At 70.8% G+C, this 57,671-nt stretch carries 47 protein-coding genes and 1 pseudogene (2 of these 48 running past the window's edge); 33 read left to right on the top strand and 15 right to left on the bottom strand.

All coding sequences use genetic code 11. The features are described from left to right. Nucleotides 1-704, top strand: partial view of a thiolase family protein gene (locus AB0B91_RS09675; RefSeq protein WP_358317854.1) — the 3' portion only. It extends 442 nt beyond the left edge of the window; the window shows 704 of its 1,146 coding nt (coding positions 443-1,146); its start codon lies beyond the left edge, outside the window; it ends in the stop codon at nt 702-704. Nucleotides 705-732: 28 nt separating this feature from the next. Here the strand turns inward: AB0B91_RS09675 and AB0B91_RS09670 are convergent, their stop codons facing one another. After that, nucleotides 733-930, bottom strand: coding sequence for a hypothetical protein (locus AB0B91_RS09670; RefSeq protein WP_358317853.1), 198 nt, complete (start codon nt 928-930; stop codon nt 733-735). On the opposite strand from AB0B91_RS09670, the gene AB0B91_RS09665 reads away from it, so the two are divergent. Then, nucleotides 853-1,410: an amidohydrolase family protein gene (locus AB0B91_RS09665; RefSeq protein WP_358318332.1), complete on the top strand. Its 558-nt coding sequence runs from the start codon at nt 853-855 to the stop codon at nt 1,408-1,410. The two genes, AB0B91_RS09670 and AB0B91_RS09665, sit on opposite strands and share 78 nt — an antisense overlap. Nucleotides 1,411-1,417: 7 nt before the next feature. Here AB0B91_RS09665 and AB0B91_RS09660 read toward each other — a convergent pair whose 3' ends face one another. Next, nucleotides 1,418-2,584: an Ig-like domain-containing protein gene (locus AB0B91_RS09660; RefSeq protein ID WP_358317852.1), complete on the bottom strand. Its 1,167-nt coding sequence runs from the start codon at nt 2,582-2,584 to the stop codon at nt 1,418-1,420. A gap of 156 nt (nt 2,585-2,740) precedes the next feature. Between AB0B91_RS09660 and AB0B91_RS09655 the strand changes: the two genes are divergently transcribed. The 4 genes from AB0B91_RS09655 to kstD all read left to right on the top strand — a co-directional run bounded on the left by AB0B91_RS09655 (nt 2,741) and on the right by kstD (nt 8,090). Beyond that, nucleotides 2,741-3,679, top strand: coding sequence for an ABC transporter ATP-binding protein (locus AB0B91_RS09655; protein WP_358317851.1), 939 nt, complete (start codon nt 2,741-2,743; stop codon nt 3,677-3,679). Then, nucleotides 3,676-5,286 (top strand): ABC transporter permease, encoded by a 1,611-nt coding sequence (locus tag AB0B91_RS09650; RefSeq protein WP_358317850.1) that lies wholly within the window; start codon nt 3,676-3,678, stop codon nt 5,284-5,286. The genes AB0B91_RS09655 and AB0B91_RS09650 overlap by 4 nt, the downstream gene beginning before the upstream one ends. Nucleotides 5,287-5,291: 5 nt before the next feature. Continuing rightward, nucleotides 5,292-6,113 (top strand): class I SAM-dependent methyltransferase, encoded by an 822-nt coding sequence (locus AB0B91_RS09645; protein ID WP_358317849.1) that lies wholly within the window; start codon nt 5,292-5,294, stop codon nt 6,111-6,113. 192 nt (nt 6,114-6,305) lie between these two features. Further along, a complete protein-coding gene (gene kstD / locus AB0B91_RS09640; protein ID WP_358317848.1) occupies nt 6,306-8,090 on the top strand; it encodes a 3-oxosteroid 1-dehydrogenase in 1,785 nt (594 codons plus the stop codon). Between the two features lie 118 nt (nt 8,091-8,208). Here kstD and AB0B91_RS09635 read toward each other — a convergent pair whose 3' ends face one another. The 3 genes from AB0B91_RS09635 to AB0B91_RS09625 are packed head-to-tail and all read right to left on the bottom strand — an operon-like array spanning nt 8,209 to nt 10,317. After that, nucleotides 8,209-8,667, bottom strand: a complete 459-nt coding sequence (locus tag AB0B91_RS09635) for a hypothetical protein (protein WP_358317847.1) — start codon at nt 8,665-8,667, stop codon at nt 8,209-8,211. Beyond that, nucleotides 8,664-9,833: a hypothetical protein gene (locus AB0B91_RS09630; RefSeq protein WP_358317846.1), complete on the bottom strand. Its 1,170-nt coding sequence runs from the start codon at nt 9,831-9,833 to the stop codon at nt 8,664-8,666. The genes AB0B91_RS09635 and AB0B91_RS09630 overlap by 4 nt, the downstream gene beginning before the upstream one ends. After that, a complete protein-coding gene (locus AB0B91_RS09625) occupies nt 9,826-10,317 on the bottom strand; it encodes a SigE family RNA polymerase sigma factor (RefSeq protein WP_358317845.1) in 492 nt (163 codons plus the stop codon). The genes AB0B91_RS09630 and AB0B91_RS09625 overlap by 8 nt, the downstream gene beginning before the upstream one ends. Before the next feature lie 167 nt (nt 10,318-10,484). Here AB0B91_RS09625 and AB0B91_RS09620 point away from each other — a divergent pair, with 167 nt between their 5' ends. The 10 genes from AB0B91_RS09620 (at nt 10,485) to AB0B91_RS09575 (ending at nt 20,467) form a co-directional block, all read left to right on the top strand. After that, complete coding sequence (locus AB0B91_RS09620) at nt 10,485-10,856, top strand: hypothetical protein (RefSeq protein ID WP_358317844.1); 372 nt, start codon at nt 10,485-10,487, stop codon at nt 10,854-10,856. A 452-nt stretch (nt 10,857-11,308) separates the two neighbouring features. Beyond that, a complete protein-coding gene (locus AB0B91_RS09615) occupies nt 11,309-12,304 on the top strand; it encodes a UDP-glucuronic acid decarboxylase family protein (RefSeq protein WP_358317843.1) in 996 nt (331 codons plus the stop codon). Then, nucleotides 12,305-12,667, top strand: a complete 363-nt coding sequence (locus tag AB0B91_RS09610; RefSeq protein ID WP_358317842.1) for a nuclear transport factor 2 family protein — start codon at nt 12,305-12,307, stop codon at nt 12,665-12,667. Between the two features lie 238 nt (nt 12,668-12,905). Next, on the top strand, nt 12,906-14,027 hold the full coding sequence (locus AB0B91_RS09605) for a hypothetical protein (protein WP_358317841.1): 1,122 nt from the start codon (nt 12,906-12,908) through the stop codon (nt 14,025-14,027). Further along, on the top strand, nt 14,020-15,051 hold the full coding sequence (locus AB0B91_RS09600) for a glycosyltransferase family 2 protein (RefSeq protein WP_358317840.1): 1,032 nt from the start codon (nt 14,020-14,022) through the stop codon (nt 15,049-15,051). The genes AB0B91_RS09605 and AB0B91_RS09600 overlap by 8 nt, the downstream gene beginning before the upstream one ends. Beyond that, nucleotides 15,048-16,256, top strand: coding sequence for an ATP-grasp domain-containing protein (locus tag AB0B91_RS09595; protein WP_358317839.1), 1,209 nt, complete (start codon nt 15,048-15,050; stop codon nt 16,254-16,256). Before AB0B91_RS09600 ends, AB0B91_RS09595 begins: the two co-directional genes overlap by 4 nt. Next, a complete protein-coding gene (locus AB0B91_RS09590; RefSeq protein WP_358317838.1) occupies nt 16,253-16,945 on the top strand; it encodes a hypothetical protein in 693 nt (230 codons plus the stop codon). Before AB0B91_RS09595 ends, AB0B91_RS09590 begins: the two co-directional genes overlap by 4 nt. A gap of 2 nt (nt 16,946-16,947) precedes the next feature. Continuing rightward, nucleotides 16,948-18,225, top strand: coding sequence for a hypothetical protein (locus AB0B91_RS09585; protein WP_358317837.1), 1,278 nt, complete (start codon nt 16,948-16,950; stop codon nt 18,223-18,225). Further along, nucleotides 18,222-19,457 (top strand): hypothetical protein, encoded by a 1,236-nt coding sequence (locus AB0B91_RS09580; RefSeq protein ID WP_358317836.1) that lies wholly within the window; start codon nt 18,222-18,224, stop codon nt 19,455-19,457. Before AB0B91_RS09585 ends, AB0B91_RS09580 begins: the two co-directional genes overlap by 4 nt. Further along, complete coding sequence (locus AB0B91_RS09575) at nt 19,454-20,467, top strand: NAD-dependent epimerase/dehydratase family protein (RefSeq protein WP_358317835.1); 1,014 nt, start codon at nt 19,454-19,456, stop codon at nt 20,465-20,467. The genes AB0B91_RS09580 and AB0B91_RS09575 overlap by 4 nt, the downstream gene beginning before the upstream one ends. A 4-nt stretch (nt 20,468-20,471) precedes the next feature. On the opposite strand, the gene AB0B91_RS09570 is transcribed toward AB0B91_RS09575, so the two are convergent. The 3 genes from AB0B91_RS09570 to AB0B91_RS09560 form a co-directional block, all read right to left on the bottom strand. Continuing rightward, nucleotides 20,472-22,502, bottom strand: coding sequence for a hypothetical protein (locus AB0B91_RS09570; protein WP_358317834.1), 2,031 nt, complete (start codon nt 22,500-22,502; stop codon nt 20,472-20,474). A gap of 34 nt (nt 22,503-22,536) precedes the next feature. Continuing rightward, the gene (locus AB0B91_RS09565; protein WP_358317833.1) at nt 22,537-24,063 is read right to left on the bottom strand and encodes a protein kinase; all 1,527 of its coding nucleotides are present in this window, start codon (nt 24,061-24,063) and stop codon (nt 22,537-22,539) included. A 110-nt stretch (nt 24,064-24,173) separates the two neighbouring features. Then, complete coding sequence (locus AB0B91_RS09560; RefSeq protein WP_358317832.1) at nt 24,174-25,424, bottom strand: Gfo/Idh/MocA family oxidoreductase; 1,251 nt, start codon at nt 25,422-25,424, stop codon at nt 24,174-24,176. Nucleotides 25,425-25,496: 72 nt separating this feature from the next. On the opposite strand from AB0B91_RS09560, the gene AB0B91_RS09555 reads away from it, so the two are divergent. From AB0B91_RS09555 to AB0B91_RS09535, 5 genes are all read left to right on the top strand, one after another. Beyond that, a complete protein-coding gene (locus AB0B91_RS09555) occupies nt 25,497-26,669 on the top strand; it encodes an ROK family transcriptional regulator (protein WP_358317831.1) in 1,173 nt (390 codons plus the stop codon). Nucleotides 26,670-26,778: 109 nt separating this feature from the next. Further along, a complete protein-coding gene (locus tag AB0B91_RS09550) occupies nt 26,779-28,047 on the top strand; it encodes a sugar ABC transporter substrate-binding protein (protein ID WP_358317830.1) in 1,269 nt (422 codons plus the stop codon). Between the two features lies 1 nt (nt 28,048). Continuing rightward, on the top strand, nt 28,049-29,005 hold the full coding sequence (locus tag AB0B91_RS09545) for a sugar ABC transporter permease (protein WP_358317829.1): 957 nt from the start codon (nt 28,049-28,051) through the stop codon (nt 29,003-29,005). Beyond that, complete coding sequence (locus tag AB0B91_RS09540; protein WP_358317828.1) at nt 28,998-29,828, top strand: carbohydrate ABC transporter permease; 831 nt, start codon at nt 28,998-29,000, stop codon at nt 29,826-29,828. The genes AB0B91_RS09545 and AB0B91_RS09540 overlap by 8 nt, the downstream gene beginning before the upstream one ends. A gap of 11 nt (nt 29,829-29,839) precedes the next feature. Then, nucleotides 29,840-30,373, top strand: a complete 534-nt coding sequence (locus AB0B91_RS09535) for a DUF4874 domain-containing protein (protein ID WP_358317827.1) — start codon at nt 29,840-29,842, stop codon at nt 30,371-30,373. Here the strand turns inward: AB0B91_RS09535 and AB0B91_RS09530 are convergent. After that, nucleotides 30,363-31,913 carry an IS200/IS605 family accessory protein TnpB-related protein gene (locus AB0B91_RS09530; RefSeq protein ID WP_358317826.1) on the bottom strand — a complete coding sequence of 517 codons (1,551 nt, stop codon included), beginning with the start codon at nt 31,911-31,913 and terminating at the stop codon, nt 30,363-30,365. The two genes, AB0B91_RS09535 and AB0B91_RS09530, sit on opposite strands and share 11 nt — an antisense overlap. 441 nt (nt 31,914-32,354) lie before the next feature. Between AB0B91_RS09530 and AB0B91_RS09525 the strand changes: the two are divergent. The 3 genes and pseudogenes from AB0B91_RS09525 to AB0B91_RS09515 form a co-directional block, all read left to right on the top strand. After that, a pseudogene (locus AB0B91_RS09525) lies at nt 32,355-32,555 on the top strand (DUF4832 domain-containing protein); the annotation flags it as partial. 71 nt (nt 32,556-32,626) lie between these two features. Beyond that, the gene (locus tag AB0B91_RS09520) at nt 32,627-33,769 is read left to right on the top strand and encodes a DUF418 domain-containing protein (protein WP_358317825.1); all 1,143 of its coding nucleotides are present in this window, start codon (nt 32,627-32,629) and stop codon (nt 33,767-33,769) included. A gap of 66 nt (nt 33,770-33,835) precedes the next feature. Then, nucleotides 33,836-37,093, top strand: a complete 3,258-nt coding sequence (locus tag AB0B91_RS09515) for a glucodextranase DOMON-like domain-containing protein (protein ID WP_358317824.1) — start codon at nt 33,836-33,838, stop codon at nt 37,091-37,093. Between the two features lie 47 nt (nt 37,094-37,140). Here the strand turns inward: AB0B91_RS09515 and AB0B91_RS09510 are convergent, their stop codons facing one another. Further along, entirely contained in the window at nt 37,141-37,758 is a 618-nt protein-coding gene (locus AB0B91_RS09510) for a helix-turn-helix domain-containing protein (protein ID WP_358317823.1), read from the bottom strand. A gap of 113 nt (nt 37,759-37,871) precedes the next feature. On the opposite strand from AB0B91_RS09510, the gene AB0B91_RS09505 reads away from it, so the two are divergent. Further along, on the top strand, nt 37,872-39,446 hold the full coding sequence (locus AB0B91_RS09505) for an MDR family MFS transporter (RefSeq protein WP_358317822.1): 1,575 nt from the start codon (nt 37,872-37,874) through the stop codon (nt 39,444-39,446). Nucleotides 39,447-39,736: 290 nt separating this feature from the next. Here the strand turns inward: AB0B91_RS09505 and AB0B91_RS09500 are convergent, their stop codons facing one another. Beyond that, complete coding sequence (locus AB0B91_RS09500) at nt 39,737-40,621, bottom strand: helix-turn-helix transcriptional regulator (RefSeq protein ID WP_358317821.1); 885 nt, start codon at nt 40,619-40,621, stop codon at nt 39,737-39,739. 164 nt (nt 40,622-40,785) lie between these two features. Here AB0B91_RS09500 and AB0B91_RS09495 point away from each other — a divergent pair, with 164 nt between their 5' ends. Next, on the top strand, nt 40,786-41,808 hold the full coding sequence (locus AB0B91_RS09495; protein WP_358317820.1) for a zinc-dependent alcohol dehydrogenase family protein: 1,023 nt from the start codon (nt 40,786-40,788) through the stop codon (nt 41,806-41,808). A gap of 15 nt (nt 41,809-41,823) precedes the next feature. On the opposite strand, the gene AB0B91_RS09490 is transcribed toward AB0B91_RS09495, so the two are convergent. The 4 genes from AB0B91_RS09490 to AB0B91_RS09475 all read right to left on the bottom strand — a co-directional run bounded on the left by AB0B91_RS09490 (nt 41,824) and on the right by AB0B91_RS09475 (nt 51,084). Continuing rightward, entirely contained in the window at nt 41,824-43,416 is a 1,593-nt protein-coding gene (locus AB0B91_RS09490) for a PLP-dependent aminotransferase family protein (RefSeq protein WP_358317819.1), read from the bottom strand. A 286-nt stretch (nt 43,417-43,702) separates the two neighbouring features. Then, the gene (locus AB0B91_RS09485) at nt 43,703-48,916 is read right to left on the bottom strand and encodes a DNRLRE domain-containing protein (protein ID WP_358317818.1); all 5,214 of its coding nucleotides are present in this window, start codon (nt 48,914-48,916) and stop codon (nt 43,703-43,705) included. A 139-nt stretch (nt 48,917-49,055) separates the two neighbouring features. Then, the gene (locus AB0B91_RS09480; protein ID WP_358317817.1) at nt 49,056-50,009 is read right to left on the bottom strand and encodes a hypothetical protein; all 954 of its coding nucleotides are present in this window, start codon (nt 50,007-50,009) and stop codon (nt 49,056-49,058) included. 208 nt (nt 50,010-50,217) lie between these two features. Continuing rightward, nucleotides 50,218-51,084: a fumarylacetoacetate hydrolase family protein gene (locus AB0B91_RS09475; protein ID WP_358317816.1), complete on the bottom strand. Its 867-nt coding sequence runs from the start codon at nt 51,082-51,084 to the stop codon at nt 50,218-50,220. A 106-nt stretch (nt 51,085-51,190) separates the two neighbouring features. Between AB0B91_RS09475 and AB0B91_RS09470 the strand changes: the two genes are divergently transcribed. The 7 genes from AB0B91_RS09470 to AB0B91_RS09440 form a co-directional block, all read left to right on the top strand. Then, entirely contained in the window at nt 51,191-51,892 is a 702-nt protein-coding gene (locus AB0B91_RS09470; RefSeq protein ID WP_358317815.1) for a FadR/GntR family transcriptional regulator, read from the top strand. 8 nt (nt 51,893-51,900) lie between these two features. Then, the gene (locus AB0B91_RS09465; protein ID WP_358317814.1) at nt 51,901-52,665 is read left to right on the top strand and encodes an enoyl-CoA hydratase/isomerase family protein; all 765 of its coding nucleotides are present in this window, start codon (nt 51,901-51,903) and stop codon (nt 52,663-52,665) included. After that, on the top strand, nt 52,665-53,843 hold the full coding sequence (locus AB0B91_RS09460) for a CoA transferase (RefSeq protein ID WP_358317813.1): 1,179 nt from the start codon (nt 52,665-52,667) through the stop codon (nt 53,841-53,843). Before AB0B91_RS09465 ends, AB0B91_RS09460 begins: the two co-directional genes overlap by 1 nt. Next, nucleotides 53,831-54,874, top strand: a complete 1,044-nt coding sequence (locus tag AB0B91_RS09455) for a hypothetical protein (RefSeq protein WP_358317812.1) — start codon at nt 53,831-53,833, stop codon at nt 54,872-54,874. The genes AB0B91_RS09460 and AB0B91_RS09455 overlap by 13 nt, the downstream gene beginning before the upstream one ends. Continuing rightward, entirely contained in the window at nt 54,871-55,575 is a 705-nt protein-coding gene (locus AB0B91_RS09450) for an SDR family oxidoreductase (protein ID WP_358317811.1), read from the top strand. Before AB0B91_RS09455 ends, AB0B91_RS09450 begins: the two co-directional genes overlap by 4 nt. Then, the gene (locus AB0B91_RS09445; RefSeq protein WP_358317810.1) at nt 55,572-56,618 is read left to right on the top strand and encodes an aldose 1-epimerase family protein; all 1,047 of its coding nucleotides are present in this window, start codon (nt 55,572-55,574) and stop codon (nt 56,616-56,618) included. Before AB0B91_RS09450 ends, AB0B91_RS09445 begins: the two co-directional genes overlap by 4 nt. 296 nt (nt 56,619-56,914) lie before the next feature. Then, a protein-coding gene (locus AB0B91_RS09440) for a family 2B encapsulin nanocompartment shell protein (protein ID WP_358317809.1) crosses the window boundary here: on the top strand, nt 56,915-57,671 show its 5' portion. Its footprint extends 638 nt past the window's final position; 757 of the gene's 1,395 nt are visible here — the first part of the coding sequence; the start codon lies at nt 56,915-56,917; the stop codon falls past the right edge of the window.

The raw sequence follows: 57,671 nt of genomic DNA, 5'->3' as shown, positions 1-57,671 counted from the left end.
TCAACCCGAGGATGCCCGCCGAGCACACGGTCGCCCTCGGCGAAGGCGCCGAGCTGATCGCCGACAAACACCGCATTTCCCGGGCCGAGCAGGACGTGTTCGCGCTGGCCAGCCATCAGAAGGCGGCCAAGGCGTCCTTCGACCGCGAGATCGTCCCCGTCGGCGACCTCACCCGGGACGAGGGCATCCGCGAGGACACCTCGCTAGAGGCGCTCGCCCGGCTGAAGCCCGCCTTCCGCGCGGACGGCACGGTCACCGCGGGCAACTCCTCCCCGCTCAACGACGGCGCCGCGGCGCTGCTGCTCACCGACGAGGCCGGGCTGCGCGGGCGCGAACCGCTGGCCAGGATCACCGCGAGCGGCGTCAGCGCGCTCGAACCCCGCTACTTCGGCCTCGGCCCGGTCGAGGCCGTCAAGAAGGCTCTGGCCAAGGCGGGCAAGGGGTTCGGCGACCTGACGACCGTCGAACTGAACGAGGCGTTCGCCGCGCAGGCGCTCGGCTGCCTGGCCGAGTTGCCCGAGCTCGATCCCGGGATCGTCAACCCGTACGGCGGGGCGATCGCCCTGGGTCATCCCCTGGGCGCCTCGGGGGCCCGCATCACCGGGACGGTCGCCCACCAACTGGCGGCGGCCGGTTCCGGCACGGGTCTGGCCGCCCTCTGCATCGGGGTCGGCCAAGGACTGGCCGTCGTACTGGAGAGGTAGGACGGCCAAGGGTGCGAAAGGCGGGAGTTCAGCCGTCGACGCGGAGCTGTGCGGCCAGCAGCCGGTAGTAACCCACCAGGGTGACCACCTCGTACAGGCGGGTCTGACCGAGCGCGTCGATCGACGCGGCGAACGTGTCGTCGGTCAGATCCCCCGTACGCAGCAGCTCACGGGCCGCCTCCAGGACCGCCCGCTCGGCCGGGTCCGCCTGAACTTCCTGCCCCACCTCGGCCCCAGCCCCTCCCTCGAGAGCATCGACGCGGTGATCCGGCTGATCCGCCCGTACGGCTGGCACCTCGGCGTGCACGTGGCCGGCCGCGGCATCGTCGACCTGGCCGACCTCATCCGCGCCGCGGAGCTCCCGGTGATCATCGATCACATGGCCCGGGTGGACGTGCACGCCGAGGAGGCGGCGGAGACGCTGCTGCGCCTGCTCGACACCGGGCACGTCTGGGTGAAGCTCAGCGGCGCCGACCGGCTCTCCGCCTCGGGGCCGCCGTACGAGGACGTGGCCCCCTTCGCCGGACGCCTCGCCGCGCACGCTCCGGAGCGGGTCCTGTGGGGGACCGACTTCCCGCACCCGAACATCTCCGGCGAGATGCCGGATGACGGCGTCCTGGTCGACTTCCTGGGCCGGATCGCCCCCACCGACGCCCTGCGCCGGCGCATCCTGGTCGACAACCCCACGGCCGTCTTCGGCTTCTGACCAGCGGTTAACCGCCGTTGACGGGCTTGCCCAGCGCGCTGCCGGCCAGCCAGTCGTCCCAGGACTTGGCCCACGGCGTGGGACCGTTGCCGAACCGCAGCTTCCTCGACGTGCCGCTGACCTGGATGATGTCGCCCCGCTGGGTGAACTCGTAGAACCAGCGCGCGTTGGCCGGGCTGGCGTTGACGCATCCGTGGCTGACGTTGGAGTTGCCCTGCGCGCCGGTCGACCAGGGGGCGGCGTGGAAGAAGGTGCCGCTGTAGGTCATCCGGACGTTCCACTTGGTGGGGATGCGGTACTCCCCCGGGTGGCCGGTGGTCGCGGAGTCCATGATGATGTCCGCGGCCTTCTCCTGGGCGATCATGGTGCCCGAATAGCTGTCGTCGCCCGGCCTGCCGAGGCTGACCGGGATGGTCTTGACGACCTTGTCGCCGTCGGTCACCACCGCCTCATGGGTGCGGGCGTTCACCTTGGTGATGTGCCGGGGGCCGACGGTGAAGGTCAGGCTGCGGTCCTTGGTGCCCCACAGCCCCTCACCGGCCTTCACCCCTGCCAGGTGCGCGACGACCTCGACCTTCTCCCCGGTCGGCCAGTACTCGCGCGGCCGGAACTGGACCTCGCGATCGCTCACCCAACTCCACGCGCCCTCGACCGGCTCGGACATCTTCACCACCAGGGCCCGCTCGATCGCGGCCCGGTCCTCCTTGTCGGCCACCGACTGCGACAGCAGGAGCTGGACGGGCATCCCGACGCCGACCTTGTCGCCGTCCAGCGGCGCCATGCCGCTCTCCAGCGCGCGTTTCGGCTTCAGCGTGGTGAACTTCGCCTGCCCGGTGACCTGCTTGCCGTCCGTGCCGATCGCCTCGGCGCTGACCGTGTACGCCGTCGACGGGCGCAACGCCCACTGGGGGCGCCAGGTCCCGTCGGTTCCCACGGCACCCTGTACCGCTTTCGCCTTGGCGTCGGCGACGGTCAGCTTGGTGACCTTGCCGCCGGTGACCTTGACGCTGACGCCCGTGTCCGGAGCGACCTTCTTCGTCCCGTCAGCGGGGGTGATCGCCAGCTTCGCCACCGGGCCCTGCGACTGGGGGGCGGCGCCCGGGGTTCGCGTGCCGCCGCTGGAGGTGCATCCGGCGGTCAGGACCACCGCCAGGGCGAGGGTACTGGCGACCATCGTGGGGCCGTTCCGCATCCTTGATGCCTCCCGTGCCTGACAAGTAGTCAAATTTCACTTTAGCCAGCTTTACCAATGAGCCGTACGGCTCTTGCCCTAATTCGGGGGGAACATGCGGTTGCCATCGTGGCTACACACAGGTGTAGTCTCCTTCACATGACAGTAACCAGCTATACGCATGGGCAGAATGGCGCCATCTCGGTGACCGGCCTGGTCAAGGCGTTCGGCTCGACCCGGGCCCTGGACGGCCTCGACCTGGTGGTGCGCACCGGCGAGGTGCACGGCTTCCTCGGCCCTAACGGCGCCGGCAAGAGCACCACGCTCCGCATCCTGCTCGGCCTGATGCGCGCCGACGCGGGCACCGCCCGGCTGCTCGGCGGCGACCCGTGGTCCGACGCCACCGCCCTGCACCGCCGCCTGGCCTATGTGCCCGGCGACGTCACCCTGTGGCCCAGCCTGACCGGCGGTGAGGTGATCGACCTGCTCGGCCGGCTGCGCGGCGGGCTCGACCAGCGCCGCCGCGCCGACCTGCTGGACCGCTTCGACCTCGACCCCCGCAAGAAGGGCCGCGCCTACTCCAAGGGCAACCGGCAGAAGGTCGCCCTGGTCGCCGCCCTCGCCTCCGACGTCGAGCTGCTCATCATGGACGAGCCGACCTCCGGCCTGGACCCGCTGATGGAGGAGGTGTTCCGCCAGGCGATCCGTGACGAACAGCGGCGCGGCGACCGTACCGTGCTGCTGTCGAGCCACATCCTGGCCGAGGTCGAAGCTCTGTGCGACCGGCTCACCATCATCCGCGACGGCCGTACCGTCGAGACCGGCACCCTCGCCGACCTGCGCCATCTCACCCGCACGACCATCCGTGCCGAGCTCATCCACGCTCCGGACGGCCTGGCCGGCCTGCCCGGCGTGCACAACCTGCGCACCGATGACGGCGGCGTCCGCTTCGACGTCGACGGCGCCGCACTCGACGCGGCGCTGCGTCACCTCACCCAGGCGGGCGTCCGCAGCCTCGTCAGCCAGCCGCCCACGCTGGAGGAGCTGTTCCTGCGCCACTACGAGCGGGCCGACACGGACCGGCGGGTGGCCCGATGACCGGGCTCGCGGGCACCGGCAGGCTGGTCCGCCTCGCGCTGCGGCGTGATCGCGTGCTCCTGCCGCTGTGGACCCTCATCCCCTGTGTGGTCCCGCTGGCGTTCATCGCCGCGTTCAACGGCGGCTTCCCCACCGCGGCGGCCCGTCAGGAGTACGCCGAGACCAGCCTGCACAACGTCGCCTTCACCGTGGCCTATGGCCCGCTGAACGGATCGAGCCTCGGCCAGCTGGTCACCTGGCGTGCGGGATTCATCCCCGTGGTGATCGCGGTGTTCAGCCTGCTCACCGTCATCCGGCACACCCGTACCGAGGAGGAGGCCGGCCGCCGGGAGCTGATCGGCGCCACCGCAGTCTCACGCCACGCGGGAGTGGCCGCCGCCCTGATCATGACCTGCGGGGCGAGCCTGGTCCTCGGCCTGGTGTCGGCTCTGGCGCTGGTCAATGCGGGATTGGGCGTCGCCGGTTCGCTGGCCTACGGGTCGGGGCTCGCCACCATCGGTTGTGTCTTCGCCGCGACAGGCGCGGTGGTCGCACAGCTCACCGCCGGGGCCGGGAGCGCACGCGGCATCGGGGTCGCCGTCATCGGGACCGCGTTCCTGCTGCGCGGCATCGGCGTGGTCAGCGAGAGGTCCGGCGGCGGGCTGGGCTGGCTGTCCTGGCTGTCGCCGCTCGGCTGGGCGCACCAGTTCCGACCGTTCAGCGGCGAACGGTGGTGGGTCCTCGCCGTCGCCGTCGGCGGGGTGGCCGCGCTCATCGCGCTGGCCGTCGCGCTGTCGGCGCGGCGAGACCTCGGCAACGGCCTGTTCCAGGCCCGCCCCGGCCCGGCGGGCGCCGCCCCGGGGCTGCGCTCCCCCTTGGCGCTGGCCTGGCGGCTGCACCGCCGATCGCTGGCGAACCGGATCGCCGGGTTCGCCGTGGTCGGGTTCGGGCTCGGCGGCATCGCCAAGAGCATCGGCGAGCTGATGGACAACAGCTCTCCGGCGGCGCGAGAGGCCCTGGCGCGGCTGGGCGGTCACGGCACCGTCATCGACCAGTACCTCCAGGGGATGATGACCATGTTCGGCGTGGTCGCCGCCGCGTACGCGATCCAGGCCGCCCTCCAGCTGCGGGCCGAGGAGAGCGGCGGACGCGCGGAGTCCCTCCTTGCCGCGCCGGTCGACCGGCTGCGCTGGGCGGGCGGGCACTTCGCCTTCGCGCTGCTCGGCCCGGCCGCCGGGCTGGCCGTCTTCGGGGCCGCCGTCGGCCTCGCCCACGGGCTGAACACCGGCGACGTCTGCCGCGAGCTACCCCGCGCCCTGATCGCCGCGCTCGTACAGGTGCCCGCGGTGTGGGTGTTCGCCGGACTCGCCTTGGCGCTGTTCGGGCTGCTGCCGCGGCTGGCCGCGGGCGCGTTCGCCGTACTGCTGGTGAGCCTGCTGTTCGGCTGGGTCGGCGGTGAGCTGCAGCTGAGCCAGTGGGTGATCGATCTGTCGGTGTTCGCCCATGTCCCGCTGCTTCCCGGCGGGGAGCTGACCGTGCTGCCGCTGATCGTGCTGACCGCGATGGCGGCGGCGCTCACCCTGGCAGGCCTGCTCGGCCTGCGCCGCCGCGACCTACCTGTGGGCTGACCGATATGGCGACCATCCCCATCGACTTCACCGGCGTACGGGTCACCGCCCTCGTCGAGCTGTACCTGCGGTGGCTGGACAGCAAGGACCCGCACCCGATCCTCGGCGACCCGTGGGCGGACCGGGTCGTCCGGCGGCTCGGCTTCGACTTCTCCTCGTTCAAGCCCATGGCCCTCGGCCGGTACGCCGTCGGCGTCAGATCGCGGGTGATGGACGAGTGGACCAGGGAGTACCTGGCGAAGAACCCGGACGCGATCGTCCTGGACCTCGGCTGCGGCTTCGACAGCCGCGTCTTCCGGATCGATCCGGCTCCCGGCCATCACTGGTATGACGTGGACTTCCCGGACGTCATCGAGATCATGGACCAGCTCTACCCCCAACGCCCGGAGCACACCACCATCGGCGCGTCCGTCGTCGACCCGGCCTGGCTCGACCGGATCCCCGGCGACCGGCCGGTGATCGTGGTGGCCGACGGGCTCTACCAGTTCCTCGACGAGGACGAGGTACGGCAGGTCTTCCGGAACATCATGGACCACTTCCCAACCGGCCAGTTCGTCTTCAACATAGGCGCGGCGTCGGTCAAGAGGCGTTACGAGAGTCAGCCGAATTCGATCTTCGCCCAGCACGGCATCACCTTCGGGTGGACCATCGAGAGCGCCCGGGAAGCCGAGCGTCTCGACGACCGCCTGCGCTACGTGGACCAGCGGAGTGTGGTGGAAGCGGCCCTGATCAGACACGCCTCTCTGTACTACCGGATGCTGTGCGCCGTGATCAGCATGGTGCCGGCCTGGAGAAACGCCGGCTTCCTCCTTCGCTACCGCTTCTGACGGGCGGCCCCGGCGGGATGGATGATCGCTGTTGACAGGCGTTACCAACCAAGCGCATGCTTCATGCTGTGACGGGGGCCACACCCCCCAGCTCGTCCGTAGCCGTCGCACCCGGCGCGAGGTGCCACCGCGGTTGTTCCTCCGACCACTGCGCTGCCCGCAGCGCACGCATGTTGAAGGGATCGATCCACCATGGCCGATTCGACGCCCGCCACGGCCCCCGCAACAACCACAGACGGACCCAGCCGCCGCACCCTGCTGCGCGGCGCCGCCATCGCCGGCGGAGTCCTCATGACCGAAGCGGCCCTGGGCCGCGCACCCGCGTACGCCGACGTCGAATATGACGTGGTGATCGTCGGATCGGGCGCGGCCGGGATGACCGCCGCGCTCACCGCGGCCAAGCGCGGCCTGCAGACGGTGGTGATCGAGAAGGCGCCGACGTTCGGCGGGTCGGCGGCCCGGTCCGGCGCCGGGATCTGGATACCGAACAACGAGGTGATCCTGGCCACCGGAGTCCCGGACACCCCGGCCAAGGCCGCCTCCTACCTCGCCCGCGTCGTCGGCGACACGGTGCCCCTCGCGCGGCAGCAGGCGTTCCTGGCGAACGGCCCGGCCATGATCTCGTTCGTGATCCGGAACAGCCCGCTGCGGTTCCGGTGGATGGAGGGCTACTCCGACTACTATCCCGACTTCCCCGGCGGAATGCCGAACGGCCGCTCCATCGAGCCCGACCAACTGGACGGGCACATCCTCGGCGCCGAACTCGCCCGGCTGAACCCCTCGTACATCCCCACTCCGGCCGGCCTGGTCGTCTTCAGCGCCGACTACAAGTGGCTGACCCTCAGCGCGGTCAACCCGAAGGGCCTGGAGGTGAGCGCCGCGTGCCTGGCCAGAGGCACCGCGGCCGCGCTCCGCGGCGAGAAGCCGCTCACCATGGGCCAGTCGCTGGCGGCCGGGCTCCGCGCCGGGCTGCTCGCGGCCGGCGTGCCGGTATGGCTGAACACCCCGCTCCTCGACCTGCGCGTCGAAGGCGGCCGCGTCACCGGCGTGGTCGTGACGCGGAACGGCGTGGAGACGCTGGTCAAGGCCCGCCGCGGGGTCATCGTGGGTTCGGGCGGTTTCGAGCACAGCGCGGCGATGCGCGCGGAGTTCCAGCGGCAGCCCATCGGGACCGGCTGGACGGTCGGCGCCAAGGAGAACACCGGCGACGGCATCGAGGCGGGCGAACGCGCCGGAGCCGCGCTGGACCTGATGGACGACTCCTGGTGGGGCCCCGCGATCCCGCTGCCCGACCAGCCGTACTTCTGCCTGGCCGAACGTACGCTGCCCGGCTGCATCCTGGTCAACGGCAACGGCGTGCGCTTCGTCAACGAGGGGGCGCCCTACAGCGACGTGGTACACGTCATGTACGACCGCAACACGGCGGCGAGTCCGCACATCCCCGCCTGGCTGATCGTCGACCAGAACTACCGCAACCGCTACCTGTTCAAGGACGTCGCGCCGCTGCTGCCGCTGCCCGACTCCTGGTTCACCAGCGGCGCCGCCTTCAAGGCCGCGACGGTGGAAGCGCTGGCGCAGAAGATCGGCGTCCCGGCGGCGGCGCTGCGCGCCACGGTCACCCGGTTCAACGGGTTCGCGCTGAGCGGCAAGGACACCGACTTCCATCGTGGCGACAGCGTCTACGACCGCTACTACGCCGACCCCTTCGTCAAGCCCAACCCCTGCCTGGCGCCGCTGTGGCTGCCGCCCTTCTACGCGTTCAAGATCGTCCCGGGCGATCTGGGCACCAAGGGCGGGATGCGTACGGACGCGCGGGCGCGAGTGCTCCGGGTGGACGGCTCGGTCATTCCCGGCCTGTACGCGGCCGGCAACGCCAGCGGCGCCGTCATGGGGCACAGCTACGCCGGCGCCGGCTCGACCATCGGCCCGGCCATGACCTTCGGCTATGTGGCCGCGAACGACATCGCCGACTCATAACTTCGCTTCTTGACTCCGCCCTATTGTGCCGGTAATCACGCTCACAGACCCCGGAAAGACCATGTGATGCGCGGGATACCGGCACAATGCGCGATTCCACCTTTTATGCCAGCTATTTTCAACTGATGTCGAGCCCGGCACTCATCGGCCGCGCACTGGAATGGTTCGACCTGCTCGTCCCCTTGACCGCCACGTTGCCGGTGGAATTGCTCTTCGACGTCCTGACCGACAGCGGCAGTGCCGCCGCGTACGCCAGGCCGTACCAGAGCGTCGAGCCGGGCCCGGCCGGCACGGCGGCGAGGCTGAGCGCCGCGACCAGGCCGAGCAGCGTGGCGGCGACCGCCGGACGCCGGGCGGCCACCGCCACGACCGCGGCGCCGCCCAGCACACCCACGGCGGCCAGGAGGTCGAGCAGGAGCCACGCGTCCAGCAGCCCGGCCCGCGCGATCGCGTGCAGCAGCGGATCCGGCACGGACCTGGTCCAGATCCAGGTGAGCCCGTCGTCCATCAGGTTGACGGCCGTGGGGAGCGCCACCAGCACGCTCACCATCCAGGTGCGCCCGTGGCGGCCGATCACCGGACCCGGGCCAGGCGGTAGGAGGCGCCGTCGTTCCACAGGAGCCAGTCGCCCGCCGCGTACGCCAGGCCCTTGAACGCGAACGACTGGCCGCTTCGCGGATCATAGACCAGGGACTGCCAGCTGGCCCCCTCGCCGGGCGTGAGCCCGCTGTACGCGATGAGCCGGTCACCCACCGTGAGCCGCGCGTACAGACGGGGGTATTGGGCGTTGAAAGTTCGTCCATCCGCCAATTGCGTGCCCCCGCCCACGATGATCTCCCCCGCCGGAGGTACGCGTGGGCCCTCGGTGACCCGCCAGTCGGCGCGGTCCGCTGTCCTGAGGACGCCGTCCACGACCCAGGCGAACGTGTCGCGGTTGGCCGCGCCCAGCCAGAGTTGTGACCGATCCGCACTGGTCCGGACGTTCACCCCCTCGGGCAGCGGGCGCTCGGCGACCAGGGCCCCCGACTCGACGTCCACCTGGCGCAGGCCGTTGGCCTTGGAGGGGTCGGCCACGAACAGGTCGGGATAGGAGAACGCGACCGCCTCTCCGGCGGCACCGGGCACCGCGGCCCCCTTGGTGCAGCCCTTCGCCGCCCACGGCCGCAACGTGGTGTCGCTGCCGACGATCGTCCCTCCGCTGACCCACAGCGAAGTCCCGACCATGTTCTCCGGCATGACCGGTGTGGTGCCGTTCCGGTCCCGGCAATAGAGGGGAGTGACGATGTTGGTCCCCGGCCATACGCGGACACTCGGTCCGGTGGCCGGTGTCGCGCCCGAGGCCGCACCCAGCGGGCGCAGTGGGCCGCCTTCCGGCCCCCACTCCCACAGCTTCTTCCGCGACCTGCCCAGCACGGACCCGTCCTCGCCAAGCGACTCGGGAAAGAACTCAGCTCCCTCCGTGGTCTTCGCCGGCAGGGCAGCCGAACCAGGGAGGTCGACCAGGTCGCCGAGCCCGTTGACGGAGTTGGCGACCGTCTGGCCCTGCCCGCCGATCTCCTGCCACGCCACCGGTACGGCCGCCGCCAGCGCGACCGCGCAGGCCGCCGCGGCGAACGCCAGCGCCCGCCGCCGCCTCCGCCTGACCGCGACGCCCCGGTGAACGCGGTCGGCCAGGTCCGCGGGCGGAACCGTCCGGCCGGGGTCGCCCAGCACGGCGCCGAGCCGCGACTCCACCTCATCCATGATCGACCTCCTGGTTGTCGAGAGTGGTGCGCAGCCTGGCGAGCGCCCGTGACGCCTGGCTCTTGACGGTGCCCGTGCTGCAGCCCAGCAGGCGGGCGATCTCCTTCTCGCTGCGCTCCTCGACGTAGCGCAGCACGAGGACCGCGCGCATCCGCGGGGGCAGCTCGGCGAGCCGTGCCCTGAGGCTCGCGTCGGCGAGCAGACCTTCCAGCCCGCTGTCCTCCACGGCGGGCTCGGGTGGGTCGGCCACCGTGACCTCCCGCCGGGGACGCCGCCAGCGGTTGGCCATGATGCGCAGCATCGCCGTACGGACGTAACCCTCCGGATCGTCCTTGCGGACGACCCGGCGCCAGTGCACCCCGGTCCTGGTCAGCGCCTCCTGCACCAGGTCCTCGGCGTCGTGCCGGTCTCCGGTCAGGACCATGGCGTAGCGGTAGAGCGCCGCCAGCCGCGCGGCCACGAATGATTCGAACGGATCCTCCACCCCTACAAGGACACATGAGGGGGGCAGAAGGTTGCGTCTACCCACGAGTGCCGCAATTCACCATGAAGCTTAAATGCGGCTCATTATTAAAAAGACGTCCTTTCGGCCGACCGGTTTCCCGGAGCTGATAAATTCCTGACCGTCGAAACAAGAGACAGGAGAGAACAATGACACTCACTCGTCAGGCCATTACGGCCGCCCTTTCATCGCTGCTCGTGGCGGGCGGCATGCTGGCCTTCGGCACCCCCGCCGAGGCCAGGTCCCAGTGCACTTCGACGGGCGCGGGCTATTTGTGCGTCAATGTGGATCCGCGCGGATATGACGCCTCCTACCAGAAGACCTCCGGCAGCACGGCGCACGTGGACTTCAATCTCGTCTGCGCCAACGGGCGCTGGTTCGGCGACGAGGGCTCGTTCTACATCTCGGCCGGCGAGACCCGGACCTACACCTTCGCCGTGGGCTCCCAGGGCAGCTGCTTCCTGAAGCTGATCGACATGCGGACCGGAGCGACCTGGGAGACGCCCAGCATCAGCCGGTGACCCGCCGCGCCGGTTGACAGCCTCGGGTGCCAACGTAGATCGTTTCCAGTGAAGATCCCCGGGGACCCTGGGAGCGTGATGAGGTTGATCAACGGCGTCGGTGCTCTCGTGGCGGTGGCGGGCGCCTCACGGGCCCGCCACCGCCTCATGGCCACGGGCGATCGGGACGCCCGATTATTCGCAACGCAGGCGAGCGGTCACCGAATGGAAGCGGGTCGCGAAAACCCCTACCCGACCGGCCAATGTTTACGAAGGATGTCTTGACGCTGACGAGTAGCCGGACATAGCATCGCCCCGCAATCGAAAAAGCGGGGGACATTAACATCTTACGCAACACGGCTCGGCGCATTACCAAAAGTAGAGGCGGCCGGCTTCCGCTGCGTAAGTAAAGCAGGAGGATCCACCTTGTCTTGTTCGGGCGCCCTGACCGGGCAAATTCCTGAGCTGCGCTTATGAGTCGGCCCACCGTGGCCATTACCGGTGGCGCCGGATTTCTCGGCTCGCATCTCTGTGAACGGTTTCTGGCCGAAGGTCATCAGGTCGTCTGCGTCGACAACTTTCTCACCGGATCGCTGGCCAACGTCGAGCACCTCATGGCCGAGGAACGCTTCCGGCTGGTCCGCACCGACGTGTCGTTGCACCTCGTCATCCCCGGCGACCTGGACGCCGTCCTGCACTTCGCCTCCCCCGCCTCGCCGACGGACTACCTGCGATTACCGATCGACACGCTGCGCGTCGGCTCCAACGGCACGTTCAACGCGCTGGAGCTGGCCAAGGAGAAGGGCGCGCGGTTCGTGCTCGCCTCGACCTCGGAGACGTACGGCGACCCGCTGGTCCACCCGCAGCCGGAGACCTACTGGGGCAACGTCAACCCGGTGGGACCACGCGGGGTCTACGACGAGGCCAAGCGGTTCGCCGAGGCCACGACCATGGCCTACCGCCGGGCCCACGGCGTCGACACGGCGATCCTGCGGATCTTCAACACGTTCGGGCCTCGGATGCGGCCGTTCGACGGGCGGGCGATCCCCACGTTCGTCCGCCAGGCGCTGCTCGGCGAGCCGATCACGGTCACCGGTGACGGCAGCCAGACCAGGTCCATCTGCTACGTGGACGACCTGATCGAGGGGATCGTCCGGCTGTGCAACTCGGACCTGGACGGCCCGGTCAACATCGGCAACCCGCACGAGCTGTCCGTGCTCGCGCTGGCCGAGTGGATCAGAGAGCTCACCGGCTCCGCGTCGGAGATCGAGTTCACGCCGCGTCCCCAGGACGACCCGACCGTGCGCCGCCCCGACATCACGCTGGCCAGGACCCGGCTGGGCTGGGAGCCGCGGACACCGATCGAGGAGGGGCTGTTGCACACCATCGCCTGGTTCCGCCGGCACCCGCAAACGTGGCACGCCAAAGAAGTCACGGGCCACGCCGACCTGACCACCGCGGCGACCTAGATGGAATTCTCACAAGCGCTCGCCGCGCATTTGCGCGCGATAGAAACGCGTGACCTGGACGGATTTCTGGCCACCGTCCACCCGGACGCCTCGGTGATTCTGCCCAACGGAAAACTGCTGACCGGAAAGGACGCGATCGGCGAGTTCCACGTCGCCTGGTTCGGGGACCCGGATTGGTCGCTCAAGACGGCGGTCATCCGGACGGAGACCTTCGGCGAATCAGCATTCGTGGTGCTGTCCGTCGCGTACGCCGATCTGGACGCCGAAGGCCGGCCGTACGAGAAGTCCTATTACCTCACGCTGTACTTCGCCCGATTCGACGGACAGTGGCTGCTCGTGCACGACCAGAACACCTTCAGCTGAGCGAGGTGGCCCCCTGAGCAGGCTTCGATCCACGATCAATCTCGCGCCGGTCGCCTACCATCTGGCCCGGATCCGGCGGCGGGAGCGCCTCGGCCACGCCGAGCAACTGGACCTCCAGGCAGGGCTGTTACGCACCCTGGTACGCCACGCCTACGAGAACGTCCCCCACTACCGGCGGCTCCTCGACCCAGCCCTGGTCGAGCGATTACAGAGCGCCCGTGACCTGGCCGGCTTCCCCGTGCTGGACCGCATGGACCTGCACGGCGCGGCCGGCGACGAACTGCTCGCGACCGGCTTCACCGCCGAGAACACCCGCGCGGCCACGACCAGCGGCTCCTCCGGCATCCCGATCACGATCCGCAACTCGGAACGGGATCTCGGCTACCTGCGCGCGACCTACCTCCAGGACATGCTGTCCAACAGGCTGCGCCCCACCGACCGGATCGCCTACTTCCGGGTCAACCCCTTCCTGCGCCATCCGCTGGAGCGGTTCGGCGTGCTGCGGAACTTCCACATACCGACGAGCCGCTCGCTGGACGAGCAGGTGGCGGCGTTCCTGGCGGCCCGGCCGACCTTCCTGATCGGATTCCCCAACGTCATCCGCAGCGTCGTCGACGAGCTGCGGCGGCGCGGCATCCAGCACCAGGGCGTCCGGACCGTGCTGTTCGGCGGCGAAAGGCTGTCGCCGGCCGCGCGGGCGCACATCCTCGACTACTTCGGCACGGCCCATCGGGAGGTGTACGCCTCCGTCGAGGTCTTCACCATCGCCCGCACCTGCCCGCGAGGGGCGCTGCACCTGCGTACGTCCGACCTGGTGGTGGAGGTCGAGCACGAGGACGGGACCGTCTCGGTGGAGGACGGCGAGGGTGACATCCTCATCACCCGGCTGCACAGCGAGGCGATGCCGTTGATCCGCTACCGGCTCGGCGACCGGGTCCGGATCGGTCCGAACGACTGCCCGTGCGGGGTGGCCCGGACCCCGATCGTGCGGGAGGTGATCGGCCGCAGCCAGGACCGGATCGCCGGCGCCGACGGCAGGCGCTACTACGGCGACTTCCTCACCTACGCCGTGCAGGACTTCCCCGAGGTGAGCCGCATGCAACTGGTCCAGCGTCGGCCGGGGTCCGTTGACGTGCGGGTGGTGCTGGCCCACGACGCCCGTCCCGGCGTGCCGGGCGACATCCGGGACTCGGTCCTGCGCGCGGCACCCGACCTCGAGGTCACGGTCCTGCCGGTCCAGGAGATCGCCCCGGAGTCCAACGGCAAGATCAAGCTCGTCAAGGTGCTCGATCCCTCCGGGGATCCGCCGAATGTGCCGCCGGACAAGCCGATGGAGAAAGGGGCTGCGGCGGATGTCTGATTCCTCTCTGCGGGAGAAGCCACCGATCACGAAACCGGCGGACCGGCCACGGCCGGGTATCACCGCCATGATCCCGTGCTACAACGAGATCGACTGCGTCGAGCGGGCGTACCAGGAGATCCGGTCCGAGCTGGCCGCCTACGACGACGTCGAGCTGCTCTTCGTCGACGACGGGAGCACGGACGGCACCCTTGAGGCGATCAAGGGCTTCGCCGCCGCGGACCCCCGAGTCAAGTACCTCTCCTTCGCCCGCAACTTCGGGCTGGAGGCGGCGTTCTCCGCCGGCTTCAAGTACGCCTCGAAGCCGTGGACCGTGCAGTTCGACGCCGATCTCCAGTCTCCGCCGGAAGAGATGCACCGCCTGGTGGACAAGGCGCTCGAAGGGTACGACGTGGTGTTCGCGGTCCGTGAGAACCGGCAGGACCCCTGGTACCGGCGGCTGGGCACGAGCGGCCACCAGCTGATCGCCCGCCGCTGGCTGGGCATCGAGCTGCCGCCCGGCGCGTCGGTGTTCCGGATCGTCAAGACCAGCGTGGCGCGCAAGGTGGTGGACAGCCGGCTCTCCACGCCGTACTTCATCGCCACCGCGCCGCTGCTCGGCGCCCGCTACACCACGCTGCCCACCTCGCACCGCCCGCGCGTCGACGGCCAGGGCAAGTGGAACCTGCGCAAGCTGGTCTCCCATGCCGTCGAGCTCTTCGTCGGGTTCTCCTTCCGGCCGCTGGTGTGGCTGAGCGCGCTGGCCGCCGTCGTGGTGGTGGCCGGGGTGGCGGTCCTGGCGCTGGCGCTGGCAGGCCGGTTCGGCCCGACCGAGCTGGCGGAGGCCAGCCTGGTCACCGGCCTGATCACGCTCGTCACGCTCGCGGTGGTCGCCCGCTATCTCGTACGGATGATGCGCGTGCAGGCGATCGGTATGCCCCGCTACCAGATCAGGGAGGCCAACATCCCGATCCGGGCGGACGAGGCCCTGTACGGCTACGAGACCCCCTATGTCGGCACCGAGGTATGGGAGAACGCCTCATGAGGAACCTCATCGTGCTCGGCGGCGGCGAGGACCAGATTCCCGCCTACCGCGAGGGCCGCCGGCTCGGCTACCGGGTGATCGGCGTGGACCAGCGCCCGGACGCCCTCGGTGCCGCGGAGGCGGATCACTTCCTCTGCATGACCAGCCGGGATCCGGAGGGGATCGCCCAGGCCCTCGGCCCGATCGACGTGGCGGCCGTCATCTCGCCGGCCAGCGACGCGGCCCAGGAGGCGGTCGCCGAGCTGAGCCGCTTCTACCGCACCGCCCACCAGCCCGCCCCGGACGCGCTGCGCTGCTCGGTGGACAAAGGGTTCTTCCGTGACGTGGTCGGCCGGCTCGGCCTGCCCACCTACCGCCACGCCCAGCACGACAGCATCGACGAGCTCACCGAGGCGGCCGGCCGTCTGGGCTATCCGCTGATCGTCAAGCCGGCCGACTCCTCGGGCAGCAAGGGCATCACCGTGCTCGACGGCCCCGCCGGGCTGGTGGGCGCCATCGAGCACGCCTGGAAGCACTCCTTCTCCCGGCAGGTGATCGTCGAAGAGCTGGTGGCCGGGCGGCACTGCGCCGTGGAGTCCTTCTTCGCCGACGGCGAGCTGGCCTTCATGGCGGTCACCGACCGCGTCATCACCGGGCCGCCGGCGATGATCAGCCTGTCCCACATCGTCCCCGCCGACCTCGACGACGACGTCCACGCCCGGCTGAGCGAGGCGGTCAGCGCGATCTGCGCGGCGGTCGGCCACCGGCAGGGGCCGGTGAACTTCGACTTCGTGCTCACTCCCGGCGGCGACATCTGCTTCATCGAGATGGGCGCCAGGCTGGGCGGCAACGGCATGCCGCTGATGGTCCAGCACGCGTTCGGGCTGAACACCGTCGAGGCGGCCATCCGGCTGGCCCTGGGCGAGCCGCTGCGCATCAGCGTCTCCTGCCGCAGGACGGCCGTGCTGCGGATCCTGGCCGCCGACGTCGACGGCGTGCTCACCGCGATCGAGGGCCTCGACGAGCTCCGGCGGATGCCCGAGGTCGTCGACGTCCAGGTGTTCAAGACGGCAGGCGAGCACGTACGCGCCTACACGCAGGCAGGCAACAAGCTCGGCTACCTGGTCATGGTGGCCGACACGCGCGAGCAGCTGGAATCCGCTCTGGATGAAGCGCTGCGCACCCTCCGGTTCGTGATCGAGCCTGATACGAGAGGTTCAGAATGATCCCCCGCAAGCACGTCGGCTTCCTGATCTTCGTGGCGCTGGCGGTGATCGCCGCGGCGTTCGTCTGGTTCGGGCTGCCGCACGACCGCCAGGTGAAGTCGCTGTGGATCTTCCTGGTGAAGCTGCTGCCGTTCGTCTTCGCCACCGAGGCGATATCCAGGCTGGACGTGGAGTGGGCCAGGCGGATCCGGCTGCCGGTGCTGGTGATCCCGGCGGCGTTCCTGCTGTACTTCCTCTACTTCGTGCCCAAGATCTTCTTCTTCGGCTCCGAGGTGGCCGGGACCCGTGAGGCGTACTACGACCTCTACTACCACGTCCTCACGCTGACCCCGTTGATCATCGTCTCCCTGGCCATGGCGTTCCGGCTGGGCGGCGGCTCGGCGGGGACGGTACGCAGGCTCGGCTACGGCATGCTGCTGCTGATGCTGTCCGGCCTGGAGGACCTGGCGTTCCTCACGGTGAACAACCACGTCGACCCCGCCTTCATCACCATCCCCGAGGTCTGGGACTGGGCCACGCACATGAGCGTGTTCATCGGTCACGCGCCGAGCAAGTACGAGGCGTACGCCTTCATCGCCGTTCACGTGGTGCTGGCGCTCGTCGTCTTCCTCAGCCCGCAGCGCTGGTGGGAGTCGCTGGGCCGCAAGCTCACGCCGAAGGCGCTCCAGGCCCGCTCGGAGAGCGTGTAGCGATGATCATCCGCGAGGCGGGCTACGTCCCGCTCAGCATCGCGCGGCAGTACGGCAGCGCCGCGGGGCTGCGCCGTCGCCAGCTTCGCGGGGTCAACCAGATGCTGGAGCTGGCCCGTACGCGGGTGCCGTACTACCGCGATGACCCGCGCTACGCCCGCGGCCCCCTCCGTGACCTCGCCGAGCTGGCCGAGCTGCCGGTGCTGGACAAGCAGGTGCTGCGTGAGCAGCCGTTGGAGCGGCTGCTCGCCGACGGCGTCGACCAGGAGCGGTGCCATTCCTTCCAGACGAGCGGCAGCACCGGCCGCCGGGTCCGGATCCTGCACGACCGCGACAGCCACGACTACCACATGGCCGCGTGCGTGCGCCGGTTCCTGGCGACGGGCCGTTACCTGCCGACCGACCGGCTCAGCCACATCCGGCCGTTCGCGCCGCCGGCCAGGGCGTTCGAGCGGTTCGGGCTGTTCCGGCGGCACGTGATCCTCTCCCACCGGCCGATGCGCGAGATCAAGGCGGACCTGCTGGCCAACCGGCCCAAGGTGCTGATCGGCTACCCCGTTCACCTGCGGGCCCTGCTGCGCGAGCTCACCCCGGACGAGCTCGCCCGGCTGCGGCGGACGCTGCGCATCGTGCTGACCGAGTCGGAGCTGCTGCTGCCCGAGCACCGGGCGATGTTCGCCGAGCGGTTCGGCGCTCCGGTCTTCGACGAGTACTCGGCCTTCGAGGTGCTCAACGTCTCCTACGACTGCCGGTACGGCCGCGCGCACCTGGGCGAGGACCGCGTCTACTGCGAGATCGTCGACGCTGCGGGCGACCCGGTCCCGGACGGCGAGGCCGGGCAGGTGGTCGTCACCGCGTTCATGGAACGGGCCATGCCGCTGCTGCGCTACAGCCTGGGCGACATCGGCCTCATCGAGCCCGGCCGCTGCCGTTGCGGCCGCCGCTTCCGCACCCTGCGGCTCACCACGGGGCGCAGCAACGACTACGTCACGCTCCCGTCGGGCGAGCGGCTCTACCCCGACGCCTTCCTCCACCTGGCCGCCACCCATCCGGGCATCAGCGAGTGCTTCGTGCACCAGGACACGGCGGGCCTGGTGCGGGTGCACGTCGTGCCCAGCGCCGGCACGGCGGGCGAGGTGCTGGCGACCGTGCGGGACAAGCTCTTCGGCCTGGCCGGCGGCGAGTTCCCCCTGGAGGTGGTGCCCGCCGAGTCCGTCCAGATCACCCCCGGCGGCAAGGGGAGATTCGTCACCTCCGACTACGGCACGCCGCCCGCATGAGACTCGCGGCACCGAGACAGCTCATGGTGCTGCTCGGCGGGCGGGCCGCCTTCCGGGGGACGCTGCTGCTGGCCAACGTCGTACTGCTGGCGTTCTGGAGCTCCGGGGACTACGCCGGCTACGCCCAGGCGATGGGCGGCGCCGCGTTCCTCACGCCTCTGGCCTCGATCGGGATCGAGAAGTGCGCGCTGAAGCTGATCCCGCGGGCGCGGCACACCGTCGGCCTGCTGGTCGGCGTCTTCGTGGCGCTGGCCGGGCTGCTGCTGGCGGTCGCGGTCGCGGTCCTGGGGGGCGTGCTGCTCCTCGGGCACAACGGCCCGTGGGTGCTGGCCGGGCTGGCCGGCCTGTACGCGATCAGCGTCGGCGCCAACCAGGTGCTGGTCGGCCTGAGCCGGGCCATCGGCAAGCCGGGCCGCGACGTGGCCAACCATCTCATCCTGGCCACGGGACTGGCCTGCTCGACGGGCGCGGCGGCGACGGGACACGCCTCGCCCGTGGCGTTCCTGGCCCTGTGGCTGACGACCGTGACCGTGCTCAACGTGGCGCTGCTGGCCGGGCTGCGGCCGAGCTTCGCCGGGCTGCGGCGCCGGGTCCTGGTACGCGTCGCGGTGGGGACGTCCCTGCTGATGGCGATCCCCGACGTGGTCGCGGGGGTGTCGATGAGCCTGCTGTTCGTGACGCTCTCGGTGACCGGCGCGCAGGCGGAGAGCACCGGGCTCTACATGGCCTCCATCGCCTCGGGAACACTGCTCAACGCGTTCGGCTACCTGCTGCGCGTCCTGCAGCCCGGCGTCTCCCAGGCGCTGAACCAGCGTGACCTGACCGCGGCCTTCGACCGGCTGTCCCGCTGGCTGCGCCTGCTGCTGCTGGCCGGAACCCCTTATGTGGCGGCCGTCTCCTGCGTGGCGCCGCTCCTGCTGCGCCCGCTCGGCGGTCTGGGCGTCGTCATCCTGTACGTGGCCTGCGTGCCGGTCATCTTCGCGGTGGGCAGCGCCAGCTACGTGATGGAGAACGCCACTCCCCTGGCGCTGCGCGCCACCGCGGTGGGTGCGGTGGTGTCGCTGCTGGCGGTGGTGGCGCTGGCCGCCGTCGTCGTGCCCTGGGCCGGGGCGCTCGGCGCGGTGGGCGTGCTGGCCGCCGGCGCGCTCGTCCACGCGGCGGTCCTCCTGCGCTGGCTCCGGCCGCGGCGCACGCTCTCCCCTCACCCTGTAGCGAAGGAGTCTCTGTCATGACCCATACCTCGCTGGTCACCGGCGGCGCGGGCTTCATCGGCTCGCATGTGGCGGCCGACCTGCTCCGGGCCGGCCATCGCGTGGTGGTGCTCGACGACCTGTCCGGCGGCGACCCGGCCAACGTGCCGGACGGCGCCCTCTTCCACCACGGCAGCGTCTGCGACCCCGAGGTAGTGGACGCGTTGTTCGCGGAGTGGAAGTTCGACTACGTCTTCCACCTGGCCGCGTACGCCGCCGAGGGACTGAGCCATTTCATCAAGCGTTACAACTACACCAACAACGTGATCGGCAGCGTCAACCTCATCAACGCGGCGGTCAACACCGGGACCGTCCGGTGTTTCGTCTTCACCTCCTCCATCGCCGTGTACGGCCACGCCGAGCCGCCGATGACCGAAGACCTGGTGCCCGCGCCGGTGGACCCGTACGGCATCGCCAAGTACGCGGTCGAGCAGGAGTTGAAGGTCACGCACGAGATGTTCGGCCTGCCGTACATCATCTTCCGCCCGCACAATGTGTACGGCGAGCGGCAGAACATCGGCGACCGCTACCGCAACGTCATCGGCATCTTCATGAACCAGATCCTGCGCGGCGAGGAGTGCACGATCTTCGGGGACGGCGAGCAGACCCGGGCCTTCAGCCACATCGACGACGTCGCGCTCCCGATCGCCCGGTCCATCGGCAACCCGCGGGCCTACGGGGAGACGTTCAACATCGGCGGCGACCGGCCGTACACGGTCAACGAACTGGCCGGCGCGGTGGCGGCGGCCATGGACGCGCCGCTCCGCGTCCGGCATCTGCCCGCGCGCCACGAGGTGGTGCACGCCTACTCCTCCCATGACAAGGCCCGCGAGCTGCTCGGCGTCGGTACCGGCGAGGTGTCGCTGGCCGACGGGCTGGCGCAGATGGCCGCCTGGGCGAAGAAGCACGGTCCGCAGGAGCCGTCGGTGTTCTCGGGGATCGAGGTGGCCCGCAACATGCCGCCGTCCTGGCAGGCGCTCATCGTCCCCTGACCGGTCACTGGCGGGACAGGGCCCGGGTGATGCCGGTGACGATGGTGGTGACCAGGATCCAGCCCGCCAGCACCAGGCCGTAGGCGACCCACTGACCGCCGCCGACCGGCTGGAACGCCTTCTCCTGACCGAAGTCGATCAACGGGAACAGCAGGTCCAGGGCGTACACCACGGCGTTGAACGCGGGCCCCTTGCCTGCCTCGGCGGGCGGCGGGGGGTCGAGCGCGAACACCGCCGCCCCCAGGACGAGCAGGGCGACGAACCAGGCGGCGGCGCGCATCGGCCGGTAGCCGTATCCGACTGTGATGTCCTGCAGCGCGCCCCACGCGCGGGCGGGCCCGCCCAGCGTGGCGCGCCGCCGCCGCTGCTTGGCCAGCAGGACCGTGCGAGCCTCCTCATCGTGCCCGAGCCGCCGGTAGATGCCGGCCAGCTGCTCGTACGGCTGCGGCACGTACTCGTCCGCGCCGTCTTCCAGCCAGGCCAGGCGCCGGGCGGCGGGCAGCGTGGGATCCAGCACCTCGTACGTCAGGCCGTCCTGCCGGCCCGGTGACCAGGTGGCCGCGTCGTCACGCAGCACCCCGATGCGGGCGTGTCGCAGGTCGACGATGCCCTCGGGCACCTCCTTCGGGCGCAGGTACAGCTCACTGGCCTCCAGTTGCCAGGCCGCCAGCGCCCGGCCGCCGGGATTGGACAGCGTGGCACCGTTGAGGGTCACGAGCCGGCGGACCCGGGTCCCGATCAGCGCGACCTCGCCTTCCGAGGTGAAGCCGTGCCCGCAGGACAGCCCGCTGCCGATGGTCGCCGCGGCCGCGTCCAGCGTCCTGCCGCCGGGGTTGCTCAGGCGGGCGCCGTCGAAGTCGGCGAACGTGCCGATGGTGGCGTCGGCCAGCCGTACCTCGCCTTCGGCGCGGAACCCGTCCACGCAGGCCAGCCCGCCGCCGATGGACACGCCGTCGGCGTCCAGCGCCACCTCGCCAGGGGCGGAGAGGTCGGCGCCGGCCAGGCGCAGGGATCCGGTGACGCGGGCCTGGGACAGGCAGACCCGGCCGCGCGCGGTGAGCCCGCGTGCCTCGATCGTGCCTTCGACCTGGATCTCCTCCGCCTGGAGCGCGACGCCGCCTGGGTTGTCCAGATGGGCGCCGTTCAGGTTGAGCTCGCGGTCGACGCGCGAGTCGGCCAGGCGTACCGTGCCGGTCGCGGCGAAGGTCCCGCCCAGGTAGAGGCCGCCTTCGGCGGTGATCCGCGAGCCGCGTAAGGCCATCCCGCCGGGGTGGTCGATGGTGGTGCCGGTCAGGGCGAGGGGCCCGCTCACGCGGGCGTTGCGGAGGCTGATCATTCCGGTGACCGTCATGCACCGGCAGAACACGTTGCCGTCGGCGACGAGCCCGTCCAGCGTCAGGGCGTGCCCGTCAGAGGCGGTCAGCCGGGCGTCGTCCATGATCAACGTACCGCTGACCTTGACGTTGGAGAGCCGGACGTGGCCCTCGGACCGCAGCTCAATGGCGGCGATCCCGCGATCGGCCTGGAGCCGGTCGCAGTCGATCGCCAACCCCGGCGTGCGCGCGTGGGCGCGGTCGAGCGTCAGGCTGCCCGCGATCTGTGCGCCGCGCAGGTCCACCAGCCCGGTGAACAGGCAGCCCTCCAGCCGCAGATGGCCGCCGATCTGGGCGTTCGAGGCCGACAGTCCCGGCAGCCGGGACCCGGTGAAGCTCAATTGTTGGCAGCGCGCCCAGTACAGGCGCGGCACCTGCTCGAAGTCGCAGGACAGGAACCGGGCCGGGTGGGCGATGGTGGAGTGGGCCAGGTCCAGGCGTCCGGTGATGCGCGCGCCTTTGACGCGCAGGGCTTGCGACTGCCGTGGTTCGTCCCGCAGCAGCAGCTCGGCGATCACCTTCGCGCGGATCGTCCGTTCCGGGCCCCAGCTCGCGCTTGGGGAGTCCTCGTCCGGTTTACCGGTACGGAAGTCGACCAGCTCGCCCTGGGGGAACGCGTCCCACACCCGGCGTTCGGCCGTGGACAGCTCCTCGACGCGCATGCGGTGAATTCTGCCGCAAACCCCGCGGAGCCGGTCATTTGACGCCGATCGCCATCTCCACCTCTGTGCCGGTGCACGCGGACGCTCCGGCGGGCGGGCTGAGGGCCGCCACCTTGCCGATCCAGTCGCGGCCCTTCCGGTAGCCGACCTTCACCGTGAAGCCCGCCTTCTCCACGGCCGCCTTGCCCTGGTCGAGCGGCCAGCCGCGGGCGTCGGGCACGCGGGCGCGGGCCGCGCTCATCACCAGGTCGACCGTGCTCGTGCCGGGCCGGACGGCTGTGCGCAGGACGCGGCCGGGGGTGCCGCTCGTGGAGCAGTCCGGGGTGAGTTTTCCGATCGTCAGCCCGGCCTGCTGGAGCTTGGCCGTCGCGTCCTTCTCACGCAGCCCAGTCACGACCGGCACCGTCGGACCAGCGGCCGGACCGGCGGTCGGGCTGGTCGCCGTCAGGTTGGTCGCCGCCGTGCTGGTGACGGCCGGGCTGCTCGTAGTCGGGCCGCTCGCGGTAGGGCGGGTCGCCGTCGTTCCGGCCGTGGTCGGGGATGCGCTCGCCGAGGGGCGGGTGGAGACGACCGTGCTGGTACGGGTGTCCGCGCTCACCGTCTTCGGGGCCCACGGCCGGACGGCCGCCGCGCCCGCGCCGGCGCCGACCAGCAGGGCCGCCGCCACGGTGAGCGCCACGCGGCGCCTCGGCCGGGCACCGCCGGACGGCTCGGTGGGCGGGTCGAGCTGGGCGGCGGCCTGGAGATCGACCGACCGGCCGCCGAGCAGTGTCAGCAGGAGTTCCTGTGCCGTGGGCCGCGACGCCGGGTCCTTGGCCAGGCATCTGTCCACCAGATCGCGCAGCGGCGACTGGATCGGGGACAGGTCGGGGGTCTCGTTCAGCACGCGGTTGATCACCGCGGGGATCGAGTCCTGCCCGAACGGCGCCTTGCCCAGGGCCGCGAACGCGATCGTCACCCCCCACGCGAAGACGTCCGACGGGGCGCCCGCGGGCGAGCCCGCGAGCTGCTCCGGCGAGATGTACGCAGGGGTGCCCATGATCTGGCTGGTCGCCGTGGCCGTGGTGTCCGCCTCACGGGCGATGCCGAAGTCGATGACGCGCGGCCCGTCGGGGCCGATCAGCACGTTGCCCGGCTTGAGGTCGCGGTGCACGATGCCGGCCTGATGAATGGCGGTCAGGGCGGTGGCCATCCCGATCGCGAGGCGTTCCAGCGTGCTCCCGCTGACGGGTCCGTCCTTCGCCACCCTTTCGGCCAAGGAGGGGCCGTCGATGAACTCGCTGATCAGGTACGGCTGGCCGCCCAGCATTCCGGCGTCCACCACCTGGGCCGTACAGAATCGGGCCACCTGTTTGGCCAGCGCCACCTCGCGCATGAACATGCGCTGCGCGCGCTCGTCGTCCCACGAGCCGGCGTTCAGCAGTTTGGCCGCGACGCGTTCCCCGGCCGGCCCTTCGGCCAGGTACACCTCCCCCTGCCCGCCCCTGCCGATCCGGCCGATCACCTGATAGACGCCGAGCCGGCGTGGGTCACCCGAACGCAGGGGTTCTACAGCGCGCATCATTTCCTCCCCAGAAAGGTCACCTCCTATTCGATGTCGCCACACGTCTGGATTTCGGGCGGCTGACTTGCTGCTCGGCCGATCAGTGACAGTTATCACTTGGACAATCGCTACCCCAGGTGAACGACCGCGTCCGTGGCTCTGGCGCGTTCCGCGGCCCACACGACGCGGTGGGTCGCGAGGCTCTCGGCGGCGTCGGAGTAGAGCAGCGCCGGGTCGCCCGTGGCGACCGCGGCGAGGAAGGCGTCCGTGAGCGCCTCGTCCCCGCCCGCGTGCCCGTCCCCCGCCGACGGCCCCGCGCCCTCGTGGGTGTCGACGACCTCTTCGCGGCCGGTACGGAAGTCGGTCAGGCGCAGCGTACGGCCGTCGCCGTCGATGTAGCCGTGCGTGCCCAGCAGCCGGGTACGCCGGTGCCCCATCGGCGTGAACGCGCTCATCGTGAACGAGCACGTCGCCCCGTCGGGGAACTCCATGTTGACCACCTGGTGATCGACCACGTCGTTGTCGCACGCGTACACGCAACGACCATAGGGCCCGGTGCGCAGCGCCTGGAGCACGCCTTCCTCGGTGCGGGCCTGCGTGACCGCCGACAGCGGCCAGAACTCGCTGTCCGGGTCGCCGAGGCAGCCGAGATACAGCCGTTTGGCCGAGTAGGGGCAGCTCGGCTCCAGCGGGCAGTCGGTGCAGCGGTCCGCCGCGCCCTCCGGGCGTTCGGAGGCGCGGAAGTGGGTCAGGTTGCCGAACGAGCTGACCTTGGCCGGGATCCGGCCGAACAGGTGGATCAGCCAGTCGATGTCGTGGCACGACTTGGTCAGCAGCATCGGGGCCGAGGTGTCCTCACGGCGCCAGTGGCCGCGGACGAACGAATGCGCGTGGTGCCACCAGCCCACCGGTTCGAGATGCTGGACGCTGACGAGCCGGCCGATGCGGCCGCCGTCGAGCAGTCGCTTCAGCGTCCTGGTGTACGGGGTGTAGCGCAGCACGTGGCACACGGCCAGCATGATCTTGTTGCGTTTCGCCGCGTCGGCGATGGCGGTGGCCTCCTGCTCGCTGGGCGCCATCGGCTTCTCCAGGAGGATGTGGTAACCCAGGTCGGCCATCCGTACGGCCGGGCTCATGTGCAGGTGGTCCTGGGTGGCGATGATCGCCGCGTCGGCGACCCGGCCGGCCGCCGCGAGCTGCGTCCAGTCGGAGTAGACCATGTCCGGCGCGACCCCGAATTCCGCCGCGGCCGATTCGCGCCGGTACGGGTCCGGCTCGGCCACCGCAGTCACGCGCCCCAGGCCGGCCACCGTCGCGTGGCGCGCGTACGACTGCCCGCGCAGCCCGGCGCCCACGAGGGCTAGAGTCACCCCAGACATGGGATCCTTTCCCGAAATTAACATGGAGCCCCTCATTATTAGTGGTGAGGAGGCAGACCTCAAGGGGGTGTGGTGGCCGAAGATCTGGGCGGAGGGGATCTCTCCCGGCTCCGCCAGCTCAACGCGCTGGCCGCGATCCGGACGCTGCGCGGCGAGCCGGCGCTCACCGTGACCGAGCTCTCCCGGCGCACCGGGCTGTCCCGCGCCTCCACCGAGGACGTGGTGCGCGAGCTGCTGGAGCGCGGCTGGGTGGCGGAGACGGAGCCGACCACCGGCACGGTCGGCCGTCCGGCCAGGCGTTATCGCTTCCGCGCGGACGCGGGCCACGTCCTCGGCGTCGACATCGGCGGCCACAAGATCCTGGCGGTGGTGGCCGATTTGGACGGCGAGCCGCAATACAGCAGCAGAGTCGCGGTCACCCCGGAGATGGGGCGCCGGGAGCGGCTGGCCGCGGTGGACCAGGCCGTCAACGGCTGCCTGGCCGGGGCGGGTGTGGCCGCGTCCGATATGTGGGCGACCGGGGTGGCCACCACCGGACTGGTCGACGGGACCGGGCGGGTCATGCTCTCGAACGCGCTGCCCGAGTGGACCGGCGTCGACCTGGCCGCCCACCTGGGGCGGATCGTGGCCGGGCCGATCCTGGTCGAGAACGACTGCAAGCTGGCCGCGCTCGCGGAGTCCTGGCGTGGGGTGGCGCGGTACGCCAAGGACGTGGTGTTCCTGCTGGCCGGGCTCCGTACCGGCACCGGGCTGATCATCGACGGCAAGCTGCACCGGGGGTTCGGGAACGCCGCCGGGGAGATCGGCGCGCTGCCGGTCGCTGGCTGGATCCGCGCGCAGGACCAGCTCAAGTCGTGGCCGGGCCAGCCGTCCGAGGTGGCCGGGGATCCCGACTCGATCGCCGCCGACCTGTTCTCCGCCGCCAGGAACGGCGACCGCCGGGCCGCCTCGGCCGTCCGCCGCTACGTCAAGGACCTGGCGGTCGGCGCCTCGGCCCTGGTGCTCACCCTCGACCCCGAACTGGTCGTGGTCGGCGGCGGTTTCTCCAGGTCGGCCGACCTGATCGTGGAGCCGCTCCGCCGCGAGCTGGACCGCTGGTGCATCCGCACTCCCGAGGTCAGGGTGTCCGCCTTCGCCGACGAGGGGGTGGCGCTCGGCGCCGTCCGGCTGGCGCTCGACCACGTCGAGCAGGCGCTCAGGGGCGGTGGCCAGCTCGCCTCACCGGACCGCTTCTCCCGGGGCTGAGCGTGCCGTAATCGAATCGATGCTTGACTTAATTTCCATGGGCTCCATGATTATCCACAAGTTCGAGACCGTGGCGCCGGATGCGCCTCGCTCGTCAGGGAGGTCCAGGATGCGGAAGTCGGCGCGGCTCGGCGCGGCTGTGTTCGGGGTGGTGCTCGCCGTCTCCGCCTGCTCGGCGGGCGGTGATGAACCGGCTGCCCCGGCCGGCCAGGAGAAGGTCACGTTGTCGTACGCGATGTGGGACAACAACCAGAAACCGGTGATGGAGGAGCTGGGCAAGGCGTTCACCGCCACCCACCCGAACATCACCGTGAACGTCCAGCTCACCCCCTGGGAGGGCTACTGGACCAAGCTCAAGGCGGCGGCCACGGGCGGCGCGGCGCCCGACGTCTTCTGGATGAACGGCCCCAACTTCCAGCTCTACGCCTCCAACGGCGTGATCCGCCCGCTGGAGGAGGAGATCACCAAGGACAAGGTGGACCTGTCGGTCTATCCCAAGCCGCTGGTCGACCTGTACACCTTCGACGGCAAGCACTTCGGGCTGCCGAAGGACATGGACACGATCGGCGTCTGGTACAACAAGACGCTCTTCGACGCCAAGAAGATGCCCTACCCGGCCGACGGCTGGACGTGGAGCGACTTCAAGCAGGCGGCGGCCAAGCTGAGCGACCCGGCCAAGGGTGTCTACGGCACCGCCGCCCAGCTGACGAGTTTCCAGGAATACCAGTACAACACCATCGATCAGGCGGGCGGGTTCGTGATCTCCCCGGACGGCAGGAAGTCCGGCTACGACAACCCGCAGACGATCGAGGGCCTGCGCTTCTGGACCGACCTGATCAAGAACAAGCAGTCCCCCGACCTGAAGACCATGACCGACACGTTCCCGCTGCAACTGTTCGAGGCCGGCAAGATCGCCATGTACTGGGGCGGTTCGTGGAACGTCTCGGAGTTCGCCGCCAACGACTACACCAAGGACAAGGTGGACGTGGCGCCGCTGCCCAAGGGTGAAAAGCAGGCCACGATCATCCACGGGGTGGCCAACGTCGTGTCGGCCAAGACCGAGCACCCGGCGCAGGCCTGGGAGTTCGTCAAGTTCCTCGGCTCCAAGCAGGCCGCCGACCTCCTCGGCAAGAAGGGGCCGATCCCGGCGTACAACGGCACCCAGAGCGCGTGGGTGGCCGCCCATCCCGAGTTCAAGCTGCAGACCTTCCTCGACGCGGTGGCCTACGCGGCGCCGTTCCCGGTCTCCAAGAACACCGCCGCCTGGAACGAGGCGGAGCTGACGTACCTCACCAAGGCCTGGACCGGCGAGGAGCCGGTCGAGAAGGCGGCCGCCGAGCTGGCGACGGCGATGAACGCCCTGCTCGCCAAGGAATGACATGACGCTCACCACCCGCCGAAGCGCGACGAAGGCGGCGCCGGCCCGGCACCGCCCGCGCCGCAAGGACCACGCGGTCGAGGCCTTGTGGGGGTACGCGTTCATCGCCCCGGTCGGGCTGGGCCTGGCCGTCTTCTACCTCTGGCCGGTCCTGCAGACCGCCTACTTCTCCTTCACCGAGTGGGGCGCCTTCGGCGGCCACACCTGGACCGGACTGGAGAACTACCTGCGCCTGGCCGTGGACCCCGAGATGGGCCAGGCGCTGGTCAACACGCTGACCTACACCGTGCTCGGGCTGCTGGCGATCCCGCTGGCCATCGTCTTCGCCGCGCTGCTCAACACCAAGGGGCTGCGCGGGGTGGGCGTCTACCGCACGATGTTCTTCCTGCCGGTCGTCACCATGCCGGTCGCCATCGCCATGGTGTGGCGGTGGCTCTACAACGGCGACTACGGCCTGATCAACCAGGTGCTGTCGCTGGTCGGCATCGACGGCCCCAACTGGATCGCCGACCCGGCCACCGCCCTTCCCGCCCTGGTCGTGGTCGGGATCTGGAGCAGCGTCGGCTACAACCTGATCATCTTCCTGGCCGGCATGCAGGCGATCCCCAAGGAGTACTACGAGGCGGCGGCGATCGACGGCGCGGGCCCGGTCCGGCAGTTCTTCAAGGTCACGCTGCCGCTGCTGTCGCCGACGGCGTTCTTCGTGTCGGTGGTCTCGGTGATCGGCTCGCTGCAGCTGTTCGACCTGGTGTACGTGATGAGCGGCTCGGGGTCGTCGGCCCGGTCCAATCCGGCCTTCCCGCGTCTGGAGACGGTGGTCCAGCTCTTCTACGAGCGGGCCTTCGTCACCAACGACCGCGGCTACGCGGCGGCGATCGTGATGGCGCTGCTCATGCTGATCATCGCTTTGACCGCGTTCCAGTTCAGGCTCCAGCGAAGGTGGGTGCACTATGGCTGAGGCCCCCACGACCGGCGGGCGCCGTCTCGGGCTGCACGCGGTGCTGGTCGCCGCGTCACTGGCGATGGTGGCGCCGTTCGCCTGGCAGATCATCACCTCGCTCAAGACGCTCAGCGAGGCCACCAAGGTCCCCCCGTCGGTGCTGCCCGGCGGCCACTGGGAGAACTACGGCCAGGTGTTCGGGCTGCTGCCCTTCGGCCACCAGTTCCTCAACACGGTGCTGATGGCCGCCGGGCGGACCGTGGGCCAGGTGCTGCTGTGCTCCATGGCCGCCTACGCCTTCGCCCGGCTCCGCTTCCCCGGCAAGAGGCTGCTGTTCGGGGTCTTCCTGTCGGTGCTGATGGTGCCGCCGCAGCTGTTCATCATCCCGCAGTACCAGATCATGTCGTCGCTGGGCTGGCTGAACAGCCTGCAGGCGCTCATCGTCCCCGGCCTGTTCAGCGCGTTCGGGGTCTTCCTGCTGCGCCAGTTCTTCCTCGGCCTGCCCCGCGAGCTGGAGGAGGCGGCCCGGCTGGACGGCGCGGGGCCGCTGCGGATCTACTGGTCGATCATGCTGCCGCTGGCCAGGCCGGGGCTGGTCGCCCTGGGTGTCCTGGTGTTGCTGTGGTCGTGGAACGACCTGTTCTGGCCGCTGGTGGTCAACACCGATCCCGAGCAGATGACGCTGTCGGCCGGACTGACCGCGCTGCAGGGGCAGTTCCAGACCAACTATCCGGTGCTCATGGCGGGTTCGCTGCTCGCCTCCCTGCCGGTCATCGCCGTCTTCGTCTTCCTGCAACGCCAGTTCATCCAGGGCATCGCCCACACCGGCATCAAGGGCTGAGGAGCCGCCCTATGTTCAAAGATTACGCAGGCTCTGCGCCCTCCTCGCGGCAGGCGGCGCTCACCCGCTTCCAGAACCAGCTCGCCACCGTGCGGGCCGCTGGGCTCAAAGCCATCATCCGGTTCGCCTACACCGTGTCCACCACCGGCGACGACACCACCAAGGCCCGGATGCCGACCCACCTCGACCAGCTGGCGCCCTATCTCAGCACCAACAGCGACGTGATCGAGGTCGTCCAGGCCGGATTCATCGGCGCCTGGGGCGAGTGGTACTACACCCAGAACTTCGGGAACGCGGGAACGGTCAGCACCGCCGACTGGGCCAACCGCAAGGCGGTGACGGACAAGATCCTCAGCGTCCTGCCGTCGTCGCGGATGATCCAGGTCCGCACGCCCAAGATCAAGCGCACCATGTACGGCACCACCGCGCTGACGCCCGCCCAGGCGTACAACGGCTCGGCCCAGGCCAGGGTCGGCCACCACAACGACTGCCAGCCCCGACGACTACGGCGAACACCGCCGTCGAATACCGTTCCTAAAGACTGAGCGGGAGTGGGTCCTGTTGCCAGGGCTCATGCTCGGCCGCGCGCCCCGAACGGTGGTGGGCGTGCTGGTTGCCCGCGTTCTGGCCGCGTCCGGGCAGCGCGGATCGTGTCCGTGGTCCGGGTACGCGGAGGCGGGGTCCCTCACGCCCAAGAACCTCCGGCCCGGCCTGGACGCTCCGATGCCCGCGACGATCGCTCTGGTCGTCGTGGGGCGGTGTCGTCCGTCGCCGGATCGGGTGCCCTTGAGCGCGCCTGCCGATCGCGATACTCGCGGCATCGTGCCGGCTGGTCTTGCGGTTGTTGCAGGTGAGGGGCTGTTTCCAGTGCTGTGCCCCCCATTTGGAGGTGTAGGCCGGGTCCACGGCGATGATCGCGATACCGGTCGCCTGGGCCATGCTGGACAGGCGGGCGCGGAGGCGGCGGGTGGGCATGCCGGAGATGAGCTGCCGGAACCGCTTGTTGCGGCCGTGTTTCTCGCGGGTCTTCTCAGCGGCGAAGTCGAGGTCTTCGACGGCGATCGCCGTCACCTGGCAGGAACGGGCCCAGTGCAGCAAGCGGGTCAGGGCATGCCGGACCTGCGCGTCGCGGTGCCCGGCGGTGCCGGACAGGTCGTAGACGAAGCGGCGCGGGTCGCCGATCGGGTTGCCGTGCACGTCCAGCCGCCAAGCGGCCAGATGATCGGCATTGGTGTCCACCCCGATCACACCGTCGGCCAGCGCCGCCTCCAGCGGCATCGTCACGGTCGGCTGATGCTGCCAGGAGGCGGTCAGATACCAGCGGCCACGTGCCGCGTCCAGGTGGATGCGGTAGGCGACGGCCTGGTGGGCTTCTATCCGGTCGGCCCACTGCTGCCCGCGGTGCGCGAAGCGCACCTTGGCTGCGAGCACGTACCGGCCGTGCTCGGCGTTGGCGTAGGCGGCGAGCGGGGCTGGCAGCTTGATGCTGACTTCGCCGTCGGGGGTGACGCGGATCGTCTCATTGCCAAACCGCTTGCCCGACTCGCCATCGGCCTGCAGAAACCACCGCTCAGCCTCCCACCGATCTCGCCACCCCGCCTCGGTGAGATTTGCCGCGGCCAGATGATGCCGGGTGCGCGCGAGCCGCTTGCCGCCCCGCACCACCCGCACCCGCCCAGCCTCCCAGTCGGCGCGCTTCCGCTCCAGCCTGCCGCTCAGCATGGACAGGCGGCGCTTCTTGGCATGCCACTCCTGCCGGCTGCGGTAGCCGCCCGGCGTCTTCTTCGAGCCCTTCGCGCCGATCGGCTGAGCCAGCCGATGCACGATCGCAGCGATACCGGCCTCAAGCGACTGGATGTGTGCCCACTGGCCACGGCGGGCCAGCGCCCACTGATCATGCGACGCCTTCGTGATCGCCCCCGCCCACCGCGACGACGACTCCGGCGTCAACTCCCGTTTACGCGCCGCCCACGCCTGGCTGGAATGCTCCAGCCCAGCACGACAACGCACCGCCAGATCCCGCGAAGCCAGAACACCGAGATGCGCACCCACCAACCGCAGCACCCGCTCATCCCGCGCCGTCAAACCTTTTAGCCGATCTTGGATTGCCACCCCGGACGGCCCCAGGGCGACGAACGGCGCAGCTATCGGCCGCAGCGACTCAGCCATGCGAGTCAGCCATGTGCGGCGGCCTCCAACGCCGGGCGGGCACATCCGCCCGGCGAACGGCGACCGTACCGGTGGGCGCACCACGACGTCACCGCATCCACCGGGGAAGCCAACCGGTACGTCCGCATGACCCAAACCCCCCACCGTCACAGAAAGTGACCGCAAGAATACCATCAGTTGACTGTGTCGGGTAGAACGTATGAGCGACACCTGGACACCACGGGGCGCTCATGACCCATGCACGTCACCACCGTCGGCATCCGGGGCCTTCACCCCATGACCATGGGACTCACTCAATCGCACTGACGCCTGCACAATCGCTGTTAGAGAGGAACAGTTGGATACCCCCGCCTCTGGCTCGCCGGCGCCACGGCGACGATCGACCAGAGCGTGACGCTGCCGTCGAGCCTGCCGACCGGCACCTACGCGCTGCTGCTCGACCTGCCCGACCCGCAGCTGTCCTCCCGGCCCGAGTACTCGATCCGGCTGGCCAACGAGAACGTCTGGGAGGCCGCCACCGGCCTCAACAGCCTGCTGCACACCGTGACCGTGAACTAGCGACTTTGGTCGGCCCGAGGGCTGCCAAGGATCGATGTGCCGGAGAGCTCGGCGTCCTTAGCGTCAGGATCATGACACTGGCTGAGGCGCCGAGCTCACGGCGCGTGCACGAGATCGACGCCATGCGGGGGTTCGCGCTGGCGGGCATCCTGGTGGCGAACATCGGGTTCTTCGCCGACCCCGGCTACGCGGTCGGGACCGGCACGATGCCCATCCCGGAGGGGCCGGTCGCGTACCTCGTCAGCACGCTGGTGCTGACGAAGTTCTACATTCTCTTCTCTTTCCTGTTCGGCTACTCCTTCACGCTCCAGACGCGCGACGGGGTGAACGTCAAGGCCAGGATGCTGCGGCGCTGTCTCGGTCTCTTCGTGATCGGGGTCCTGCACGGGTTCCTGCTGTGGATCGGCGACATCCTCACGCTGTACGCCACGCTCGGGCTGATCCTGCTGGCCATGCGCAACATCTCGCCCAGGAAGGCGGTGATCACCGGCTGCGCCGTCATCGGCGTCATGTCGGTGATCTGGCTGCTGCTGGCCGGGCTGACCCTGCTCGACCCGGCGGGCGGCGCGGCGGCGGCGGATCCGGCCGCGGCGGCACAGGCGCAGGCGCTGGTCACCGAAGGGCCGCTGGGCTTCCTGACCTTCCAGGCGCAGACGTACCCGGCGGTGGCCGCGATGGTGTGGATCGGGCAGGGGCCGATGGCGCTGGCGCTGTTCCTGTTCGGGCTGGCGGCGGGCAGATCACGGCTGTTCGAGGAGCCGGAGCGCTGGGCCCGCTACGTGCCGCGCGTGCAGTGGGTGGGCTTCGGCGTCGGCCTGCCCGCCGCGGCGGTCTTCACCTGGGCGTCCGCCTCCGGGGAAGGCGCGTTGGAGCTGGCCGCGCTGGCCCTGAACAACGTGACCTCGGTGCTGCTGACCGCCGCCTACGTGGTCACCCTGCTCCAGGTCATCAAGCGCTTCCCCGCGGCCGGCCGCGCGCTGGCACCGGCCGGGCGGGTGGCGGCGTCCAACTACCTCGGGCAGTCGGCGCTCTGCTGCCTGGTCTTCACCGGCTACGGGCTGGCCCTGGCGGGCAGGCTGTCGCCTCTCGCCGTGATGGGCGTGGCCGCGGTGATCTACGCGGTCCTGCTCGGGCTGAGCTGGTGGTGGCTCCGCCGTCACCGTTACGGCCCGATCGAGTATGTCCTTCGCCGCCTCACCGCGGGTCGGGGTTGACAGCCAACCGGGCCTGGTCTTCTCTGCAACTCTGCGAGGAAAAGGGCGGACCCGAGGGGGCACGGCATGGCCACGGTTCGATGGTTCGCGCTCACTCTGGCCGTCTCCGCTGCGCTGGCCGGGCTGCCCGCCCTGCCCGCGCAGGCCAGGGTGCCCGCCCCCGGCGCGCCCTCTCACTTCGGGCTCGCGCGCAAGGACTGCGTGGGGACGGCGGCGGGCCGGGCGTCCAAGGTCTGGTACACGGTCGCGGGCGGCGTCCTGTCCGACGTCTATGAGCCGACCATCGACAACACCAACGTCGAGACGATGCAGTTCGCCGTCACCGACGGCAGGACGTTCACCGAGCTGCAGTCCCGGGACACCACCTACAAGGTGACCACCGACCGCTCCGGCATGACCTGCACGATCACCTCCTCCAGCAAGAACGGCCGCTACCGCCTGACCACGACCTACCTCACCGATCCGGGCAGCGACGCCGTGGTGGTCAGGACCCGGCTCCAGCCGCCCGGACTGCGGCTGTACGTACGGCTGGACGCGAGCGTCAACGGCAACGGAGGCGGCGGCGCACCGAACGGCGGTGCCGACAGCGGCGTGGTGGACGGGCCGACCGGCGCCCCGGTCATCTCCGACGCCAACACCGAGACCTCCGCCCCCGCCCGCGACTACGCCGTGCCCACCCACCTGGCGCTGCGGGCGGAGCGGCGGCTGCCGCAGGCCACTGTCGGCTACGCGGGCACGCCGAGCGACGGCGCCGCGCAACTGGACGCCGACCACACACTGACCCCCAGCACGACCGCCCCCGACGGCAACGTGGTGGCCACCGCCCGGCTGCCCCTCGACGGCTCGGGCGAGGTGACCTTCGCGCTCGGCTTCGGCCGTACGGCGGGCGCCGCGTTGCGGACCGCGGGCGAGGCCGCCGCCCGGCCGTTCGAGACCACCCGGACCCGGTACGAGACGGGCTGGGCCGCCTACGACGCCGGGCTGCGCAAGCCGCCCGCCGCGCTGGCCGACGCCTACCGGCTCTCGGCCAACGTACTGAAGGCAAGCGAGGACAAGACCTTCCCCGGAGCCGTCGTCGCGTCGCTCGCCAGCCCGTGGGGCCAGGCGGTCGGCGCTGGCGAGAAGGTCGGCGGCAAGGCGGTCTACTTCGGGTCCTACCGCGAGGTGTTCGCCCGCGACCTGTACGAGGCGTTCACCGGGTTCCTCACCGACGGCGACCTGGCGACCGCCCGCGCCACGGCCCGCTTCCTGCTGCAACGCCAGCAACTGCCCGACGGCCGCCTGCCGCGTAACTCCCTGCTGAACGGCCGGCTCGCCCCCGACTCGGGCGGCGACCAGCTCGACGAGACCGCCTACCCGATCCTCATGGCCCACCAGTCCGGAGTCGGCGCGGAGCTGTGGGAACACGTGCGCGAGGCCGCGGACTTCCTCGTGGCGCACGGGCCCGCGTTCGGCGTCGAACGCTGGGAAGAGCAGCAGGGTTACTCGCCGTCCACGATCGCGGCCGAGATCGCCGGCCTGGTCGCGGCCGGGGAGATCGCCGCCGGGCAGGACGACCAGGGCCGGGCCCGCCTCTACCGCGCCACCGCCGACCACTTCGCCCGCTCGGTCAAGAGCTGGACGGTCACCACCACCGGCCCGTACGCCCCCCGCTACTTCCTGCGCCTGTCGCGCACCGGCGACCCGGACGCCGCGTCCCCGTACAACCTCGGCAACGGCGGCCCGACGGAGGACCAGCGCCGGGTGGTGGACGCGGGATTCCTGGAGCTGACCCGGCTGGGCATCCTGCCCGCCACCGACCCCGACGTCCTGGCCAGCCTGCCCGTGGTGGACCGGGTGATCGGGCGTACGACCCCGAACGGCCAGGGCTGGTACCGCTACGGCTCCGACACCGAGGGCACCGAGGACGGCTACGGCGACTGCCACGAACCCGACCCCACCTCCTGCGCACCGTCGGGCCGCCCCTGGCCCACCGCGAACACCGGCTCGGGCCACCTCTGGCCGGTCCTGTCCGGCGAACGCGCCGAGCAGGCGTTGCAGACCGGCGACACCCGTACGGCGGCCGCCCTGCTGGCGGCGATGCGGGCCATGTCCTCGGGCACCGGCCTGGTCCCCGAACAGGCGTGGGAGAACCCGGACCTGGCCGCCGCGCCGTACGGCACCGACCCGGCCACCGCCTCGATCGGCTTCCGCGACGGCGAGCCCGCCGGCTCGGCCTCCCCGCTGACCTGGGCACAGGCCCAGGAGGTCCGGCTGATCCTCTCCCTCGCCACCGGCCGCCCGGCCGAACAGCCCGAGCTGGTACGCCGCCGCTACGCCGCCCACGGGATGCCCGCCACAGCGCCACTCACGGTCACCGCCCCCGCAGAGGGCAGCACGGTCGCCGGGACGTCGGTCACGGTCGAGGGGACGACCGCGCCCGGCGCGCGTGTCGACGTCGCGGCCACGCCCATCGACATCGGCACCGCCACCGAGGTCGTCTCGGTACGGGCCGGGGCCGACGGCGGCTTCACCGCGCGGGCACCGGTCTCGTTCGGCGAGGTCGTGCTCACCGTGACCGCCACCACCTCCGACGGCCGCACCGGGTACGCCCGGCGCTCGGTCGTCGGCGACATCACCGGTGCCGCGACCGTGCTCGACGTCACCGATCCCGACGGCGACGACAACGGGCCGGGGACCTACGCCTATCCGACGGCCGCCGACTTCCACGCGGGCGCCTTCGACCTGCGCAGGTTCCAGGTGATCATGGACGCGAGCACCGTCTACCTGCGGGCCGAGATCCGCGACCTCACCCCCACCTTCGGCAACCAGATCGGCGCCCAGCTCCTCGACGTGTACGTACAGGACCCCGCCGTGGCCACGCGCTCGACCGATCCGGCGTTCCCGCAGCGCAACTACCGCATCGCCGAGCAGGACGCGTGGTCGCAGCGGATCGAGGCGCAGGGCTTCGGCGCCCCGGTCTGGGTGACGGCCGCCGGCACCGCCCTGACCGGCGCCGCCGTCCGCGGCTCCGGCACCACACGGACGATCACGATCGCCGTGCCCAAGGCGGTCTTCGGCACGCCGGGGCCCGGCTGGCGCTTCGCGGTGGTGCTCACCGGTCAGGACGGATTCAGCTCCGACCAGGCCAGGGGCTTCGCCGCCACTCCCCAGCCGTACCAGTTCGGCGTGTGCGCCCCCGGCGGGACCAATGCCCTGTGCTCCTTCGACCCGGGCGCCGTCCCCAAGGCCATGGACGTGATCACCCCGCCCGGCCAGTCCCAGGCGGACGAACTGAACCCACTCCTCGGCCCGGCCACCCTACGAGCGGTCGCGGCCCCCTGACCTCATGCCCGCCCACCCGACGGGCCGTCCACTCCCCCGACCTCGCCTCACTCGATGATGGGGATCTCCGGAGCCGGGAACAGGTCACTGACCAGGAGCGTCGCCGCTCGTATCGAGGCGGTGAGGATGTCGGCGTTCTCGGCCCTGGTGCCCTGGGCGGCCAGTACGGTGCTGTGCACGCTGAGCAGGGCCATCCGGACGCGCAGCTGATCCTGCAGCGGAGCGTCGGGGCCCAGGATGATCCGGGTGGCCTGGTCGATACGCTCCATCGCGCTGCCCTGGCCCGGCGGTACGACCGCCTTCAGCGCGGTGTGGTTGGCGGCGGCGAACCGCATCGTCTTCAACCCCCGCTGCCCGCTCAGGGTGAGCCACCGGCCCAGGAGTTCGGAGGCGAGTTGCGGGGAGCGCGGCTGTGCGGCGGCCCAGTCGAGAAGGTCTTCGAGCGCGCGCAGGTGGTCGGTGAAGAGGCTGCGGATGACGGCCTCTTTGCTGTCGAAGTGGTAGTAGAGCGCGGCCTTGGTGATCCCCAGCTGTTCGGCGATTTCGCGCATCGAGGTGGCGTCATAGCCGCGCTCGGTGAACAAGGACAGCGCGGCCTCCTGGATGTCGGCCCGCGTCTGGCTGCCCTTACGCCGCGTGCCTGGCACCTGATCGGTCTTCGTCATCGCGTTTCCTCTGCTCAAGCTCTTCAGAGTCTATACCAGTTGCTTACCGGTCGGCTAGCAAGTACGCTTGCCGACCGACAGGTAAGTTCTATGGATCGGCAGGAGCGCCCGTGATGGCCAAGGACAGCGCAGATAACCCACCAAGGGCGGAGGAGCAGGTCGGACTGGGGTTCAGCCACCGCCAGATCCTGGTGACGATGAGCGGGCTGGTCGTCGCCATGCTGCTGGCGATGCTGGACAACATGATCGTCGCCCCGGCCCTGCCCACGATCGTAGGCGAGCTGGGCGGCCTCAATCACCTGGCCTGGGTGACCACCGGCTATGTCCTGGCCTCCACCGTGGCCACGCCGATCTGGGGCAAGCTCGGCGACCTGTACGGCCGCCGCATCATCTTCACCGCCGCCGTGGCCATCTTCCTGATCGGCTCCGCGCTGTGCGGGGTGTCCCAGGACATGGCGCAACTGGTCGCCTTCCGCGCCATCCAGGGCCTGGGCGCGGGCGGGCTGATGGTCGGCGTGCTGTCGATCATCGGTGAGATGATCCCGCCGCGCGACCGCAGCAAGTACCAGGGCGTGATGATGGCCGTCATGCCGGTCGCCATGATCGGCGGCCCGCTCATCGGCGGTTTCATCACCGACAACCTCAGCTGGCGCTGGGCCTTCTACGTCAACCTGCCGCTCGGCGCGGTCACCCTGATCCTGTGCTGGATCACCCTGGCCAAGCTGCCCAAGGGCACCGGCAAGGCCGTGATCGACTGGTGGGGCACCGGGCTGCTGACGATCTGGATCACCGCGCTGGTGCTCGTCACCAGCTGGGGCGGCACCCAGTACGAGTGGGGTTCGGCGCAGATCCTCGGGCTGATAGCGGTGGCGGTGGTCGGGTTCGTCGCCTTCATCATGGTCGAGCGGCGCGTGGCCGAGCCGATCATGCCGCTGCGGGTCTTCAAGAGCGCCAACTTCTCGCTGTCCGGCGGGGTCTCCTTCATCTCGGGGTTCGCGATGTTCGGCGCCATGGGCTTCCTGCCGCAGTTCCAGCAGTTCGTCCAGGGCTCCTCCGCCACCAACAGCGGCCTGCTGCTGATGCCGATGATGATCGCCGCGATGGTCGTCAGCCTGAGCGCCGGTCAGCTGATCAGCAAGACCGGGCACTACAAGTCGCTGCCGGTCATCGGCTCCATCCTGGTCACCGTCGGCCTGGCGCTCTTCGCCACCATGGACGTCGACACCTCCACCTTCGTGTCCGGCATCTACATGGTGCTCCTCGGCGCCGGCATGGGCGCGATGATGCAGACCAGCACCCTCATCGCGCAGAACAGCCTCGATCTGCGCGACATGGGCGCGGGCACCGGCGTGTCGACCTTCCTCCGCAACATGGGCAGCTCGCTCGGCGTCTCGCTCCTCGGCGCCGTCTACACCAGCCACCTGGCCGACACCCTCACCGGAACCCCCGCCGTCGCGGCCTCCGCCACCAGGATGACCCCGCAGTTGCTCCGCAGCCTCCCCGAATCGGTCCAGAAGCTGTTCGAGCAGGCCGTCACCAACGGCGTCACCGCCCTGTTCACCTGGGGCGCGGTCGTGGCCGCCGTCGGCATCGTGGTCGCGCTGTTCATCCGCCAGGTCCCGCTGCGCAGCGCCGTCAAGCCACAGGCGGCCAGCACCGACGCCGAACCGGTCGCGGTAAGCAGCTGACCCGAAGGTGACCGCCCCAAGGCGGTCACCCTTCAACCGCCCATCGCGCCCTGCGGGGCCGATGGGCGTGTCACGTTAATGCCCCCAGACACGCCCGGTGCCCCTATGGAACCGGTACGGCCCACCGCTCGTCACGTCCCCTGCGCCCCTGACGCCCCGGTGCGTCCAGCTCGCGTTCGACCGAAACGCGCGGGGCGAGCGTGAGGTCTTGAGTCTGGGGCGTCCGGCTCGCACATCCTTCCTCGAACGAGCCGTCAGTCTGATCGAGCCGGTACGTACGAGCTGGTGTGTCAGCCGCGCCGGGTGGGCGGGGATTGTTCCTGTTGAGGGCCGGCCGTGTCGAGGGTGGCGGCCCAGCTGGCCAGGAGCCGGAGTTTGTCTTCGGAGTCGCTTGCGGGCTCGGTCCCGTAGGCCACGAGGGTGAGGCCGTCGGCGGGCAGGTCCATGGATTCGTAGGTGAGGTGGAGGTCGCCGACGACGGGGTGGAGGAAGGGCTTGGCTCCGAGGTGGTGCTGGCGGACGTCGTGACGGGCCCAGCGGGTACGGAAGTCCTCGCTCTGGGTGGACAGCTCGCCGACCAGGTCGGTGAGGTCTTTGTCGTAGGGGTCACGGCCTGCTTGGCCGTGCAGGAGGGCGACGGTGTCGTCGGCGGCACGTTCCCAGTCGCCCCAGAACAGGTGGGACCGGGCGTCGAGGAAGATGAAGCGAGCGTGGTTGGGAGTGGCGCCTCGGGCGGCGTCGAACATGGGCGCGTACAGGGCGCGGCCGAGGGCGTTGGCGGCCAGGACGTCGCCGCGGCCGTTCATGACGAACGCCGGTGCGCCGGTCATGGAGTCCAGCAGCCGCTGCACCGAGGGCCGGACCTGGTTGGGGGTGGGGCGGCGTCGGCGGCGCGGGCCGGCGGCGCGGGCCAGGTCCTCCAGGTGGGTGCGTTCGGCGTCGTTCAGCCGCAGCGCGCGGGCCAGGGCGTCCAGGACCTGATCGGAGACCCCGGAAAGGTCGCCGCGTTCCAGGCGGGAGTAGTACTCCACGCTCACTCCGGCCAGCTGGGCGACCTCGGTGCGGCGCAGGCCGGGGACCCGGCGGGTTCCGTAGGAGGGTAGCCCGGCCTGATGCGGGCTGATCTTGGCCCGGCGAGAGGTCAGGAACTCACGGATCTCGCTGCGATTGTCCATCCTCCTCAGGTTATGCGGCCTTCCACCTGGGAGGGGTGCCCTGTTAGTACACCTTTCACCATTACCTTCCTAGTTGCCTGACCAGCGCTTTTCATAGGTAGTGGCCAGCTTGCCGCCCGCTGAGAACCACAGATTCTGGACAACAGGCTCAAGGAGTGAGCGATATGCGTGGTGTAGTGATGCACGCCCCCGGCGATGTCCGGGTGGAGGAGCTCGACGGACCCAAGATCACCGCCCCGACGGATGCGATCATCCGGCTGTCGGCGACCTGTGTCTGCGGCTCGGACCTGTGGCCCTACCGCGGTGTGGACGCCGTCGACCAGCCCACACCGATGGGACACGAGTACGTCGGGATCGTCGAGGAGGTCGGGGGCGAGGTCAGGAACGTCAAGCCCGGCCAGTTCGTCGTCGGCTCGTTCGTCGCCTCCGACGGCACCTGCGAGATCTGCCGCGCGGGCTATCCCTCCTCCTGCGTCCACCGCGTGTTCATGAACGAGGTCGGCACCCAGGCGGAACGGGCCCTGATCCCGAACGCCGACGGCACGCTCGTGGCCACCCCGGGCATGCCCGACGCGGAGCTGATCCCCAGCCTCCTGGCCGCCTCCGACGTGCTGGGCACCGGCTGGTTCGGCGCGGTGGCCGCGCAGGCCGGCCCCGGCAAGAGGGTCGCGGTCGTCGGCGACGGCGCGGTCGGCCTGCTGGCCGTACTGGCCGCCAAGCAACTGGGCGCCGAGCAGATCATCGCCATGAGCCGCCACGAGACGCGCCAGAAGCTGGCCCGGGAGTTCGGCGCCACCGACATCGTCACCGAGCGAGGCGACGACGGCGTGGCCAAGGTCAAGGAACTGACCGGCGGGCTGGGCGCCCACTCGGTCGTCGAGGCGGTCGGCACCCAGGAGTCGATGCAGCAGGCCATCCGCTCCACCCGCCCCGGTGGCAACGTCGGCTTCGTGGGCGTCAACCACGACGTCGCCCTCAGCGGGGAGGAACTCTTCTTCGCCCAGGTCAATCTGCTCGGCGGCCCGGCCCCGGTACGCGAGTACCTGCCCGAGCTGATCGACCTGATCTGGGAACGGAAGATCAACCCCGGCAAGGTCTTCGACCTCACCCTGCCGCTGGAGGAGGCCGCCGAGGGGTACCGGGCCATGGACGAGCGCCGGGCCATCAAAACCCTGCTCACCCCCTAACGGTCCCCATCGGTTCTAGGGGAGGTTCGCTCTCTCGATCGCGTCGGCCAGGCGGGAGACGGCCTCGGCCACGACGCTGTCGGCGAGGTTCCCGTATCCGAGGATCAGCGTCGAATCTCCGGCCCCCGCCTCCGAGGTGTAGTTGCCGACGGCGTCGACGCTGACCCCGTCGCGGGCCGCGGCGGCGACGACCTCGGTGGCCCGGACGCCGTCGAGGTGGAGCAGCAGGTGGAGGCCGGCCGCGGCACCGGAAACCCGGGCTCCCGGCAGCCGGCGGGCCAGCTCGCCGACCAGGGCGTCACGGCGGGCCCGGTAGCGCCGCCGGCAGGCCCGCAGGTGACGGTCGTAGCCGCCGTCGTCCAGGAACCAGGCGAAGGCCAGCTGATCGAGTACGGGCGGCGGCAGGGCCAGCGGGTTGGCCACGGCGACGGCCGGTGTCCAGCGTGGCGGCGTGGCGAACCAGCCGATGCGCAGAGCCGGTGACAGCGTCTTGCTGACCGAGCCGAGCAAGGCCGTCCGCGAGGGCGCCATGCCCTGGATCGCGGCGACCGGGCGGCGGTCGTAGCGGTAGTCGGCGTCCTTGTCCTCTTCCAGGAGGATGCCGTCGACGTCATGCGCCCACCGGATGAGCTCGGCCCGCCGCGCGGGCGCCAGGACCGTACCGGTGGGGAACTGGTGTGCCGGGGCCACGATCGCGGCCCTGATCCATGGCTGGTCGCGCAGGAGATCGACGCGGAGCCCGTCCCCGTCGACGCCGATGGGGACGGCGACCAGCCCGGCGTCCACGACTGCCTCGCGGGTCCAGGTCCAGCCGGGGTCCTCCACGGCCAGGTGGGTGTGGCCGTGTTCGCGCAGGGCGCGGGCGATCCGGGCAAGGCCGTCGGTGGTCCCCGCGCAGACCGTCAGGTCCTCGGCCGCGATGGCGGCACCACGCGAGCGCGTCAGGTATCCGGCGAGGGTCTCCCGCAGTCGCGGATGCCCGGCGTGTTCCAGGTAGCCGAGATCGGTGAACGGAGACTGCCTGCCCACCTCCCGTACGGCGTCCGCCCAGCGTTTACGCGGAAACGCCCGCAGATCGGGCATACCGGGCGTGAAGTCGAACCGCGCATGCGCGGACGGCGAAGCCAGGCGGGTGGACGGCGGGCCGCCAACTCCACGCCGCCCCTCCGCGGGCGAACCGACCGGCCCGGCCCCCGTCGTGCTCGCCCTGGCCGACGCCTCCGTGGGCGAGCCGACAACATCAGGCCACACGCCCGTGGGCGCGTTTCTGGCTCCGGGGCGTGCCCCCGTAGGCGGGCCGACAACTCCACGCCGCGCCCCCGTGGCCGGGCCTGCCACCCCGGCGCGGACTCGTGTGGCTGAGCCGGCGCGGGCTTCGAGGTAGCCCTCGGCTGCCAGTTGCGCGTACGCCTCGGTGACCACCCAGCGCGAGCAGCCCAGGTCGGCCGCCAGCGTGCGGCTGGGCGGCAGCGCGCTGCCGGCGGCGATCCGGCCGCTGACGATCGCGGACCGCAGCGCCCTGCGCAGGCGGTCATGCAGGGGCCCCGCCGGCTGCGCGTCGAGGTCCAGCAGCGTGTCCCATGCGGCATTGGTCTGGTTCTTCGGCATCTAATTGGCCAGGGTAGCCAATCCGCTTCGACCTACCGTGGAAATCACCCGATATAGAGGAGAACAGGGATGAATCCATGCGAAGACGGTGGCGGCGTTCCCCCTTGGCTGCTCGCGGCCGGCCTGTCGGGACGGCCGGGGACGCCCACGGGGATGCTGGCCGACAGGCCTCGGCGATCGTCGGAGGGGTGGGTGAGAGCCCTGGCGAGAGCGATCACCCGAGGCCGCCACGAGTGACACGGCCACGACCCTGGCCGCGAACGACGCGGCCAGGGTGATCAGCAGTTCAGTAGGGCCGTTGGAGGAAGCGGCCGAGCGACGGGTCGTACAGGCGGCCCGACACCAGGACCGTCCCGTCCAGCGTGGTCGGGTGGAACGCGCCGCCCAGCCAGCCGTAGCGGCTCGGCTCGGAGGCCACGCCGAACTCGTCGTACCCGACCACGGTGGCCAGGCCGCTGTCGAGGTCCAGCTCAGTGCCCACGTCCCCGCCGACGGTGAGCAGTTGGAGGCGTACCGACCCGGTCGCGCCCGTGAGCGCGGCCAGCTCGCCGCCGACGCCGGCCACGTGCCGGACGACCGCGCCGTTATCGGTGACCCAGGAGGGCTGGTCACCGCCCGCGGCGTAGTGGTGGACGGTGACCGCGCCCGCCTCGGTGGTCTCCGACCTGATCCGGCCGGCAGGATCGCGCGTCCAGGTCAGGCTCCGCTGGCCGGAGGTCTGCTTGGCCGGCATCCCGTCGGCGAAGTAGCCGATGGTCCGCCCACCCGGCAGCGAGGTGGTGCGGCCCGCCGGGTCGTAGCCGTAGCCGTCCCCGGTCAGCCTGCCGTCGGAGGTGTAGGCGTACGTCGTGATGCTCGCGGCCGAGTCGTCGGCCACCGGGCAGTCCTCCTCCGACGCCTGCACGGCCAGCCGGACCCGGTTGCCCGCGCCGTCGTAGCCGTAACGGCGCAGCGTGCACAGCGGGAAGGCGATCTCCAGCACCGAGGCGAGCTGCCCCGCCTTGTCGTAGCCGAGCTGCCGGTCGGACATGGTGTCGCTGCGCATGCGCAGCAGTTCCTGGCCGTGGACGTTCCGGCCGATCTGGTCGATCATCACCGGGCCTTCCAGCCCGTCCCGGGTGTAGATCCGGGCGTAGTTCTGGCCGCGTTCGTCGTACGCGGAGACCAGGTGCAACCCGCCCGGCAGGTCGCCCTCGACCTGGCGGCCCTCCTCGTCGTAGCGGGCGGTGAAGGTGCCCGCGACCGAGTCGGTGACCGAGGTGGGCAGGCCGCGCGGCTCGGCCGTGTGGTCGTAGGCGTAGACCCTGGTGGACGAGGCCGAGTCCACGACCTTGGCCGGGCGGTCGAGGTCGTCGTACTCGGTGCGGGTCTGGCCGCCGTCCGCATCGGTGTGGGAGATGACCCGGCCCAGCCGGTCATAGGCCGTCACGATCTTCTCCGTGCCGCGCCACCGCTCGGTGGGCCGGCCGGTGGCCGGGCTGTAGCCGATGCCGATCTCGGCCTCCGCGCCGGTCTGGGTCGTGATGGGCCGCCCGCCCGGGTCGCGCTTGACGGTGGTGACCGTGCCTGCCTCGGTCACCGTGTTCGGCAGGCCGGCGGCGGTGTAGGTGTACGTCCGCCCGCCGTCCTGGCACACCAGGCCCGCCCACTCCGGCCGTCCGCCGCACGGGGCGCTGCCGGTCGCCGTGTAGAGGACGGGCGGGGTGGTGCCGGCGGTGACGGCCTTGCCGCCGGGGTCGCGGACCGTCCTGAGCTGCCGCCCGGTGGCCCAGTCGTAGGTGATGGCGGTGGTCCTGACGTCCGCGTCCGGCTTGGACTCGCGCCCGACGATCACGGCGCCCGTCTTTACGGTGGTCGGCAGGTCGCGGGCCGCCGCGCCGGTCGGCCGGCCCTCGTCGTACGTGCTCACGGTGCGGGTCCTGGCGCCGATGCCGTACCCGGCGGGCAGGTCGTCCACGTCGGACTCCAGGTTCACGATGTGGACCGGGCTCAGCTCCTCGACCTCGCGGCGGCCCGAGGCGTCGTAGATCGAGCGGGTGGACAGCATGTCTGCCCGCTCGTCCGCGCTGTAGCCGGTGATGGCCAGCTCGGCGAGCCGGTAGTCGGTCGTCGGCCGCTGCGACAGCTCCCTGTTGGCGGCGGTGAGCACGCGCGTCGCGTGGCCGAACCGGTCGTAGTCGGTGGCGGACAGGTGCCCGCCCGGGGTCAGCACGTTGACCGCCCGGCCAGATTCGTCCAGGTACGTCACGGTGGGCCGGGCCATCGACCCCGGCGGGTGCACCGCCGTGGCCGTCACGGGAACGCCCGCCTGCCCCCAGGCCGCGACGGCCGTGGCCGTCAGGTCGGCCGGGCCGCCGGCCGCCTTGCCGAGCGGCACCCCGTACACGATGGTGCTCTTGGCCTCGCCCGCGATCTGGTCGGTGGTGCCCGGCTTGAGCGTGGGGCGGGCGACGGTCTTCAGTCGGCCGTCGGCGTCGTAGCCGAAGGTCCACGGCAGCTCTCCCGGCGGGGTGAGCGTCGAGACGCGACCTGCGCTGTCGTAGCCGTAGACGGTCTTCAGCACGGAGGTGATCCTCGGATCCCAGGTCTCGGCGAGGCGTCCGGCGCTGTCGTAGGTGTACTGGGTGATCACGGCGCCCTGGAGGGACACGGTGCTGAGACGGCCGTCGGCGCCGTAGCCGAAGTCGAGCGTGTGGCCGAATCGGGTGAGCGACTTCGGACGGTCCTGGTCGTAGGCGTACTCGGTGGGCAGGTACCGGTCCCCTTGCTTGGCGAAGGTGGTCGTCTCGCTCCGCGAGTCGGTGAGCGTGTACGTGCCGGTGAGCGTCAGGTCCTCGGCGCCGCGCTCCGGCTTCCATCCGTCCTTGGTCCTGGTGAACTGGACCGGCGTGCCGTCGGCCCTGGTCACCTGGACCGAGCTCGGCGAGGTCTCCACGAGTGAGGCGATCCCCTGCGACCAGCCGGGGTTCCTGGAGGTGGCCGTCCGGGTGAGGGTCAGGCCGAACGGGCCGCCCGCGGTGGTCTGGAGGCGGTAGTCGCCGGTCAGCAGGTTCAGCGTGCCGGGGCCGACCTCGCTGGTCGCCGCCTTGGTGGCGCGGCGGTCGATGACGATCTCCGCGAACGACGACTCCACCGGCGTGCCCCCCGTGCCGGTGACGAGCGCGCGCACCTGCGCCGCGGCGTCGCCCAGCTGGGTTCCGGCGTCCCAGACCAGGCCGGACACCTTGTTGGGCGCGGCCACGGGCCAGGCCGTCAGGGGCTTGCCGTCGGCGGTGACCACGTTCGCCACGGGGAGGTCGGCCCACTCGTCGGTCTCGGCCCGCCGATACTGGAACCTCGCCTGGGTGAAGCCGATGCCGGTCACCGCGAGCGGGACCCTGCCCGTGCTCCGCAGGCCGTCCTCCGGGGCGTCGAGCGTGGCCACGGCCGCGCCCGAGCCGACGTTGAAGGCGTACACGGTGGTCGGCGAGGCGTTCCCGGCCTTGTCCAGGGTGTACACGCTGACGGTGTGGGCGCCCACGGTGGGCGGGGTCAGCTTGGCGGAGACCGCCGCGCCGGTGGTGAGCACCTTCGTGACCGCCGCGTCGTCGAGCCGGTAGGCGATCCAGCCGGTGTCGGTGTTCGCGGGCGTGAAGGTGAAGGTGCCCGGTTTGCCGGCGTCGCCGTGCAGGCCGCCGTCGGCCGGGTAGTCGGCCGAGGTGACCGAGGGCGCGGGCGGTTTGACGGTGTCCACGGAGAACGTCGCCGTCTGGTACGCCTTCGAGCTGAGCGACCCGTCGTTGGCCCACGACCGGATCGTGTAGGTCTTGCCGTTGGCGAGCTTTCCGGCGGGTACGTTCGCGCCGGAGAAGCCGTTGCTGGCCACGTACGCGCCATAGAGGTTGTCGATGACCAGCGTCGAGCCCGCGTACACGTCGAACAGGCCGCGTACGTTGCCGCCGTCGGGATCGCGCACGTGGTTGCGTAGTTGCGGGGTGAGCGTGTTGGTCCAGCTCGTGCCGTTGTAGTCGACGTACGGGGAGAGCCAGGTGGAGACCGGGGTGCTCGGGTAGGAGTTGTACGTCACCGAGATGTACGGCAGGTGCGCCGAGGCGTTGCCCGAGTTGAAGCGCTTCCAGGCGTACTCGTCGGTCTCGCTGGCGGCCCGCAGGCCCATGCCGGACTCCTTCCACCCCTCGTTGGCCCAGTACTGGACCAGCGAGGTGACGTTGGCGCTCACCCAGCCGTCGGCGCAGCCGCTGCCCCAGCCCTTGGTCTCGCTGGAGGCGGCGTACTTGTCGGCCAGCGCCGGGCCGGGCCAGCGCGAGGACGTCGAGGCCCGGTTGGCCGACCACACCTCCCATGACCTGGTGTTGCACGACCACGAGTGGAAGTTCCAGAGCTTCAGCGACGCCGCGGTGATCTTCTTTCCCGCGATGCCGGGGGTCTTCCAGGTGATGAACGACCGGGCGACCTGACCACTGCCGTTGTTGCCGATCTTGAGCTCGGTCGCGCCCGACTGGTCGGTGCCGTAGCCCTCCTGCACGAACGTGTCGAAGACCTGACCGAGGTTGAGCGACGGATCGACCGTTACGGGGTATTTCGTGGCCGGGTCGCCGAGGAAGGCGGGGTCGGGGGTGAGGACGAGGTCCTGACCGGACACCTTCATGGCGACGGGCGCGCGGCGCAGGTGGTCGCCCGAGCCCGGATCCACCGTGGCGTCCCACATGACGGGGGCCGGGATGGTGGCGGTCGTCCTGCCCTGGTCGTCGATCAGCTCGACGCCGCCGTCAGGAGCCTGGCGGGGCCGCACACCCGGCGCGCTGAGCCGCAGGGTGTACGAGAGCGGGGTGGCGGGGCGGGCCTTGAGCAGCAGGAACTGCTCGGCGCCCGTCCTGGTGGCGGTGACGACCAGGTCGGCGCCCGGCATGACGTCCGGGTACGTGGCTGTCTCGCCGGACAGGCGTGGCGTGGGCAGCGCGCCCTTCCACTGCAAGGTCACCTTGGTGGCGCCCTCGCCGATCGTGATCAGATCGGCCGCCCCGGTCGCCCCGGTCGCCCCGGTCGCCTGCCGGGCCACGCCGGGCCGTCCGCCGCCGAGCCTGAGCGCCCGGCCGTGGCCCCGGGGCACGATCTCGCCCGACGGCGCCTGGGTGAGCGAGATGTCCACCGGCGCCCACTGGCCGTCGTGGCGGAACCTGACCGGACCGGCGAACGAGTCGACCGTCAGTGTGCCGTCCGGGTTGGCGTAGGTGGTGGTGGTCTCGGTACGGGCGTCCGCGACCTCCACCCGCCGGCCGCTGAGACGGGCCGACAGCCGAGCGGAGGCCTCATCGGGCGCACTCGGCTCGGCCGCGAGCCGGGCGGGCGCGCTCGGGTCGTCCCCCGGCTTCGACGCGGCAGCCGGAGACGGCGACGCGGCGGCGGGCGATTCGGCGGCGGCGGGCGATGGGAGCGCGGCCAGCGGGAGAAGCAGCAGAGCGAGACCACCGGCGAGGGCCCGTGGCGTGATGGCAGGCATGGGTGCTCCGGGAAGTGTGCGCGGGAGGCGACGTGAAAGCGCGTAGGGCGACGTAAAGGGTGCGCGTGGGCGAGGCGGAAGCTGTGCGCGTAGGGAGACGCCCCCGCCGGACCGGCGGGGGCGTCGAGGTGGTGCGGAGTTACTTGCTCTGACAGCTCTTCTTGCGGACCTCGTACCAGACGATGCCCGGCGCCTGGAACCGGACCGCGAAGCACTGGTTCTTGTTGGCCGCTTCCCGGACCTTGTAGACGGCCGAGGCGCCACCCGCCGTGTAGGCGATCTTGCAGATCAGCTTGGCCTTGCCCTTGAGCTTGTCGCAGGCGTACTTCATCGCCTCGATGGCGCCGGCGACGCCGGCCACGAACCAGGCGTTGTAGATCTTCTTGGTGAGCTTCTTCGAGAAGATGAGCCGGCACATGGCCTTCCACCACTCGCACTGCAGCTTGAGCGCGGGGTCGGCGACCACGGGGTAAGCGGCACCCGCGTGGTTGACCGTCTGGATGAGCGTCATGCCCTCCACCCGGTACGAGGTCGGCACCGCGTTGCCGTTGGCGTCCTTGGCCCAGGGCAGGTCGATCTCGCCGAGATAGATGTCGTTGTTGTAGATCAGGACCGTGCCGTCGTCGTCCTCGACCTCCAGCATGCTGCCCTCGGGGGCGGAGATCGGGAATCGGTACTCGGTCGGCGCCGAGGAGTCCTTGATGATGGTCAGGGCCCGGGCGATCTGGCCGGTGCGCTGGTGGGCGTAGGCGACGCTGGGCTGCTTGGCGGCGTAGGTGACCAGGCCGGGGAGCGGCTGGTTGCCGTTGCCTGCGGCGTCCGGCATGCCGATGCCGATGTCGCTCTCGCTGACGGTCGCGACCAGGGTGCGGTCGGGGTCCGTCGCGATGGCGAAGGGCCGCTGGACATCGCCTTCGGGGATCTCGGTGGGAGGCGTGGTCTTGGCCTCTTCGACGATCTCGGGGACGACCTGGGTAAGTGCCGCCAGAGCGGGATCCGCGTCCGCGATGACCGGGGTTCCGGCGGCGTTCACGGTGCTCAGAGCCAATAGCGCCGCCATGGCGGCGACGATGGCCCGGGTGGGGATGCGCACGAATGTCCTTCCACTATCGGTGGGGGCAACGCACAAACGCCGCAAACGTAAAGATCATTATTGGCCGGTTAGGTGATCTTGGATGGACGAGCGGTAAACGTTTGCTGTCTACCGGCCTTCCGTCACGGAACGCGATCGAACGCCCCCGGGCGGATACGACAGGGCCGGGCACCAGCGACAGTGCCCGGCCGCGTTGAATCCACCCCGATCAGCGCATGGCGGCCAGGCCCTTCACCACGGCGCTGGTCAGCGTGCCGATCTCGGCGATGCCGATGGTCACGGTGTCACCGTCGTGCAGCGTGAACGGCAGGTCGGGGACCAGGCTGGTGCCGGTGGACAGCACCGCGCCGTCGGGGAAGGCGTCCGCCCGGAACAGATACCCGGCCAGGTCGTCCAGGCGCCGGTGCAGCTCCGAAGTGGACGCCTTGCCGTCCCAGACCATCTCCCCCGCCCTGGCGATGGTCAGCGTGATGTCCAGCGCGTACGGGTCGGCCACCTCCCAGACGGGCCTGATCGCCGGGCCGACCGCGCACGCGCCCAGATAGATCTTGGCCTGCGGCAGGTACAGCGGGTTGACCCCCTCGATGGTGCGCGAGCTGACGTCGTCGACCACCGTGTAGCCCGCGATCTCGCCCGCGGAGTTCAGCACCAGGCCCAGCTCCGGCTCCGGCACGTCGATCTCCGAGTCGGCGCGTACGGCGATCCGGCCGCCGTCCCCCGACACCTTCCAGGCCACGGACTTGAAGAACAGCTCGGGCCGCTCGGCGTCGTAGACGAGCTCGTACACGTCGGCCGCCCGCTCGCTCTCGGTCACCCGCGCCTCGCGTGAACGCCGATAGGTGACGCCCGCGGCCCACACCTCCATCAGCCCGTCCACGGGTGCGAGCCGGCGGACGGACGCGGACGGATGCCGCGGGCCGGACGCGGCGGCGCACCGCTCGCGCAGCTCCGCGACGGGCAGGCGGAGCAGCTCGCCGACGGTGGTGACGCCCTCCAGCTGCGTCACCTGGTCGCCGTCGTCGATGCCGACGGCGTCCGCGCTGGTCAGCGGGCTGACAAAACGTACGATGTGCATGACACTCCCAGCTTCATCTGATGAAGTCCGAACTTCATCAGATGAATGTCTATGAAAAAGCCGACCGTCCCGATACTGTGCCAAACATCCGAATACGGAGGAAACCGTGGCAACCGATCCTTACCCGGACACGGCCCGGCATGCCCACGTCGTGCACGCCCTGGGTGCCCGGATCGTCGACGGCTCGCTGGTCCCCGGCACGCCCATCCCGATCGAGGAGCAGTTGGTCAACGAGCTCGGCGTGGGCCGTTCGGCCGTACGGGAAGGCGTGAAGGTGCTGGCCGGCAAGGGCCTGCTGGAGACCAGGAGGAGCGCGGGCACCCGCGTCCGTCCGCGCGAGTCCTGGAACCTGCTCGACGCCGACGTGCTGAGCTGGCGGTTCGTGCCCGACGCGGCACCCGGGGACATCCGGGTGCTGGCCGACCTGCGGGTCGCGCTGGAGCCCGGGGCGGCCCGGGTGGCGGCCGAGCGGGCGGACGCGGCGGCCATCCAGCGCATCGACGAGGCCCTGGCCGCGCTGCACGCCACGGCCGACGACCCCGACCCCTTCATCGGCGCCGACCTGGCCTTTCACCGGGCGGTGTTCGGCGCCGCCGACAACGACCTGCTGCTCTACATCTACGACATGATCAGCATCGCCCTGCGCTCGGTACGGCAGGTGCACACCCGATCGGTCGCCCACAACAAGGAAACGCTGCCCAATCACGAGCGCGTGGCCGTGGCCATCAGGCGCCGCCATCACCGCAAGGCCGAGGAGGCCATGCGCGAGGTGGTCGAGGTCGCCCGGGCCGACGCGCTCCACTGCTGAGGGGATCCATGGACGTCCTTCTCGACGTGGACGGCCCGGTGGCCGTCATCACCCTGAACAGACCCGCCAAGCTCAACGCCATCACCCCCGAGATGGCCGGCGCGCTGCGTGCCTGCCTCGACCGCGTGGACGCCGACCCCGGCATCCGGGTGGCCGTGCTCACCGGCGCAGGAGAGCGCTCGTTCTGCGTGGGCAGCGACATTCGCGAGCTCGACGCGTACGCCACGCCGTGGGAGTTCCGCAACCGCGGCGACTACGGCGACGCGGTCCGCGCGCTGCGCAAGCCGATCATCGCCGCCGTCAACGGCTACGCCTACGGCGGCGGGCTGGAGCTGGCCATGGCCTGCGACATCCGGCTGGCCGCGAGCACCGCCACGTTCGCCGCTCCCGAGATCAAGCTCGGCTGGATCGGCGGCAGCGGCCAGTCGGCCCTGCTCGCCCACGCCGTCGGCCCCGGCAACGCGGCCGTCATGCTGCTCACCGGCGACCCGATCGACGCCGCGCGGGCCAAGGACTGGGGGCTGGTCACCGAGGTGCTGCCCCCGGAGGAGCTGCTGCCGGCCGTACGGGAACTGGCCGGGAAGATCGCCGCCCGGCCACCGATCGCCGCCCAGACGGCCAAGGCCAACCTCAGGGCGGCGTACGCGATGCCCCTCGACCAGGCCATCCAGTACGAACGCGACCTGCAGACCGTCTGCTTCGCCACCGCCGACGCGGCCGAGGGCCGGGCCGCGTTCGCCGCGCGCCGCGAGCCCGTCTTCGAGGGGCGCTGATGGGCGTCCTCGACGGTTACCGCGTGGTCGACCTGTCCATCGCCATGGCCGGGCCACTGGCCGCCATGCGCCTGGGCGACCTGGGCGCGGACGTGATCAAGGTGGAGCCGGTGACCGGCGAGTGGCAGCGCCACGCTCCCGCCGGAGACGCCACGGGCAATCGCGTCAACGCCTCGTTCCTGTCCCTCAACCGCAACAAGCGCAGCCTGGCCGTGAACCTCAAGTCGGACGAGGGCCGCGACATCGTCCACCGGCTGGCCGCGACGGCGGACGTGTTCCTGCAGAACTACCGGCCCGGCGTGGCTGAGCGGCTCGGCATGGACCACGACACCATCAGCGGGCTCAATCCGCGCGTCGTCTACGTCTCCATGTCCGGGTACGGCGAGACCGGCCCGTACGTGTCACGGCCGGGACAGGACCTGCTGCTCCAGGCCATGAGCGGCGCCATGCTCAGCACCGGCCGCGACGGCGATCCCCCGGCGCCCGCCGGCACCTACGCGATCGACGCGATCACCGCCTACAGCGCCTTCGAGGGCACGCTGGCCGCGCTGCTGCACCGCGAGCGCACCGGCGAGGCCCAGCGGGTGAGCGTCAACATGCTCGACGCGGCCATCGCCGTACAGATGCAGGAGCTGTCGGTCTTCACCGTCGGCGGGGTCCCGCAGCAGCGCGGGCGCGAGCCGCACGGCCACACCTACATCCGCGCGCCGTACGGGGTGTTCGCCACCAAGGACGGCTACCTCGCGCTCGGCATGCCCCGGCTCGACGGGCTGGCCGTCGCCCTCGACCTCCCCGAACTGGCCGGCATGGACGGCCACACCCAGCGCGACGAGATCACCTCGACGGTCGCCCGGCGACTGCCCGAACGCACCACCGCCGAGTGGCTGGAGATCTGCGCCCGCCACGACCTGTGGGCCGGCCCGGTGTACGGCTACGCGGAGCTGGTGGCCGACCCGCAGGTGCGGCACAACGGCTCGTTCGTCACCTACGACCACCGCACCGAGGGCACGGTCACCACGCCCGGCTTCCCGTACGCCTTCAGCGCCACCCCGCCCCAGGTACGCAGGGGCGCGCCGCTGGTGGGCGAGCACACCGCAGAGATACTCGGCGAGCTCGGCTACCCGGCGGAACGTACGGCCGAGCTGGTGGAGAAGGGTGTGCTGGCGTGCGAGGACTGACCTGGGACCACCCCCGCGGCCACGCCCCGCTCGACGAGCTCACCCGCCTCGACCTGGCCGGGCCGAACCCGTACGGGGACGTGCCCGAGCCGATCCACTGGGACCGCCAGCCGCTCGAAGGGTTCGAGTCCGAGCCGATCGCCGCGCTCTGCGAGTCGTACGACGTGCTGGTGATCGACCATCCCGGGCTGGGCGCGGCGCTGGACTCGCTGGTGCCGATGGACGAGCTGTTCTCGGCGGCCGAGCTGGCGCGCTTCCGTTCGGGGACGGTCGGCCGCTCGTATGACAGCTACCACCTGGACGGGCGCCAGTGGGCGCTGCCGCTCGACGCGGCCGCCCAGGTGGCCGCCGCCTGGCCGGGGGTGCATGTCCCGGAGACGTGGCCCGAGACGGTGGAGTTCGCGCGGGGCGGCGGGCGGTTGGCGCTGTGCCTGGGCGGGCCGCACGCGTTCCTCATGTTCTGCGCGCTGTGCTCGGGCGACTTCCTCGACCGCGAAGAGGGACTGCGGGCGCTGGAGCTGATGGCCGAGCTGCTCGCGCTCGCGGACCCCGACGTCTCGCTACGCAACCCGATCAGCGTCCTCGACGCCATGGCGGCGGGCGGCCCCGACCTCTGCCCTCTGGTGTACGGCTACGCCACCTACCCACTGGCCTTCGCCGACGCCCCCACCTGGCCCGGCCGGGCACCGGGCAGCGTCCTCGGCGGCACCGGCCTGGCGGTCTCCAAGAAACGGATCGGCGCCGGTGGGATCCGCGACGCGGTGCGCGCCCACCTGCGGCGGCTGCTGTCGGAGCCGGTGCAGACCGGACTGTTCCCCGCCACCGGGGGCCAGCCCGCCGCCCGTTCCGTCTGGGACGAGGCGGGTTTCTACCGCGACACCCGCGACACCGTGGAGGCGGCCTGGATCCGGCCACGCTTCCCCGGCTACATCGCCAAGCAGGAGCGGACCTCCGCTCTGATCCGCGACGGCCTGACCGCCGCCAGGCCGGCCCGCGCCGTCCTCGACGACCTGCACAAGGAGTGGACATGACCACGGCGCTGGTAACCGGCGCGGCCGGAGCGCTCGGCCGGGCCATCGTCCGCCGCCTGGCCGCCGACGGCCACCAGGTGGCGGCGCTCGACCTCGACGCCGGCTCGCTCGACGGCACCCTCAACCTGGCGGCCGACCTGCGCGACCCGGCCGCCATCGAGGACGCCTTCGCCCGTACGGCCGACCGGCTCGGACCGGTCGGCGTCCTGGTCAACAACGCGGCCATCTATCCCAGCAGGCCCTTCCTGGAGGTGCCGCTGGCCGAGTACGACGACGTGCACGCGGTCAACCAGCGCGCCTACTGGCTGGCGGCCCAGCACGCGGCCAGGCAGATGACCTCGCTGGGCGCGGGCGCGATCATCAACATCGCGTCGATCACCATGCACGGCGGCTGGCCCGACCTGGCCGCCTACGTCGCCACCAAGGGCGCCGCCACCGCCCTGACCAGGGCCCTGGCCCGCGAGCTCGGCCCGCGCGAGATCCGCGTCAACTGCGTCTCGCCCGGCGCCTTCCCCACGGCCGCCGAGGAGATCCACCCCGATCCCGAGGCGTACAACCGGTTCGTCCTGGAACGGCAGGCGCTCCAGCGGCGCGGCCGGCCGGAGGAGCTGGCCGCCGTGGTGTCCTTTCTCGCCGGACCCGACGCGTCGTTCGTCACCGGCCAGACCATCGAAGTCAACGGAGGGTGGGTGATGGCATGACGCCGACCCGCAGGCAACTGGCGGAACTCACCGGCGACCCGGCCGCGGCCGGCGGGGTCCGCCTGGTGACGCTCGCCGACGGCGCCGAACGCGGCATCCGGACGCTGGAGTTCCGCACCGGTTCGGGACTGGCCTTCGACGTGCTGGTCGACCGGTGCATGGACATCGGCGCGGCCGAGCACGCCGGGCGGTCCTTCGGCTGGCGCTCCCCCACCGGCTTCCGCCATCCGGGGCTGCACGAGAACGCCGACGAGGACGGCCTGTCCTGGCTGCGCTCCTTCTCCGGGCTCATGGTCACGGCCGGGCTCGACCACACCCTGTTCGGCGGCGAGGTGCCCGCCGACACCTATCGCTACCCGCCCCGCACGTCCGTACGGCATGGCCTGCACGGCCGGGCCGGCAACCTGCCCGCCCGGCTGACCGGCTACGGCGAGCGCTGGGACGGCGACCGCTGCGTCCTGTGGGCCGAGGGAGAGGTACGGCAGGCGGCGATCTTCGCCGAGAACCTGCGCCTGACCCGGCGCATCGAGGCCGACCTGGGCGGCGACGAGATCCGGCTGACCGACGTCGTGACCAACGCGGGGTTCGAGCCGACGCCGCACATGTTCCTGTACCACATCAACCTCGGCTGGCCCCTGCTCGACGAGGGCGCCCGGTTCGAGGCGGACATCCGCGAGACCCTCTGGCAGACCGACAGCGTCGCCGAGCAGGGGGCCGACCACCTGACTCTCCCGGGTCCGGTGCCGGGGTTCGTGGAGCAGGTGTACGAACACGCGCTGAACCCCGACGCCCAAGGCCTGCACCGGGTCGCGGTGGTCAACGACCGGCTGGGCATGAAGGTCAGTGTGGAGTGGCGGGACGCGCAGTTCCCGTGCTTCTTCGAGTGGCTGAACCTGCGTTCCGGCAACTACGCGGTCGGTCTGGAGCCGTCCACCCACCACGTGGGCGGCGACGCGGCGGCCCGGGAGGACGGCAGCATGATCTGGCTCGGCCCCCAGGAGTCGCGCACCTACCAGACCACTTTCAGGGTCGAGACGCTGTGATTTCCCAATAGATTGGCACGTACTCGGATTGTTGAATATAGGGAAATAAAGCCGGATTTGTCGGTGGCGCAAGAGGGCCAAAGGGCCATTGCCTGGTCGCGGAACGGCCTTTAGCATCGAAGACGTCGCGACCGAACCCCAAGCGTGAGGCGACCGATAATTCGATGACGACGCCGCTCACATTCCGCGCCACCAGGACTGAGGAATTATCCTCGTCGATCTGATTTCTCCGGAAGCGATTTCCCACCCGTACGAGCTGACGGGTTTGATTCCACGATCAGAGAGTGCGAGGAAACATGTCCACCGAGCAAGGGGAAAAGCCGCTGAGCCTGGGCACCCGGGCCGCGCGCAACCTGGCCACCACCACCAAGACCCGCCCGCAGATGCAGGCCATCACCTCCCGCTGGCTGCTGCGCATGCTTCCGTGGGTGGACGTGGCCGGGGGCACCTACCGGGTCAACCGCCGGCTCACCCACGCGGTGGGACGCGGCCGGGTCAGCGTGGTGCAGGACGGGGCCGACGATGTGTGGATCATCCCGGAGACGCTCGCGGAGCTGCCCGCCCTGCACGGGTTCGGCGACCTGGACGTGCTGGGCGCGCTCGCCTCGACGTTCACCGCGCGGCACTTCCAGGCCGGGGAGGTCATCGTCGAGGCCGGGGCGCCGGTCACCGAGACCTTCGTCATCGCCCACGGCCGGCTCAACCGGCTGTCCACCGGCCAGTACGGCGGCACGGTGACCCTCGGGGTCATCGCGGACGGCGACCAGTTCGGCGACGAGGCCTTCGAACAGGACGCTCCCCGGTGGCCCTACTCGATCAGGGCCACCACCGCCGGGACGGTCATGGTGTCGCCGCGCCAGGAGTTCCAGAGGCTGATCGACGGTTCGCCCGCCCTGCGGGCCCATATCCAGAGTTACCTGGAGGGCACCCGCAAACCGGTCAACAAACGCGGCGAGGCGGCGGTCAAGGTGGCCGCCGGGCACGTCGGCGAGCCGCACCTCGACGGCACCTTCGTGGACTACGAGCTCAATCCGCGCGAGTACGAACTGAGCG

This window comes from Nonomuraea sp. NPDC049141 (assembly GCF_040648415.1).
Classification (GTDB): Bacteria; Actinomycetota; Actinomycetes; order Streptosporangiales; family Streptosporangiaceae; genus Nonomuraea.
The sequence above is the reverse complement of the archived record's forward strand: the minus strand, read 5'-3'. Positions and strand labels throughout refer to the sequence as shown.

Coding starts and splice junctions, on each gene's coding strand:
- AB0B91_RS09660 (WP_358317852.1), bottom strand. CDS start 2,584: ATGGTCGCCAGTACCCTCGCCCTGGCGGTGGTCCTGACCGCCGGATGC.
- AB0B91_RS09655 (WP_358317851.1), top strand. CDS start 2,741: ATGACAGTAACCAGCTATACGCATGGGCAGAATGGCGCCATCTCGGTG.
- AB0B91_RS09650 (WP_358317850.1), top strand. CDS start 3,676: ATGACCGGGCTCGCGGGCACCGGCAGGCTGGTCCGCCTCGCGCTGCGG.
- AB0B91_RS09645 (WP_358317849.1), top strand. CDS start 5,292: ATGGCGACCATCCCCATCGACTTCACCGGCGTACGGGTCACCGCCCTC.
- kstD (WP_358317848.1), top strand. CDS start 6,306: ATGGCCGATTCGACGCCCGCCACGGCCCCCGCAACAACCACAGACGGA.
- AB0B91_RS09630 (WP_358317846.1), bottom strand. CDS start 9,833: ATGGATGAGGTGGAGTCGCGGCTCGGCGCCGTGCTGGGCGACCCCGGC.
- AB0B91_RS09620 (WP_358317844.1), top strand. CDS start 10,485: ATGACACTCACTCGTCAGGCCATTACGGCCGCCCTTTCATCGCTGCTC.
- AB0B91_RS09615 (WP_358317843.1), top strand. CDS start 11,309: ATGAGTCGGCCCACCGTGGCCATTACCGGTGGCGCCGGATTTCTCGGC.
- AB0B91_RS09610 (WP_358317842.1), top strand. CDS start 12,305: ATGGAATTCTCACAAGCGCTCGCCGCGCATTTGCGCGCGATAGAAACG.
- AB0B91_RS09600 (WP_358317840.1), top strand. CDS start 14,020: ATGTCTGATTCCTCTCTGCGGGAGAAGCCACCGATCACGAAACCGGCG.
- AB0B91_RS09595 (WP_358317839.1), top strand. CDS start 15,048: ATGAGGAACCTCATCGTGCTCGGCGGCGGCGAGGACCAGATTCCCGCC.
- AB0B91_RS09590 (WP_358317838.1), top strand. CDS start 16,253: ATGATCCCCCGCAAGCACGTCGGCTTCCTGATCTTCGTGGCGCTGGCG.
- AB0B91_RS09585 (WP_358317837.1), top strand. CDS start 16,948: ATGATCATCCGCGAGGCGGGCTACGTCCCGCTCAGCATCGCGCGGCAG.
- AB0B91_RS09580 (WP_358317836.1), top strand. CDS start 18,222: ATGAGACTCGCGGCACCGAGACAGCTCATGGTGCTGCTCGGCGGGCGG.
- AB0B91_RS09575 (WP_358317835.1), top strand. CDS start 19,454: ATGACCCATACCTCGCTGGTCACCGGCGGCGCGGGCTTCATCGGCTCG.
- AB0B91_RS09570 (WP_358317834.1), bottom strand. CDS start 22,502: ATGCGCGTCGAGGAGCTGTCCACGGCCGAACGCCGGGTGTGGGACGCG.
- AB0B91_RS09565 (WP_358317833.1), bottom strand. CDS start 24,063: ATGCGCGCTGTAGAACCCCTGCGTTCGGGTGACCCACGCCGGCTCGGC.
- AB0B91_RS09560 (WP_358317832.1), bottom strand. CDS start 25,424: ATGTCTGGGGTGACTCTAGCCCTCGTGGGCGCCGGGCTGCGCGGGCAG.
- AB0B91_RS09550 (WP_358317830.1), top strand. CDS start 26,779: ATGCGGAAGTCGGCGCGGCTCGGCGCGGCTGTGTTCGGGGTGGTGCTC.
- AB0B91_RS09545 (WP_358317829.1), top strand. CDS start 28,049: ATGACGCTCACCACCCGCCGAAGCGCGACGAAGGCGGCGCCGGCCCGG.
- AB0B91_RS09540 (WP_358317828.1), top strand. CDS start 28,998: ATGGCTGAGGCCCCCACGACCGGCGGGCGCCGTCTCGGGCTGCACGCG.
- AB0B91_RS09535 (WP_358317827.1), top strand. CDS start 29,840: ATGTTCAAAGATTACGCAGGCTCTGCGCCCTCCTCGCGGCAGGCGGCG.
- AB0B91_RS09520 (WP_358317825.1), top strand. CDS start 32,627: ATGACACTGGCTGAGGCGCCGAGCTCACGGCGCGTGCACGAGATCGAC.
- AB0B91_RS09515 (WP_358317824.1), top strand. CDS start 33,836: ATGGCCACGGTTCGATGGTTCGCGCTCACTCTGGCCGTCTCCGCTGCG.
- AB0B91_RS09510 (WP_358317823.1), bottom strand. CDS start 37,758: ATGACGAAGACCGATCAGGTGCCAGGCACGCGGCGTAAGGGCAGCCAG.
- AB0B91_RS09505 (WP_358317822.1), top strand. CDS start 37,872: ATGGCCAAGGACAGCGCAGATAACCCACCAAGGGCGGAGGAGCAGGTC.
- AB0B91_RS09500 (WP_358317821.1), bottom strand. CDS start 40,621: ATGGACAATCGCAGCGAGATCCGTGAGTTCCTGACCTCTCGCCGGGCC.
- AB0B91_RS09495 (WP_358317820.1), top strand. CDS start 40,786: ATGCGTGGTGTAGTGATGCACGCCCCCGGCGATGTCCGGGTGGAGGAG.
- AB0B91_RS09490 (WP_358317819.1), bottom strand. CDS start 43,416: ATGCCGAAGAACCAGACCAATGCCGCATGGGACACGCTGCTGGACCTC.
- AB0B91_RS09485 (WP_358317818.1), bottom strand. CDS start 48,916: ATGCCTGCCATCACGCCACGGGCCCTCGCCGGTGGTCTCGCTCTGCTG.
- AB0B91_RS09475 (WP_358317816.1), bottom strand. CDS start 51,084: ATGCACATCGTACGTTTTGTCAGCCCGCTGACCAGCGCGGACGCCGTC.
- AB0B91_RS09465 (WP_358317814.1), top strand. CDS start 51,901: ATGGACGTCCTTCTCGACGTGGACGGCCCGGTGGCCGTCATCACCCTG.
- AB0B91_RS09460 (WP_358317813.1), top strand. CDS start 52,665: ATGGGCGTCCTCGACGGTTACCGCGTGGTCGACCTGTCCATCGCCATG.
- AB0B91_RS09450 (WP_358317811.1), top strand. CDS start 54,871: ATGACCACGGCGCTGGTAACCGGCGCGGCCGGAGCGCTCGGCCGGGCC.
- AB0B91_RS09445 (WP_358317810.1), top strand. CDS start 55,572: ATGACGCCGACCCGCAGGCAACTGGCGGAACTCACCGGCGACCCGGCC.